The following is a 53,640-nucleotide window of genomic DNA, read 5'->3' as shown; positions in this document are numbered from 1 at the left end:
TCGATCTTCCCCGGACCACCATCCGACCGCTACAGCCGACCCCGGATCAGACCCCGAAATTAAGCAACAGCCACACCGTGGAGCTGGCCATTCCGAAGCTGCGGTCTGGCTCGTACTTCCCCGACTGGCTGCTGGAACGCCGCCGCAGGGCCGAGCAAGCGCTGGTCTCGGTAGTGGCGACCTCCTATCTGCTGGGGGTGTCCACCCGGCGGGTGGACAAGCTGGTGGACCAGCTCGGTATCAAGGGCATCTCCAAGAGCCAGGTGAGCCAGATGAGCAAGGTCTTGGACGCCCAGGTGACCGCGTTCCGGAACCGGGCGTTGGACGGTGGCCCGTACTCCTTCGTGTGGATGGACGCGCTCACGCAGAAGGTCCGTGAGGGCGGCCGGACCGTCAACGTCCACGTCCTGGTGGCGACCGGGGTGAACGCTGATGGGCACCGGGAGATCCTCGGGCTCGAGGTCACCTCATCCGAGGACGGCGCCGGCTGGCTGGCGTTCTTGCGCGGCCTGGTCGCCCGCGGCCTGTCCGGAGTCCAACTCGTCATCTCCGATGCCCACCGCGGTCTGGTCGAGGCGATCGGATCGACTCTGCCCGGGGCTGCCTGGCAGCGGTGCCGCACCCACTACCTGCGGAACCTGCTCACCAAGGTACCCAAGTCCGCCCAGCCGTGGGTCGCGACCCTGGTACGCACCATCTTCGACCAGCCCGCCGCCGAGGAAGTCCACGCCCAGCACGCCCGCGTCGTGGACAGTTTGGAAGCCAAGCATCCCGACGCGGCAGCGCATCTGGACGAGGCCAGGGCCGACCTGCTGGCCTTCACCGGCTTCCCGCGCGAAATCTGGCGGCAGATCTGGTCCAACAACCCCCAAGAACGACTGAACAAAGAGATCCGCCGACGCACCGACGTCGTCGGGATCTTCCCCGACCGCGGCGCGATCATCCGCCTGGTCGGCGCCGTGCTGATGGAACAAACCGACGAATGGACCGAAGCCCGCCGCTACATGGGCCTGGAATTCCTCGCCAAAGCACGCCTGCGCATCATCGCCGGCGACCCACCGAACGAGAACACCACCACCCAAGCAATCACCGCTTAACCTGCAACAACGGATCACGCGGAGGCCGACTCGTACACCACCTGCGTGGACGTGACCCCCGCACGAGGCTGGATCGCCAAAAGGAACCTCCAGGGCGCGCTGGTCCCAGAGTCGGCCGACCACGGACTGGGCCGCGAACGGCGACATTACGGCCGGATTCACTCGCCTGCCTCCGCTGATGAGGCCTTGCCCCACCGAGCCGTACAGGCGGCGTCGGCCGAGGCAATGCCCTGAACCACGGCAGGTCCAGCAGACCTGACCGGGCCAGCCGACGCTAGTCCAAGTTGAATTTGCCCTGCTTGATCTCTTCAACGAAGACTGCCCACGCTGAGGGTCCGAACGCCAGCGTCGGGCCGCCAGGGTCCTTGGAGTCGCGTACAAGCCGAGACCCGTTCAGCGTTGCCGCCTCGACGCAGCCTTCCCCGCCATCGCTGTGCGTGCTCTTGCGGAAGACCACCCGGGAAGTGTCACGGTCGGGCATGCGGTCCCTCTCTGCGGTCAGCGTCCCGCCCGTCGTGCGAGCAATGCCGTTGAATCGTCCGGGCTGAGCGCTGTGGCCTGCATCTGTTCGAAGGCGAGGGTGTGCGTGTGCACCTGGCCCTCGTCCTCAATGTACAGAGCACCGGTCATGCTCTCGACATAGACGACGTTCGGGAAGTACTGCTCAGGGAACTGCAGGATCGAGAATGAGCCGATGACGCCCGGATGGGCGCCGACGCTGGCCGGCATCACCTGGAGCATGACGTTCGGCAGCTCTGCCAGCTCGAGCAGGCGCTCGTACTGCGCCTGCATGACCTTTTTCCCGCCGATCTCGCGATCGAGCACCGCTTCGTCGATGATCGACCAGAACCGCAGGGGCTGGTCTCGCTCGGTCAGTACGGCTTGGCGCGCTGCGCGTACGGCCACTCTCCTGTCGACTTCGGCGGGAGGCTTGAAGCGCATCAGGGCGGCCCGGATGATGTGGCGGGCGTACTCCTCGGTCTGCAGGAGGCCGTGGATGACTCCCATGCTGTAGCAGCTCAGCGCTTCGGCTTCGGCCTCCAGGCCGATGTAGGTCGCGTAGTCGGTGCGCAGCGGTTCGGTGTCCCACCAGTCCCGTTGACGGGCGGTCCGTGCGAACGCGATCAGCGCGTCGCGTCGGCCGCCGGCGACTCCGTAGAGGTCCAGAAGGCCTTGGACCTCTGGGACGGCGACACGCCGTAGGACGTTCTCGATCCGCGACAGCTTGGTCTTGCTCCAGCCAAGCCGCTCGGCTGCCTCCTCAAGTGTCACCGCACTGGATTCGCGGAGACGGCGCAGCTCAGCGGCCAACCGGCGTTCCCGCACTGTGGGTTGCCTCGTCGACACCCGCAGCAGTCTGCCCAGCAGGGACCGCGGCGGCAACCATCTTGAGCCTCACAGCCGAGATCGATCTTGAAATTGTTTCTTGAAACAGTTGCGGATACCTTCTCACGCCCTGCACGATGCGTAGTGCAAGGAGGACGAAGCGTGAGGTCAGCGCAGGTCTTGGCCGGTCAACCGGTCACGAGCGGGCGGGTGATCTCGGCGACTGACCACTGTCCTTGCGACGCATGATTGCCAGGCTCCCGGCGGGGCGGTTCCCCCGAGCTGCTCCGCCGGTGAGGAAGCTGCGGTCCCGGCCGCCGCTCATCGAGCAGCCCCCCCCAGGCCGGGACCGCAGCCGACCATAAAGGAGCGTTCGCATGTCCATGCCACTCACCGATGCCAGTCATGACCTCGGGGATGACCGCTACGCCATGCGCTGGCGGCGCACCTTCCCGGGTCGTCCCGAGCAGGCTCAACCGGCCCGCGAGTTCGTCGCGTACCTCCTGAGCGGCTGCGCGCTCGCCGACGACGCCGTCTCGACAGTGGGAGAGTTCGTCGTCAACGCGCTCAGGCACACGCACTCCGCCCTGCCCGGCGGCCGCTTCGCCGTGGAGGTGCGGCGGTGGCCCTCCGGCATCTCCATCGGTGTAACCGACCAAGGTGGAACAAGCGAGCCCGCAGCACGCGAACCCGACCCGATGGAAGAGTCCGGACGTGGTCTGAAGACCGTCGCGGCCCTGGCCAGCCGCTGGGACTGGACCGGTGACGCGAACGGACGGACGGTCATCGCAGTCTTCGATATAGCTAATTAGGTCATATACCCACTTCTTACCTTTACCGCATAGCGCCATCACCCATTCGCCATCAGCGAGTCTGCGCACGTCGTTCAATATTCCGATGTGTCATGACCTCATAGCGCACCGCATGACGTATCAGCGTTGAGGTGCCGAAAACCCTCCCGGCAAGGTGACAGACCCACCGCCGTTAATTGCGCGGTCGCATGGAAGCAGGCGGCTCGGTCAAATCCAATGGAGGGCAAGTGTGCACATCACGTGAATTACTAGTCGATCCTGGACATAGCTCAGCGCCGCCTGAGAAAGCCGAGAACGCGGCGTACCAATTGCCTCTTGCTCCGCATCCGATCGCAGCCGAACAGGCGCGTGTGTTGGTGCGGCTCGCGTGTACCGGCTGGAAGCTCGGCGACGTCATTGACAGCGTCCTACTCGTCACGGTCGAGCTGGTCACGAATGCCATGAAGATCGGAGAAGTGTTCCGAGTCGCCGTCTCCCAGCAGGCAGGAACCGTGCTGATCGAAGTCTGGGACAGCAGCGAAGCAGCCCCCGATCGCCAGCAAGAGTCCGTCGACCGTGTGGACGGACGTGGCTTGCTGTTGGTCGAAGCCTGCTCGAAGGACTGGGGCTGGCGTCTGGAGGACCACGGCGGCAAGACCGTCTGGGCGGCCGTCGAACCTCCAGACCTCCTAGACACCTCATCCGCGATGCCGCACTCGCGCGCACGCATCTGATCAAGGCACCCATCGACTCCCGGCCCTGAGCCACTGTGGACGCCGCCGAAGCCCCCGTACGGCGCGTCCCGGGGAAGCGAGACGGCTCAGGGCCGGGCGCTGACAAAGAAAGACATCATGCTCGCCCAAGAACCCAGTGACCTGCTCAAACCGCGAGAAGCCGCCGAACTGTTCGGCGTCCGCACGACGACCATCGCCCGCTGGGCCCGCGAAGGGAAACTGACACCGCTTCGCACCCCCGGCGGCCACCGTCGCTACAGCCGAACCGCGATACACGCGCTACTGGCCGACAACCCTGAGTCCAACGCGGACTGGCAACAGATGACCCAAGACGCCGTACGGCTCTATGAGCAAGGGTGGAGCATCCGACAGGTAGCGGACCAGTTCGAGTGCAGCTACGGCGCCATGCGCCGAATCCTGATGACCCGCGTCACGTTGCGCACCCGCGGCGGCATCTACCCGACCGCCGAGTAGCCGAGGGCGCCGATGATGCCCGAACCAGAAAAAAGCCCTGGCGGTCCTGCCCCGTCCTGGCGTCCGGAACAAACCCCATCTCGGAGTGCCGCCGTGATCGCCGCAGCGACCGCTGATCCCGACGTCACCGACGAGGTCCTCGCGGAGAAGCTCGGCATTCCTCCGAAACAGGCTAGGCGGCTCTTGTGGGCCGCCCGCCGCAATGGTCGTGTCCCGCCCACTGCCGAGGACCCCGATCGAGGACTGCGTTCGGCCGCCGTCGCGATCTTCATGCGTGCCCCGGACAGCTCTAAACAGGCGATCGCTGATGAGCTCGGAATCGGTAAGCGTCGCGTCTATGGGCTGCTCCGTACCGCTGAGCTCCTCGGCGAGATCCCACCCGGCATGCGCGCCCGCATGGACCAGCGAAGCGACTGCGGGCTACCGCTCGCCTTCGTATGGACGGACGGATCGGCACCCGGAGGTAACCGTTACGGCCCCTCCGCCTGGGCGGCCATCATCCGATGGGGAGCCGGCCCGAGCGCGGAAGTACAGAAGCTGGGCGGACGCCTGCCAGAACCCAACAGCGCTCGGGCCGAACTGGCCGCCGCTATACACGCGCTACGAGCTCTGCATCGGCCCGCATGCGTCACGCTGCACTGCGATCACGACATCCTCGTCGACGGCGCAACCGCGCAAGCGAGACCGCGCGCCCACCGCGACCTGTGGGACGAGCTGCGGAAGGCCTCCGCGAGCCACCACGTCACCTGGGTGTGGGTTCGCGCGCATCATACGAGCCGAGGGAACCGCGACGCGGACTCACTCGCACGCGCCTTCCGGAAAGATTCTCGACTCGGCAAAAGCTGGCGCGAGGACCTCCGGGCTGGGCGCGTGGCGAACGTCGTGAACCACCTCGTCCACATCGGCCGGCTGAGACAGCTCACGTGGGAGTTCTCCGCCATCGGCCCACTCCACCGGCCGACACACATCGCCACCGCGGCGAGCGTCGACAACCGCATCGGAGAGCACTTCACCACTACCGGCACGGGCAGCTCAAAAGCCGCAGCCAAAACCGACGCACTCACGCGCCTGGTCGCGACTCTCGGCATCGAGTGAGCCACACGGCAGCCGATTCGAGATCGCGGCCGGTTCCCGGCCGCGCCCTGTAGACAGGGACTCCGCAAAACGACCAGGTACCGCTATGAGATGCGGCACCTACCGAACTTGAGATCTCAGCGTCCTAGCGGTAGCGGAAGGATCAGCACATCCATCAGCGGAGCATGAGGCATGGCGGGACGCAGTTCGGCCGCCTTGCGCCAGCCCCACCGGGTGTACCTCCGATAGGCGGTTGTGTTCTCCGGGCGCACGAGCAAAGTCGCCCGCTGTTCCTTTCGCGACGCGAGCAATTCGTCGTGGAGGGCATGACCAATGCCGCGGCCGGCATAGCGGGCACGGACCATGAACTCGCTGAACGCGAAGGTCCGCGTCCCGTCCTCGTCGGTGAACCCCGGCTCGACGTCGCCGACGAGCCCCTTCCACCAGGCACTATCCGGGCCGAGCGCCCATCCCCATGCCTGCCCGACCGGCTGACCATCCCGGAACGCGACGACCAGGTCGAACCCCTCACGGCCGGTGTAGATGTCGAAACGCTTCATCGGCGCGTCACCGGACTCGAAGGGGTCTCCCCGTTCGATCGCGGCCGCGTACGCCTCATGGTGGATCAGCTCCACCGTGTCCCTGATGGTTTTGGCTCCCGCAGCGTCATAGCGGCGGAACGTCAGCTCGGGCACCATCGCTCTCCCTACCTGATCTAAGCGGCCAGCGCGCGCACGGCCGCGTCGAAGCGGACGCAGAACTCCTCGGCGGAGGCTCGTTCAGCCGCTGCCCGCAGCGGGCGCAGCTCGGCGAGCGAACGCGCCGAGGTCATTTGCCCGCCGGTCATCGAAGGGAGAATCACGGCCCCTTCGGTTACGGCCAGGCCTACGTCGCCGTCGTTCAGCAGTGCGTCGGCCAGCCGCGCACGGTAGTACGCCTTGTCGCAGGTCGACCGGTCCGGGTCGTCCAGAACCGCGCGATACAGCGCGGTCGCCCGCCCGTTGTTCACCTGCTGTACGCGACTGATCGCCTCATAGCCCAGGGCTTCGTATCCAGTGATCTCCGAATCACTGACGAACATCGCCCAGGCCGGATCAGCGGCGTGCGAACCGCGTTCCAGCTCTCGGCGTGCGGTGGTGATCTGCGAACGGAACGCGATCTCGTCGCCGAGTTCCGCGTGCGCGAGCGCCTGTCGCAAGGCGATCAGGGCGTGCAGGCGTGGTGAGGGTTCATGCCGAGCGACCTCGGCGGCCCTACTCGCGAACCGCAGGGACTCTCGGGCGATCCCCCGCCGGCCCGTCACGCGCGCCAGATATGTCGACTGCTGGGCGAGGTTCGTGTACACATGCACCGCGACTACGGCGTCTTCGGCGCTACCGGCCAGCAGCTCGGCCTCCCCGTACAGTTGCCGAGCGAGCTTTTGATCGTTGCGGTCGTAGGCCGCCCAGCCGGCCGCCTCCCCCAGCTCGGCCGTCACCACAAGCAACTGCCTGCCGATACTGGTGGTGTAGTCGGACTCATCCAGCATCGCCCGAGCCCGCGCGAAATGCCGGAGCGCCTCCTCCAGCGCCGCGCCTCCACCGGCGGTCCGATAGCGACTGCGGATCTGCTCAAGACACGTCCGCAGGTAACGCACGTGCGCGGCGTCGACCCGAGTCGGCACCGGAATCGATGGCAAGGCCACACCCACCGTCAGACCTGCCGCCATCGCGTTGAAAGACCGCCGATCCACCTCGAATCCTTCCGCAAGGTTCGAGCCACTGTCTTCGCTCAGGATCGCGTCGGGATCACCGAGGATCAGCGGCAGCAGCGCCTCGCGAGGCATGCCGACTGCGTCCGCGAAACGCAGCAGCTCACGTACGTCATACAGCGTGTCCCGCCGACTCCGCTCGATCAGGCTCACCGTGGACTGAGACCAACCCTCCACGATGTTCGCGAAGTCGAGTTGGGAAAGGCCCGTCGCGGCGCGCATGATCGCTACGACCGCCCCGACGTCAAGACGCGCGAGCGCTCGTCGCATCGGCTCCGAATCCCACAGCCACCCAGGCACCGGCGTACCGGCCCCCCGCGAGGCCCGCAGGCAGGCGGCGCACAGTAAGTCCGAGCTATACCTGCTCAACGACGCCAATCGACAGGAGGGGCAAACCTGGTCACGGGCCATCCAGCGGCCCTCCATCTCGGCCAGCTTCCTCAAGGACACGGTCTTACCGCAGCCACCGTAACCACGCCCAACGGCACGGGCTATTCCAATGTGTCATGCCCGCCATCGCCGTTCCATGACGAACCAACGTTGGGCCCTGCAGAAAACGGCGACCGGTCTCCGCGCAGGGATCAGCCGCTCGCCAACACGTACAGAAGTGCTGCCAGCGTCGTGCCGCTGACGATGTCCTGCTTGTCGACCAGCTCGCGGATCTCGCTGAGCGGCACCCATTCAATCCGTTCAGATTCCCAATCTTCTTGCGGTGGCCCGACGTATGTCGCCGTGTCCGCGCGGAAGATCGTGTGTTGGCTGTCGCTGATACCAGGTGTCGGATGCGTCACCACCAATGGCCGGAGCGGACCGGGTCGCCAGCCGGTCTCCTCTTCGACCTCTCGCGCGGCCGCGGCCACCGGGTCCTCACCAGGATTGATCCCGCCGATCGGGATCTCCCAGCCCCATGCGTCGGTGATGAACCGGTGGCGCCACATCAGCAGGACACGCTGACGATCGTCAACGACGACGGCACCGGCGCCCGGTTGCGTGCGGATCAGCCGGTGTTGGAGGTGTCGGCCGCCCGAGATCTCGACGTCCGCGAGTCGGATGTCCAGCCATTCATCGCGGTACAGCTCTGTCTCGGAGTGGACTCTCCAACGCATACAGACCGCTCCTACGTGAGGTCTTCGGGCAGCGGCACCACGCTATAGGGATGTGCCGGCCTGGTGGCGTACGCGTTCGAGGAAGGCTCGAACGGCGGTCGAGTCATGCGTCTGAAGTGCCCTCGCGACCGTGACAACACGATCATGGATGCGCGCGGATTCCATGCCCTCGGCACGTTGCAGCATCTCATCGCCGATCGCGATCGCGGCCTCGGCCTCCCCGCGCTGGCTGAGGACCAGGGCGAGGGTGGCGTAGCGGTGGGCCTGGCCGCGGAGATGGGACGCTGAGGCGGTGGCGACGGCCTCTTCGGCGTAGTCCTGTGCCGCTTTAAGATCGCCGAGGCGACGCAACGCATCGGCGTGCTGCGTCTCGATCAGGCCAGGCTGCACGTAGCCGGTCTCGCGGGGTTCGCTCGCCGGGTCGATACGTGCGGCTCCTCTCTCCGCGGCGCGCATGTGGCGATGACAGGACGTGGCGTCACCGATGCGTGCGTATGCCTTCGCCTGCAACGTGTGCAGATCCGACACCAGCGCCGGCGACAGCTCACCGCGCGCCCCTCTTAACGCCGTTTCCGCGTACTGGATGACCAGGCGCAGGTTTCCCCGGTACATCGCCTGGTTGGCGAGCAGGGCGACAACGTAGCCCCCGAAGCTGCGCTGTCCGCTGGCCTTGGCCATCCGCAGGGCGTGCAGGAAGTAGCGCTGGGCCAGTGCCTGGTGGTCGGAGTCGTAGGCGCTTATCCCGGCCAACGCGACCAGGCCACCAACAGCCCGATACAACTCGCGGCCGGTGCGGTCGTCGAACGTACCGCGCAGGAGCGGGGCGGCGCGCCGGCTGAGGAACTGCACGATGCGAGGGCGCACCGGTACGCCGCCGACACGCCGGTACATCTGCTCGTAGGTGTTCCGCGCGTCCCGGATCCGATCGACGTCGCTCATGCCCACGGCCGCGGTGCCGTGGTGAGAGACGTCGATGTCGTCGGGAGGGTTCTCCCATTCGAAGACGGGTGCGATCGCTGCGGCGCCGTGGAGCGTGTTCGTCCGCTGTGAGACTCTGGTCGATTGCTTCAGGTCACCGCGCCAGAGCGCGATGGCGCTGTCGACGGTGCGGCGTAGTGGTGCATCCTCGTGGGTGGGAAGTGCGCGATTCATCCCGATGTCGGCGAGTGTCAGTGTCCGTCCGAGCTTGTGGCCGATGAGTTCGCAGATCAGCGATGGTGTATCTCCGCGTGGGATCGCGCTCTTGTCGACCCAGCGGCCGACCGACGTGTGGTCGTACTGGGTCGGCTTGCCCATTTCGCTCGTTCGCCGGTTGATACGGGAAGCGAGCCCGGCGCGGGAGATCCCGGCCTCATCGAGAAGGGCGTCAAGGAGGATGTTCGGCTCGCTCATCAGATCACCCCCGCGTATCCGCCATTGCTGTCGCAATGTAAACACGGCCTGACCCACTGTTCGCGGGCTATGCCCAGACTGTGTGTGCGAGTTTCACACCCCGTGTGTTTCGAGTACTCGAATCGTCGCGAAGTACGCCCTCCCCTGGATGGTCACCTCTCGGCTTCGCTTGTCGCATGACCCGTACGACCGGCGACCAGGTGACGACGGAGGAGTTCGACCGACTCGGCCGCGACTTCCCCGGGTGGCTGATCTGGCGGTCCGGCGGTCACGGCAGGCCGGGCTGGTGGTGGGCCACCCGGAGCCGTCTTTTGACCGAAGAGGAGATGTACGCGGAGATGCATCACACCGTGTGTGGCGAGGATGCCGAGACGCTCCGCAGGCAGCTCGATCAACAGGCCACCATCGAGGCCGGCCGAGCGGCGGTCGGCCGATGAGCGAGACCGGGTCCCTGCGGGCGCTCGCTGAGTTCCACCAGGTGCTGCGCGGTAACTGGCTTGAAACCCTGCCGGAAACCGAGCCGCTGCTCCGGCAGCATGACACAGCGGGAGACGACAGACTTCGGGTCGCTGGCCGGCCCGGATTCCGCCCCCGGGTCGGCCTGCATGAAGACCAGAGGCCACCTCGAGCCGCGGCGGCCCACACATCGGAAGAGGACATCTCATGAGCGTCGGAACCACCATGGGCAGCGAGAGGCTCCGCAACGACATGGTCGACCGGCTGGCCGCCGATCACGCGGCGAAGGGGCTCACGCTACGCCCCGACGTGGAAGCAGCGATGCGGACCGTTCCCCGCGAGCTCTACACGCCGGATAAGCCGCTGGAGGAGGCGTACCAGAACACCGCGGTCGTCACCAAGCGGCATGGTGAGCAGAGCGTCAGTTCGGTTTCGGCGCCGTTCCTGATCGCGGAAATGCTCGGTCAGGCAGCGGACGCGCTTGAGGGCCTGGAAGGCCGTCACGTGCTGGAGATCGGCAGCGGCGGATACAACGCCTCGCTCCTTCGAGAACTCGTCGGCCCGTCCGGGTCGGTCACGACCGTCGACATCGATCCGGAGGTGACCGATCGGGCGACCGCCTGCCTGGCAGCGGCGGGCTACAACGACGTCACCGTGGTGTGCGCGGACGCTGAACAGCCGATTGAGCCGGGCCGCCGCTACGACCTCATCATCGTCACCGCCGGCGCATGGGACATCCCACCCGCGTGGCGCGACCAGCTCACCGACGGCGGTGTCCTCGTCGTGCCGCTGCGGACGCACGGGATGACCCGATCGTGGGCGCTGCGCCGCTCCGGCGACCGGCTGGACAGTGTGAGCCACCGCCAGTGCGGCTTCGTGCCGGTGCAGGGCGCCGGAGCCCACCAGATGCGCTACATCGACATCGCCGATGGCGTCCACCTGCGGCTCGATGAAGGCCAGCAGGTCGACTCGACCGCCGTCGCAGATCTCCTCACGCAGCCCCGTCAGGAGGCATGGGCAGAAGTGAGCCTGCCGCCCCGCACCGTCCTGTCCGACCTGGACCTGTGGCTGGCGACCCGCCTCACACGCGAGGTGGAGCAATTCGTCGTGCTGACGGCGCAGGAGGCGGCGATCAAAGCCGGCATCGTCGCCCCGTCGTGGCAGTTCGGCACACCCGCGACCATCCACGACGGCACGTTCGCCTACCGGTCGGAGCTGTTCTGGACCGGCCGGATGTTCGACCTCGGCGCATACGCCCACGGATTCGAAGCCGCCGCGGCGGCCGGGCGAATGGTCGAGCACATGCGCAAATGGGTGGACGCCGGCTGTCCTCCGCCGGTGCTACACGTCCTCCCCGCGCGCACCCCCGACGGCGACCTGCCAGACGGGACGGTCCTGGACAAGCGGCACAGCCGCCTCGTCCTCGCCTTCACCCCCACTTCCGAGAAGGGAATCCACTGATGGAGCACCTGAATATCCGCTTGGTCGACGCCGGGCCCACGACGAGCGCTTACGCCACCAGCACCGACGACAACTGCGGCTCGGGCAACACCGGCTCGGACGCCTGCTCCGGCGGCGGTCGCTGACATCCGGTCCACTCCGGCGGGTCCGGTTCCTCTTGCGGGACCGGGCCCGGCCTCTTCTTGACCGCCACCCCGGAACGGTGAACGCATGTTCCACCTCGCCGACGCGGCGTTAATCAGGGCCGCCGCCTACCCTGACGATCTGACCCTGCCCGCCTGGCCCGACCTGACCGCCGACCAGCCCAAGGAGTGGCTGAAATGGCTGAGCCAGGCGTGGGCGCTACCGGGGTTCGCAACGGCCGTCACGCCTGCCGCGCCGCAGCTGGCCGACCAGATCGCCCGCGCCGTGGCCGGCGAGCCGATCCCCGAGCGCAGGCTACGGCGCCTGGTGGAGACCACGGTCCGGTATCTGCTGCGGTGGACGACCCGCGCGACCCCATTCGGGACCTTCGCCGGGGTGGCGCCAGTCGAGTTCGGTCCCCGCGCGGCGGTCCGCTGGGGCGAGGCGCACCACGCCGCGGCCCGGCCCGATGAAAAGTTCATCGCCCAACACACGGCACTGGCCGAACGGGACCTGGCCACCCTCCGTACGGTCGCCGTGGTGACGAACTCACTCGGGTATCCACGGGGGGATCTCTGGGTGCTGCCCTGCGCCCGCACCGAGCGCGGTCGCGTATGGGATGTCGAGATCGACCTGACCGGCCCAGTCCGGTTGGCGGTGCAGAGCGCCGCGTCTCCGATCATGTTCGGGGACCTCGCCGCTCGGGTGGCCGAGACACTGCCTGCCGGCACGGCGGCGGCCGAGCAGTTGCTGGCCGCTCTCGTGGACGCCAGGGTGCTGCTGTCGGTGGTCCGGCCGCCGATGACCGTTACCGACCCGGCCGCGCACCTCGCCCGCCATCGCGACCTCCCCGACTTCGGTGGGCAAGTCGCGGTCGATATACGGGTCGATTGTTCGGTGACGCTGCCCCCGGCGGTGGTCGCTGAGGCGCGGGAGGCCGCGTCCGCACTCGTCGCCGTGGCACCGCACCTGCCCGGCTGGGCCGCCTACCATGCCTCGTTTTTGGATCGGTGGGGGCCGGGTGCGGCCGTGCCGCTGCGCAAGGTTCTGCAGGTCCTTGGATTCCCCGCCGGGTACCGGGGCTCACCCCACCGCGGTGACCCGGCGGTGGTCACCGCCCGCGACAAGATGCTCGCCGAACTCGCCCAGCAGTCCGCCCTTAACGGCTGCTCCGAAGTGATACTCGATGACGAGCTGATCGGCCGACTACGCGGCGACGACAACCGGCAGCCGATCCCGCACACCGAACTCCGGTTCACCCTCGCCGCCGAGACCTCGCGTGACCTCGACCGGGGCGCGTTCACCCTGACGGTAGTCAGCGGGGCCCGCCACGCCAGCGTCGCAGCCGCCCGGTTCCTGCACCTGCTCACTCCCGCCGAGCTGGACCGTTTCCGCCGCGTCTACGCGAGCCTGCCGACCGCGCTTCCCGGCGCGGACACGGTGCAACTGTCCGTGCCTCCCCTGGAGACCCGTCTGGCCGCCGTCGCCCGCGCCCCCGAGCTACTGCCCGTCCTACCGGTCGGCGACGCCTGCCCGGACCCGCAGTTGACGGTGGAGGACCTGGCGGTGGCCGGCGACGGGCAACGATTGTGGCTGGTGTCCCGCACCACCGGCCGGCCGGTCGAACCGCTGCTGCTCAACTGTGTGCTGCCGCACGTTCAACAACCTCTCGCCTGGTTTCTGGCCGAGATCTGGACGGCGTGGACGGCTCCGTGCAGCAGGTTCGACTGGGGGCACGCCCGCAGCCTGCCGTTCCTGCCACGAGTGCGGCGCGGCCGGTCCATCCTGCACCCGGCCCGCTGGATGATCGGCCAAGCCACGCTTCCCGCCCGCACCGCGACGTGGCCGCAATGGCTACAGGCGTGGCAGCGGCACTGCGAACGCCACCAGCTGCCGCGCGAGGTGCTCGTGGGAGACGACGATGTGCGGATCCGCCTGGACTTGGACGAGCCAGCTCACCTGGCGGTGCTGCGCAGCCACCTCGACCGGCAAGGCCATGCCGCCCTCACCGAGGCCCCCGGACCTGCCGGCTGGCTCGACGGCCGACCCGCCGAATTCCTGCTCACCCTCACCGACACTCAACCCCGCCGACCCCCGCGCGCCGCGCGACCCGCCAGCACTTTGCACCACCGGCCCGGAGCGTCGCCATGGCTGAACGCACGCCTGTATGGCCGGTGCGACGACATCCTCGCCCACCTGGCTAAGCGGCAGGAGGACCTACCCGCAGGCTGGTGGTTCCTCCGCTACCCCGACTCCGCTCCCCACCTGCGGCTACGGATCCCGCTGCACACCATCACGTTCGCCGAAGCCGCCCGTGACCTCGCCGAGTGGGCGGAGCAGCTTCAGACCGGGGGCGTCCTTTCCGACTACGCCCTGCACACCTACCGGCCCGAGACCCGCCACGGGACCGGGCCGACCCTCGCTGCGGCTGAGGCGGTGTTCGCCGCCGACTCGGCCGCCGCCCTTCATCGACTGTCCGGCGACCGGCAGGCCGCCACAGCTGCGGGAATGATCGCCATCGCCGACGCCTTCACCGGCGGGAAGGGTTCGCGCTGGCTCGCCGAACACGTCCCTCGTCGCAGCGGCCCACGGCGGGAAGCCGCCCAGCTCGCCCTCGCCCGCGCCCCGTACGGCGGCGATGACCTGTCCGCGGCGCTGGTCACCTACCGGTCCCTCGCTGAGCACGACGGCCTCGATCCGGACCAGGTGCTGGCGGACCTGCTGCACCTGCATCACGCCCGGATGATCGGCGTGGACACCGCCTCCGAACGGCAGTGCCTACGTCTGGCCCGCGCCGTCGCTCACACTGACCTCGCCCGGCGCAGCGCATGACGGCGGGACAGTCCCTCGCCGAAGGGCTGCTTGGCATCGCCCTGCTGCACCTGGAGACCGGCCGATGGGATCCGGCGCGCCAAGCGCTGGAACATGCCGTCGCCGGTGGCGTCAGCATCGCCGACGGCGCCAGCCTCTACTACGGCGCTCCCGCCCTCGCCTTCGTCCTCGCCGGATCCGACCATCCCAGCCTCGCCCAGGCACGGGCCATCGCCGCCGCCGGAACCGCAACGGTGACACGCCGCCGGCTGGAGGCCGCCCACCGCCGCATCGACCAACACCACCCGCCGCCGCACTACGCCGAGTTCGACCTGATCCGCGGGCTGACCGGACTCGGCGTCACTCTGCGCCGCATCGGCGACCTCGATCTACTGCGAGACGTGCTGGCCTACCTGGTCCGGCTCACTGAGCCCATCGGAGGGCTTCCCGGTTGGTGGTGCACGACCGGCCCCAACTACGAGCAGCCGCCCCCGATCGGAGGCCACAGCAACCACGGGATCGCCCATGGCATCACCGGCCCGCTCGCACTCCTCGCTCTCGCGATAGGTGACGGTGTCACCGTCGACGGGCACACGGAAGCGATCACACGCATCTGTCAGTGGCTGGACACCTGGGAACAGCGAACCGGCAGCGGCGCCTGGTGGCCGCAGATCATCACGCTCGACGACATACTCCGCGGCGAACCGAGCCAGCACGGCCCCCTACGGCCGTCCTGGTGCTACGGCACGCCCGGCATCGCCCGCGCCCAACAACTCGCCGCCCGCGCTCTCGGCGACACCACCCGGCAACACAACGCCGAGACCGCGTTCACCGGCTGCGTGAACGACCCACCCCAAACGACCCGGCTCATCGACCGGAGCCTGTGCCACGGCACCTCCGGCCTCCTAGCGGTCGGGCACCGGATCGCCGCCGACGGCCTCACCCCAGTACCGCTAACACCGCTGCGGCACCTGCACCAGCACGCGACCGCCACCGCGGGCGAGCCTGCCGGATTCCTCGACGGGTCGGTCGGCGCGGCCTTGGCCGCCGCCGGAACAACGACCTCGTGGGACGCCTGCCTCCTGCTCTGCTGATCCTCCGAAAGGACTCACCTGTGGACGAGACCCTCCGCGAGACCCCATGGAGGCAGGTGAACATCGCCTACCCCGGCCCAGACCGTCAAGAACGCGAACGCCACGGCATCGGCCACCTCGCCCGCATCCTGCCCGCCGCCGAAGCCAGCGGCCTCATCACCTCATGGTGGTGGATCCGCAAAGGCCCCTGGCGCATCCGCTACCTCCTCAACGAGGAGACCGGCGGTCGAGACCCTGTGCACCCGCTGCTCACTGCCAGCGTCACCTGGACCGGCGACATCTACGAACCCGAAGTCCACGCCTTCGGCGGCCCCGCCAGCATGGACGCCGCGCACGCTCTGTTCCACCGCGACAGCCGCCATTTGCTCTCCTACCTACACAACAAGCCCGCCGACCGGCGGGAACACTCGCTCGTGTTGTGCACCGCGCTCATGCGGGCAGCGGGCCTGGACTGGATAGAGCAAGGCGACGTCTGGGCCAAGGTCGCCGAACAGCGCGACGGACTCCAACCATCTGCCCCTACCTCACAGGCGTGGGCCTCCTTCACCAGCGACGTCCGCCTTCTCCTGCTCGGCACCGCCTGCCCGGGCACCATCGCGGACGACTGGCTCACCGCGTTCGCCGAGGCGGGCCGATCACTCCGAGCTCTGCGCGAAACCGGCGAACTTACCCGCGGTCTACGCACGGTGATCGCACTCCACGTGATCTTCCACCTCAACAGAATCGGCATCCCCGCGACCGCCCAGGCCACCCTTGCCCTGGCTGCGAAGGACACCATCTTCGGCAGCACCTCCGCATGACCGATCAGCCGGGGTGCGTCCAAGCGAGCTCGTCGGCGATGCCGTCAACGAGCGTGCGCACCTCGCCGGCGTCCTGCACGCCCGCCCGATGCCACCCACCTCACTCCCACCGGGGTCGCGTGGGCTGACGGCACCAGCCTGGACTGCGATGCGATCGTGTGGTGCACCGGCTTCCGCCCGTCCTTGCGCCACCTCGCCCCGCTCCGCCTCCGCCACGCACGCGGGGACATCCCCGTCACCGGTACCCGGTCCGACGCCGAACCCCGGTTGCACCTGCTCGGCTACGAGGACTGGACCGGCCCCAGCTCGGCCACGCTCATCGGCGCCAGCGCCACCCTCGCCATAACCCTCGGCGGCTACCCCGCCCTGTTCACCACCCTCGCCGTCACCGCCGCACTTGCCACTGCCGCTGCCGCCGAGATGCACGGCGCGCTTCGCTGGCACACGTCCGGCTCACCAACCGCAGGACGGGATCGCCCGCGGACCGAAAAGTAACTGCCTGTTACTAAATGACTCGGCCTGGCACAGTAAACACCGGAGACAGTTACACAGAGTATACAAATTGAGAGGCGCTTAGTTCGGCAAGGGACGGCTATCCGGCCCACCCGCCCACTAACGTCGCGCTAGGTCGCCTGGTGAACATTGGCCGCGAACTGCTGTTGAAGTTCATGATCATATGATCTCTGGAGACGCGAAACGCAGATCCATGACGACGCGCCGAGCAACACTTCTTTCGGCTAGAACAAGGGCAACTTGCTCGATCTCCAGACGTCTCTACTACCCCGGTGCAATGATGACTACCCAGGAGCATGAGGCTCCCCGAAAAGTCTCGAGGAGGTGTAAGAGGTGACCTTCACGGTCGCGTTTACATTTACGCGCCGGGGGCGGGGCGTACATTCGCGCCGCCGCCCCCGGGTGTACCGCGCAACCTTCAGAGTAGGCATCCGGTAGATCGCAGTACGCCTGACCCACGATACGGAAGCAGCCGTACCAAATCGGCCAGGTGAAGACGGGCCCACGCAGCAGAGCCACGTGGGCCCGTCTTGCATCTCAATACTAAACCCCGACTGCATTAGATGCGTCAGCTTCAGCTCAATCGATCGAGATTTCATGTCGATCAATTAGCGGGACATCTTTTGCCACTCCCGTTGCAAATCGATTAGAGATTAGACGGTAATTAGTCTAATACAGCACACGAACATTCATTGCACAGAGGGGTGGATCGAACCATCGTTAAACTATGAGCTTTTCAAAGTAAACCATTTAGCCCGCGCCCACTCAAAGAGTTGGAGGACGGGAAAAGAAATACAATGACGAATCCCTGAACTTTCTACAACCTTGGTTCATATTGCCACGCAACACAACGGCTTGGAGTCAATCCGTGCGCCCGTTCGTTCACGTGCAGCTTGGACCGCAAGTCAAACCATGACCGGCGAGCCGCAGCCTCTTGACCTCGATAGTCTTCGGATGATCGAAGGAGTCTCCCGCGTGATCACGGCTAGAAATAGTATTCAGAGTGACAAAACGGACAAAAAGTGCAAAAACCGAGCCCCCGAGGTCGCCGCTAACAGCCGAATAGCTCACCACAAGGGGGAAGCCCCCAACGCAAGACCCGACCTCACAGCGGGCTTCTAGAGCCCGCCTAGCGCCAGAAGCCCATTTTCCGCTAAGATGATCATCTTCTTCGAAGGTCACCGCATCCACGGTCAGGCTATGACAAGATCGCCACACCAAAGACGCTAGAGCCAAATCGGTAACGGAGAGTATCCATAGGGCGGCTACGGAAAGTGATGTAGCTTGGCCTTAAGCTCATGCCGCATGGCCATCTTCCGCGTTCGTCGTGAGACTGGTGGATGGTGAAGGCACGGACCTAGGCGATCCGCACATGCCCGCGGGTAGCGAAGTGTCGTCCCCACGCCTGTGGGGTGTTCCGCCGAAGAACGTGCCCGTCCTGCGCCTGACCAGGTCGTCCCCACGCTGTGGAGGTGTTCCGAAAACCTGGCCACGGTGGCTGAGGCGGCCCACAGTCGCCCACCGGTAAGCGTACGCCGACCCGTTCGCGAAGGGTCAGCGTCGCGGTGGTGGATCAAGCTGGGCCGTTGGCGTCCCCGTCGGTGCCAGCTTCCTCACCATCGGCGGATTGGTCATCCGACGACTATGTCGGTACAAGACGATCTGTGTCCGAAGGCTCCAAGACGCGGTGGATGCCGTCGATGATCAGCAGATTGGCAGGTGTCTAAAACTGACGATCATCGTTGACACCTGGGTCTCCGACCAGTACGGAGATCCCCCCGCACGACCGTGAGGCCAAACGGCGCCCGGCGGTCATCCGCCACGTCGAAGAGGTCACCGGCAACGTCGCTATGACTTGCCGGTACTTCGGGATCAGCCGGCAGGCCTACTACATCTGGTACCGCCGCTACCAGGCCGAGGGCACCGAGGGTCTGCGCACCCGGTCCAAGCGGCCCAAGCACAGCCCGAACGCCACGCACGTCGAGGCGGTGGGGAAGATCATCTACCTGCGGCAGAACTACCACTTCGGGCCCGAGAAGATCGCGATGTACCTCAAGCGGTATCACGACGTCACGATCAGCAAGTCCGCTGATCTGGCCAAGGGCGGAGTGCCGGCGGGTCGTGTTGTAGCGGGTGACCCAGCGGAACACCGCCAGCCGCGCCTCACGTGATCCTGACCAGGATTCCGGCCTTGCAGGGTCTCGCGTTTGAGGCTGGCATTGAACGCCTCGGCGACGGCGTTGTCGGCGCTGGTGCCCACCGCGCCCATCGACTGCAGGACGCCGAGCCGGGCGCAGGCGGCAGCGAAGTCCGCCGAGCCCAAGGCCGCCTTCTTCAAGATCTCCCGCTCCTCACGGAGCTGCCGGACCTCACGGCGCAACCGGGCCAGCTCATCCTTCTCAGCGCTGGTCAGCCCATCGGCCCGGCGGCCGGCATCACGATCGGCCTGGACCACCCAGTTCCGGATCGATTGCGCGGTCGGTTCGAACTCCTCGACCAGCTCCTCGGGCGTGCGGCCGGCCCGCACCAGCTCCACCATCTGCCGCCGAAACTCCGGCGGATACGGCGGTCGTGACATCGGCACTTGTGAACTCCTCCCGGGACCCATCGTCCCAAGCGATCAGCTGTCCACAAGACCGGGGCAACTTCATCATCCACGCCGCCCCCGAGGTCTGACCGGCCCACGTCAAACTCGACGGGCTCACCTACAGCTCACTCAAACCCGGCTTCCCGCCCGCCCACGATTGGAAGTACTCGAACGCGACGACGACGGCTACGTACCGGACGCCTACGAGCAACTCGCCGCACCGTATGGGTGGGTCGGCGACGACGCCCAAGCCCACGCCATACAACCCGCCAAGCAACGCCGCCACCGCACAACACTGACCTTGTTACGCCGAGCTCTGGGGATACACCCACGACGCCACCATCGGCTACGGCTACCGCCCCACCCGAGCCACGACCTGGCTCCTCGGCCTCCTACTGCTCGGAACCATCGTCTACAGTCTCCACTACCCACAGCCCACTGAGCCCGGCAAAGCCCCGGTCTTTAACGCCCCCATTAACGTTCCCGCGGCTGCAGCGGCAAGCCCTATCGTCCGAATATTATCGATTGAAAATCAAGCCGACAGCATCCGCCCTTGGTTCAGGTATACCTTGTTTTCCACAACAGTGTTTGAACTTTCTTCCCTTTCGTGGAGTGCAGACGCAACGATGGTTCTGTGCCGGTGGGGCTAGAGCAAGGCGCGCAACCCCACACACGAGCTCACCTCGTTCTGCCGCCGATGAAATATATGAAAAGTTCTCCCAGCTCATACCGACCAAATTGCGGCCGACAAATATAACCAGAAGGCCAAGCTGAGCAGACCGATACCAGCGCGGCAAAAAACTAAGTGGCACATCCGACAAAACTTCCTGGCCACCACATCTCACGCTGAGAATATCGCCATTTATAGTTGCGTTGAGACCAGCGGCAAGACTGTTCTCCAAAACACCGCGCGGAAGCCGGATATCCTTCTCTGAGAGCGCGTTTACGGCAGAAAATCCTGAATCAATAAGCGCCTCCAGCAGAAGATCCCGCTCCTCCCCATCCTCGCCCAAACCCCACAGGTTATACGCATCAACGTATATGCACGGCAGCATCAAATCTGGGGCCTGCAAGATTGCACACTCGACTTCGATATGCAATCGATGGTCGGGCTTCTCAGGCGTGGCGACCACAGCCGAAGGACCGCATCTTGGATGGGCAAGCTTCAACCACACAAAACTCGGCTCACCCGTGTTTAGCCACACCAGCTCAGCGCGGTCATCCTCGGCTATGTCCTGACGGCACACAACACATCGCTGTCTCGACCGAGACAACCTTTCCAGGGTTGCGTCCAGACGAATGTGCGACAATCCTTCTTGAATATCTTTGGCTATGCGTATAATGCGGCCTCCATCATCGGACCGCCAAGTCATAGCGTCATCTTGCCCGCCCTCTGGCGGAGAAGAGAGCATCTTACGCAGATATGCGCCGGCAGGCGTCCCGGCAACCCGCATTACTTCTTGCCTTACGCGCTGAAGCCCTGCATCTCCACCTTTTGATTGCTCCCATGCGAGAGAACAAATACTCTTTAGCGTCTCGGCCTCGCTCGCAGTGTCCTCAATATCGTGAAAGATTGTCCGTGCATTCTCCAACAGGTCGAATGCGGCAGGGAATTCCTGTCGTCTCCTCCTAACGCCTGCAAGGCCACGGAGGGCTCGAGCTTCAAGATCACGGTAACCTAGATCTTGTGAGATCTCCGCAGCCGCCTGAAGCAACGTCTCCGCATTATCAAGCTCGCCGCGTCGAAGCCTCATCATTCCGAGGCTGCAAGCGATTTCGCCTTCCATGTCACGAGCCTGAAGTTTCTGAATAGTTGCTAGCGACGCCTCGAGCTTCTCAATAGAACTATCGTAATCGCGATTATCATCGATAATACTGGCCAAGCTAGCGGTTGCAGCGACCAATAGTCGGTACTGGCGATTTTCCTTGGCTAGGGATATCGCCTCCTGGAAGTGAGTAACCGCTGTTTCCATTGCACCCTGGCGCGCGTAGACGCCTGCGAGCGCATGAAGTGCCTGAGCTTCACCATTCCGATCGTTGAATCGCCGAGCTGTAACCAGAGCTGACTGGGCGAGCTTCAGGGATTCAGCCCAAAGCCCCTGCCGGGCATATACAATAGCAAGATTTCGTTGTAGCTCGCCTGTGTCTGGCCCATCGCCATCGAAACTAGTATCACGCAGCGCTATTCGTAGCTCTTCAGCCGCTCTCCTCCACTCACCCATCTTCATATATGACCACGCAAGAGTGACACGAGCGTGCGCAGCTTGATGGTGATTTCCCACCCTAACGAGAAAGCGAATACACCTGGAGGAGATCTCGGCGGCCTCCTCCCAAGCCGCCTGATCCAGTCGCAATTGAGCTACCCTAAGAGCAACATCAGTATAGGCACGCTGGTTGCCAGCATCCGCAGAGAGTCGCAGTGCATGCTGAAGATGCTGATCAGCACGCGAATGCTGTCCGATCTCGCCCCATATCTGGCCGATACAACACAAGGCTACAGCCTCGCTCGCCAAGTCTCCGACTCTCTCGGAGATCTTCCGCGCCTCTTCAAAGAGTTCCAGCGCTTTAGGAGCTTGGCCGGAATGGTAGGCCAGAGAGCCTAGACGCTGTAGAACTAGGCTCTCCCCATGTGGCTCAGCCGTTTTACGATAGACCGCAAGTGCTGTCTCATAAAGATTCTCTGCTGCTCTTAAGTTTCCACTAGCCTGCTCCAGTCCACCTTGAGTCACTAGCAGAGTTACCTCGCCAGAGCGATCACCGAGGGAGCGGAACAGGCCACCAGATTCCGTGCAGGCTTCGGCCGCATCCTTAATACGACCGACTCCGATGTATAGGTTTGCCAGATTATTTAGAATCGTAGCACGCAGAAGCGGCGATATTTTTTCGGATGCCGATGCCAATGCGTCCCGATAGAAGCGTTCCGCCTTGTCAAAGTTCGAGAGCTGCATATGACACGAACCCATATCGCACAAGGCTGCCGATATCCGATCGCGCCTATCCGTACTGCGCCAAAACTTCAGCGCGGGCTTGAGATATCTCAACGCTTCTTCGGGTTGCCCAGATGCGAACCATAGCATGCCATGAGAATGCGTTGCAGCTGCCGCTATCGAGGGGACACTGGCAGCAACTGCTGTCTCGAAACTCTTAACCAGAAGCTCACCTGACTGCTCAACGTCACCCAGATGGAGGGCAGCGCGGCCTTGCGTGAGAAGGCTCAGAGCTTGCCGTCCTTGGTCGCCAATCTCCTTCGCAGCAGCACCGGAAATAATATGGACCTGCCGCAAATCTTTCCAATAATTCCTTAGATCAAGGAAGTTACTAATTGCAGAGCAAAGGAGGCAGCACTGCTCCCACATCTGCAAATCAAAAGCAGTACGTACTGCCGATACGAGATTCTCGCGCTCCAATTCGAGATCGGCAAGTGCGCTCTCCCATTCCGATGCGCACAGATCTTCTCCCACGAGCAAACGCTGGAGGCGCGCACCGAAGGGCGAAACGAAATCGAGATAAGCGCGGATCACATTGAAAATTGCCGCATGACGCTCGCATTGCGCATCGAATTCTACGGCCTTCTCATTCGCATATTCACGTAGTAGATCGTGAAGACGGTATCTCTGGCCGGCGTAACCCTCGACGAGATTCAACTCAACGAGTTCGTCGATCAGATCAGCAAACTCGTCTATCGACGCATCGCTAAGACATGTCGCATCGTCAGTCAGGACTGCGGCGGCGATCTTCAGTGAGAATGAACCCGGACTTAGCAACCCGAGTCGACGGAACGCTTTAGCGACGTCGCGACCAAGATCCCTATAACTTACTTCAAAGGCGGCAAGAACTGGCAATTCTCCGGGCTTCACGCGCAATTCTCGAAGGCGCCGTTTCTCACCGTTCAGACGCCTAATCAGTTCACCGGGCGTTAAATTCTTACGAGAAGTTAGCCGCTTACATGCAACCATCAATGCCAACGGCCAATTATTACAGATACGAGCTAGCTCTGTGCACTCGTTCGCAGATATATTGTCAGATCCGACAATATTACGAATAACGGCGTCCGCGGCCTCATGCGAAAGAACGCCAAGCTCAGAGATATAAATCTGGCTGCCCAACAGCCCACTGAGCCTCGACCTGCTAGTGCAGATCAGAGCCGAGCCAAGGCCCAGGCGATTGATCAGCGCCTCTAGCAGTTCTTCGCTAGAGATGCCGTCGATCAGGACAAGCACACGTTCCCGAGACGTCAAACTTGTAAAAAGACTCAGACGCCCTTGAAGCAATCTCGGAACCTTCTCTAGCGGAAAGCCCAATGCATAGAATATATGAGATAGTATATCATCAATCGAGTAATCACCAGGAACTGGATTTGGTATCTGAACATGCACGTGTCCGCCCGCTATGGCATCTCCTGTTTCCTCGGAGTAGCGCAGAAAATCATGCGCTAGGCGCACTGCGTACGCAGACTTTCCAATCCCAGGAGGGCCAGTGACTACAACTACGTTAGCCTTGGAATTTTTCGCTGACTTGTTCGTAAGCGCATAAAGGGCGGCTTTGAGCTGTTTGTCTCGCCCAACAAGCAGGAATGAATCGGCGGGAATCTCCCTTGGAGGCACCCTCAAGGAACTCGTAGCGTTGAAGTGAAAATGGACCGCATCGGCCCGCCCTACGTTGGCGGCCTTCCCTACGACAGCTCCCGGTCCGATGAATTGGCTCGTATTGGGCAGATCTGCAATACCGCGAGCCCCGCCCGGCTTCGGACGGTCCGACCCGACATCATTCGCTGCGATATCTTGCAGGTACCAATCCAATGGATCCGACTCGACGGGATCCGGTTCGTTGCTATTTCCTGACATGATCAGTACGCACTTTCAGAACGAAATGTTCCCATGTACCTCATGCGCGTATATGATGTTTCCAGTACGTGCGCCACTCGCGATATTGATTCCGACATACGAACGACTGCGGCGATCTCCGCTCGGATGACTCGTAACAAATTCTTCGAGGACTCGTATGAATCTTTCGTCTGCTTGGGCGTGGGTTAGCAGTATCCGTTCCAGGCGATCTATTACTACGTCATCAGTAGGCTTATTCTGCGCAAGTTCAAGGATGTCTGCATCCTCTGGTCGCCGCTTGAGACGACTCTTGATATGTTCAGCCAGCACGATTGTCCGGCTCCAGACAGACGATCCCGCTTCCCGCGCGTAGGACTCCCAAGCCCTTACGGCCAGGAGCGTCGCTGAGCTTGCTGCAAGTACCTCGATATCCATCGTCCCCCCTCGATGCCCCCTGCTGTCGGCGGGCCTAGTCGCTCGTCGTCGATGACGACACTCCCGTCATACGACACCAGGAACTAGGCGCCCCCATAACCATGATGCCTGGCGAGGCGTCCACGTGTCCGGCCAAGTCGGTTTTCCGGCGCTCTATCTCGAAGTACGGCCGTGATCCCACGGGCAGACGCCTCGACGCTAGTGTCGGAGGTCGGACGACTAGCCAACGAGACGCCAGCGCCAGCGTGTCTTCAACGGCTCAGCCTTGCGCAAGGGACGTCTGACGTCCACGTGATCTGTGAGATCGGCACAGGGAAGACGACCGGCCTGCTGTCCATGCAACTCGACGACGCGCAGTCAGGACGCAGGTTCGTCTCCATCGACCCGATCAGCCGCCGTCCCGACATATGACGGACTGGCAGCCAGCGATCCGTGCGGCTCGAGGTCCCCGAGTCACCCGCGTCGCCAGCCTCGGGCCGCCGGCCGGTTCGCCTTGGACCGGCGCACAACCCATCGCCGTCGTCTGGGCTGACATGGCGCGCTGACGGTCGGTTCCTCCTGTCTTGAGTCGTACGGCGGCTCTGGAGGACTTGAATAGAGCCCGTGGATATACCTCCGCCACTGGCGGACCTGGTGCAGCAGGCCGTTGGGGAGATCACCTCAGTGGCGGACCGGTCATGGCCACGGGACAACTCGGCGGTATGGGAAATCACCACGGCCGCGTCGCGCCAATACTTCGTTAAGCGACACCCTTCCCCGCAGTTTCACGAGCGGGAGGTCACCGCCTACGACGAGGTTGTGCCGTCTTTGGGATACGGCAGGGCTCCTGAGCTCATCGCCGCCGATCAGGATCTGGCGGCCATCGTAATCAGCGGCCTTCCGGGTGAGGTTCTGAAGGGCCTCTCGCTTTCGCCCTCGATGGAGCTGGAGGCATATCGGCAGGCCGGATGGCTTCTACGCCGAATACATGACGTGCCAATCACGGTGCCCGGTGTGCGGGGCGTACGGCGTGTCGTCGAGCGGTGCGAAGAACATCTTCGCCGCGCCGATGGACTACTCCGGGTACGGGAGGTCGCGTTCGTCCGGGCATGCGCCACTGCCTTGGCTGCCATCGAGCCGCGGCTACCGGTGACGGCAACACACGGAGATTTCATGCCTCGCAACTTCCTGTGGGACCGGCGAACCTGCCGACTGGCGCTGATCGACTTCGAACGGGCCGAGCTCGGCCCTGCGGTACGGGACCTGGTCCGGCTGGAGTACGGCTGCTGGGACACGCGGCCAGAGCTTCGTGAGGCATTCCTTGACGGGTACGACCGAAATTTCACCCACGACGAACGCCAGGCGCTGACCTGCCTGGCAGCGCTGGATGCCCTCAGCGGACTGCAGTGGGGCACCGAGCACGGTGACACCGAGGTCATCAGCCGCGCTCGCGCCACCTTCGCCCGGCTGATGGCGTGACCGCGCGCTGGGCCGAGCTCTCGCCGACGTCGAAGGCCAGCCAGAAATCCGCTGGTCAACGATTTGTTCATGATGCCGTGGGCGCATCCGTCGTCTGATCACCACGAGATCTTCAGTTTTTTCTTCAGAAGGCGTCACGGATTTGGCCCTCCACCCCCACTACCTCACGTACGCCGCGCTCGATGAGCGCCTGGATTCGATGGGGAACGAGGTGGTCGACATGGTATTCGATGTCGTCCTGGCGGTCGCCGGCCGGGCCTTCAGCCTGTTGTCTGCGATCACCCAGGCGTTCGCACAGGTCAACGTGAGCTGGCAGTTCGAGCACTTGCCGATTGAGCTCGTGGGGAACCGCGCGAGCCGGACGGGTGACGGCTTCGTCGTCGAGATCGGCCGATCCATCGCGATCGGGGACCGTCTTGGCCGATAACGGTCACCAGAGCGAGTATGCGACGGTCCCCCCTCTTCCCAGTCTCCCATCCGGGTTCCCAGAGAAGGCTATGGGAGCGAAAGTATCGAAGGTGGACTTCGAAGACTTTGTCCGGGCAAAGAGATCGAATCTGATTTGGTTCCTGCTGAGCCACGGCGCCAATCGTCACGAGGCCGAGGACGCAACACAGGTCGCGTTCATCGAGGTCTGGCGAAAATGGGACACGATCACCGAAAACCCGTGGGGATGGGTGTGCACGGTCGCGCTGCGTAGATTCTGGCGCTCCTCGCCCAAGGCCGCCGCCGGGCCCGCTCGAGAAGATCCTGCAGGGCAGGTTCCCGAGCGGACCGAATTCCCCTCGGCCGCGGACAAAGTTGAACTCAGCGAACAAGAGCGTGCGGTCTGCGCCATGCTCGCCGACCTGCCGATAAAGCAGCGTCAGGTGATGGCCCTGCGCTATGACGGCTTTTCCAATCGGGAGATCGCCGATCGGCTCGGCATCGACCCGTCCGCAGTACGGCACACCGTACTGCGGGCTAAGAGCCGGCTTCGCCACCTCGGCGCGCTCACGCAGGAGGACGCGGGATGAGTACCTACGACGAATTCGATGAGCTGGACGAGTTGATCTTGGAGACCAAGGCCAGTGTCATCGCCAAGCTCAACGCTGCAACTGACTTCGACGCCGTGCTCGCTGACATCTACGCGAAAGGCGGTCTCGCCGAGAGCGTCGAGTCGATCGGAGCGTTCACCGATCCGGCCGGTGTACGAGACCGGGAGGAGATGCGCGGCGGCGTGGAAGCGGTGGGCGATCACATCGACATGCTGCAGGCCGTGCTGGTGGCGGCGGCCAAGTCCGAGGAGAAGTCCCCGCTTATGGGCACGGTCTACCTGAGCACGGCCCGCCAGTCCCTGTGGCGCTTGCGCGACGGCCTGACCACCCGCCGGCTGAGTAAGACCGCCGCCATGCGGTTGGTCAGCCAGGTCGAGCACAACCTGCGAGAAATCGATCGGATCTTGCGGCGTCAGCACGGACTATCACTCGACGAGGCGCTCCACGACCGGATTGGTGAGCTGATGGAGCTGGGTGGCGACATCGCCGATCAGATCCGGATCCTGCACGAGAAAGTCGTGCAGCTCTTCGATGATGCCGCGGACTCAGCGGTGCTCACCCCGGTACCCCACGGCTGAACAGGAGACAAGACGATGGGCAAGGCAGCAAGGAACCGGCGACGCCGGCACGAGCGAACCGGACGCGGGCAGCACGGATCCCCTGAGCGGCCCTCATGGTGGGCGCAGCCAACGGATGTGGCGAGAGGAGGCACCACAGAGGCCAAGGAGCTGGCGGCCCGGGTCGCAGACGCCGTCGAGATGCCGTGTCGGGCCACCTTCCTCGACGATCCGGTCTTTGGCGGCGCCCTGAACGCGCTCTTGACTGGCGCGGACGTGTCGCAGCCCCCTGATCCCGGCGGTACAACAAAAGCACCCCCGGTGCTGCTGTTCGAACCCCTGCACATGATGGCGATGAAAGACACTCTGACCGGCACTGTCCACGAGCTGCGGACCGAGGCTCTGGTCATGGGTGGCTTTCACCGCCTGTCCGGCCCGGTGTGGTCGGTCGAGCTCGCCGACGGATGGGGCGTGTACCGCACCAAGGACATGGTCGTGCTGCGCAATGCCGACGGCGAGGTAGTGGCGAAGAGCAAGCTCGCACTCGACCCGGCTTGGGAGTCGGCGGCAGTCAGTCATGGCTACGTTCTGGTGTTCCACGGTCATCCGCTCGGCGTTAAGCCACCGCCCGGCAAGACCGAACATACCTACACCACCCGTGATCGCGCGATGGAGTTCAGGCAGGCCCGGTACAACGGGCTACTCACGGGCGCGGTCGTGAAGTGGGGGGGCATCACCCAGGACACCTTGGACTGGGTGCTTTTCCCGCCGGGGGCCTTCGGCGTGCCGCTCCCGCTGGCGTACGTTCCGATCTGGAGTTTCACACCGCACGGTGGCCCAGAAGCATTCGGCTTCACTCGACTGAACAAACGGGTACAGGCCCCATTCGCCGAAGGCATGGTCGCCAATCTGACCGCCACCGACCTGGACCTGGTACGTCCCGGCGAAGCCGACCGCGCCATCGCGTTCATCGCCGGCTACCACTGTGGCGACGAGCCAGCCAACAAGCAGTTCTTCGAAGGGTGGCGGCAGGCGGTCCTGGACTGCGGCGGGATGGTGGTCATGACCGGCAACCGGGACATGCCCGCGCTGCTCGGCGCGAGCCGTGAACAGGACCAATACGCCTGGGAGGTGATGGGCGAGTCCTGGGGCACGAAGGTCTTGGTCAGCGAAGACAGCAAGGTAGATGCTCTCGCAACCGGCCCGGCTCGCCCCCAAGAAGGTCAGCCGCGGGAAGTGATCGCGCGGGCCGAGCATCAGGCCGAATACATGCAGGTCCTCAAGGACAAACTGGCCGGGCAGGAATCGTTCTCGGTCAGCGTCAACAACGCCCTCGAAACGCTGATCGACAAGGCCGGGCTACAGCACTGGATCACCAACTTGTGGCCCCTGGCTTGCCAGACCTGCAGCGAACCGCTGGGCGCCAAGGCCGATATCAGCGCAGACGGGCCGTTCGAGGACAACAAGATCCTCCTCAGCATGCACCATTCGGGCTGCCGGCCCTCGGGCGTCACACCGCCGGAGGGCGTCAAGATGAGCTGCCCCACCTCATCGTTCGCCGCCGGTTACCTCAGCGCCGACGACAAGCCCCAGGACTACGACCTTCCCGTGATGGTGATCAACCCATCATGCGAGCAACTGCAGCTGATCCCTAACTCATCCGGCGGTTGGCGGAACGCGACGCTGGAGGTGTTCACCACGCTCGGCTTCGCTCCTCCCGACGGGAACTTTCCTCCCACGGCCAGGGAGGTGGAAGCCGAGGTCTCCGGCGACTACCTGATCGTCACCGTGACCGGGTACCTACCGGACAACCATGACCACGAGTGGGCGATCAAAGCGCCTGAACACGTACTTCACCAAATCCGACGACTAGAAGGCATCGCCGTCTCCCTGGTGACCAAAGCCCTGCCGACCCTGCTCGGTCACGAGGACCTTCCTTCCGCCTTCGGCGACAAAGACGCACTTATCGGCTGGGTTCCGCTGGCTATGACCGGTTAGCAGCCAAATGAAGACACCCAGCATCGACACCCGGACCAGCAAACAAGGCCACCCCGGTGGCCCAGCGCTGGTCGCTCACCATCGTTGCCGTGCCCCTGGGTGCTCTCATCCCGGTCACGTACCAGAGCCGACCCAATTCAAGGATCAGGAATATTTTGAGGTGATATTCTGAGGAATCCGATGCCGCTGACCACCGAGCCAGGGAGGTGACGATGGTTTCCGCGGAGCCAGAGACCGCGCATGCAACGATGTTGACGCTTGCCCGGGAATCCCGGGGTGTGACCCAGCTTGACGTCGCGAAGGCCATGTCAGCACTGGCCGGCGAGCGCATCTCCCAGGGGTACGTGAGCAAAGCAGAGGCCGGTCGGCTGAAAGTGAGCGGTGCACGCCTGGAGCTGTACGGCCGAGCACTGCGTTACCCGCCTGGAACGCTGTGCATGGACGCCGACGTGCACGGGGTGGGAATCGGCCTGGTTCACCACCGCAAGAAGGCGGCGCTCGGCGCGCAGGCGCTACGCAGGATTCACGCCGAACTCGCGCTGACGCGCCTTCAGGTCCGCGGACTGGTCTCCGCCGTCACCGAGGATGTGCATCACTTCGAGCGCGTCGCGGTGACCGACCTGGAGTCGCCTTCGGACGCCGCACGAACGTTGCGCAAGCTATGGAATCTCCCCGAGGGCCCCGTCTCCGACCTCGTACAGACCATCGAACAGGCCGGGGGCCTGGTCCTCACCCGGGATCTAGGGACTCGCGATGTGGACGCGGTCAGCCAGTGGGAGGGCGTGGAAGCTCCGCTATTTCTCCTCAACGCCCACGCTCCCGGCGACCGGTTCCGGTTCAGCCTCGGCCACGAACTCGGCCATATCGTCATGCATCCCGAGCCGGGCGCCACCACACTGCAGGAACGCCAGGCCGATGAGTTCGCCAGTGAATTCCTGATGCCCGCCGCCGACATCGTCGCTGATCTCCGCAACGGGTTGGACCTGAACCGTCTTCTGGCCTTGAAGCACCGGTGGAGGGTGTCCATGGCAGCGCTGGCTCGCCGCGCGGTGACGCTGGCCGCGATCAGCGACTGGCAGTACCGCAATCTGATGGTCGAGATGTCCACTCTCGGATACCGGACCCACGAGCCGGGCGATCTCGCACGCGAGTGCCCCGGCAAAGTGACCGCGATCGTCGAACGGCTCACCCACGCACAAGGCCTTGATCGGGTGGCCGTGACGGCTGGGCTTCTTCCTGAGGAATTCCGCAGGCTGTATCTGTCTGACGCCGCTCAAGACGGCGATTCCCCCGACGCCGACACCGTTCACGAGGTACACCGATGAACGACCGTCCCGTTCCCACGGACCACAGTGGCCAGACGCTCACGCACATCGGACGCCAAGGCAAGGCCGCAAGCGCGGTGGCCGAGCGCATCCTGATGCTGGACAGGCCACGATTCGTCAAGGAAGTGCCTGACTACCTCGACCCCGACCATGGCGGCTTGGTGCTATGCGGTGACAATGCTGCCGCTCGCACGCTTGAACTGGCCAAGAGCGGCTACAGCGGGGTCCTCCTGGAAGACGCCGCGGCGTATGAGAAGGAGATCGCCACAGGGGTGGCGCCATTCGCGCTGCCCGACGGAGACCTGCTTTTCGGCGGGGACCTCGACAGTGTGCTTCAAGCGCAAATCGAGCGCGGCGCCACTGCCGCGCTGACGCCCACCCGATACGTCCCCGCCGGCGCCTCCGACGCCCTCAAAGCCATCATGGTCGCCGCTCAAGCGATCGACTGCGACGACGTCATCGTCGTTGCCCCGATATCGATCGCTTGGCTCCGCAGGGAGTCACGAGCACAGCTCACCGCGGTGTTGAAGCGTATTCCGCATCCGGTGGCGTTGGCCCTCGGGGGCCAATATGACCCGTTGAAGGCGTTTGCCGCGGCTCCAGAACACCTACGGGACCTGCTCCAGGAGGTGCCCGGCGTGGGGCTGTGGCGCACCGACCTGGCCGGCTTCGACGTCCTCGCCCACGGAGGCTCCTTCGCTGCCATCGGCGCGGGCGGATCGGTACGGCATCTGGTGCCCGCCGGGGAGCGACCTGAATCGTCCAAGCCGTTCCCGCACTATCCCAGCGTGCTGGTCCCAGAACTGCTGCGATACAGCGCGGCCGATTTCCTCGCCGACGCCTACGCCAACACCACTCCCCCGCGGTGCTACTGCCCGAGGTGTGGTGGGACGTTCCTCGACGCCTTTTACGACCGCACTGACGTGATCAGAGCCGCCGCCCACGCTCACAACGCCGCGACCTGGAACAGCTGGCTTCCCGGCTTGTTCCAGCACCAGCGACTCGGTGACCGACAGCAGTGGTGGCGAAACCGCTGCAAAGCGGCGGTCGACGCCCACCTCGCCGAGAATGTCCGGATCGAACAGCCCGGCAGATTCAAGCCTCCGCCAGCACTCAAGAAGTGGGCCGACCTCCCACTGCGCGATGCCCCAACCGCACCCGCCAGCTCGGGAGCAGAGCAAACGACTACCTGACCTGCCGGTAGACCTCTTCGAGGAATCGCCAACCCGCCGCAGTAAACCGATTACGGCGGAACCTGGCAGGCGCTACCAAAACGTCCGGTTCGGTACCCCCTGCAGCGACGATGACGCCGATGCCGTAGAACCCCGCCTCCAAGCGCAACGCGTCGAGATCACGGGGCGGCGTGCGAAGCACCATCGCCCGTGAGCAAAAGGGCGCAAACCGTCCAGCACGCTCCAAACCCTTCCGCCAAGAACGAGCAGGAACCATCGCCATCTCAACCCCCAGCGGCGGCACCGCCTGCCGGATCACCATCCCCGCGCTCACCAGAATCGTCCCCTGCGGAACCGTCCGGAGCATGGATCGCTCCGCAGGCGTCAGCGCCTCCAAGGCCACGGGTTTGCCTGTGGGAAGTCCGAGAAGGAAGTGCAGAATGTCTGGAGAGGTGATGGCACCCAGCCCTGCCGCTCGGCGACGATCGCTCTCGTCCTTGTCCAAGCGGAAACTTAGCACCGCACAGGTTCCCTGAACCCACACCGTCGAACGACAGCCGGCGAACCCGGCGCCAGCAGATACCACCGAGGCAATCTCGCTGATGGCCTCCGCAGAGAGCTCTGCCGTACTCGTCATAGGCCCACCCTCTCGCAGCCGTGCCGTCCCGATCCACCCGGGGTCTCCCGGCGAGCCGGAGAACAGATGGGCCACCCCCATAGCCGGGCCATCTGCAGGGCGGAAGTGTTTCCCCGTGCCTGGTGACGCGTCCTACCCTCCTCCGGTGGTTTCCAGTTGCACCCGTTGCTGGGGACCAGCAAACCCGGGGTTATTGATTGTGGTCGCGGACCAGTTTCAGGTAGTCCGCGAGAGAGCCAAGGCCGACCGCCGCGCGACGTTCGTCGACTGCCTGAGGCTCAGCCAGGGGAGCTGGGGCGATCTCACCATCGTCAGCCAGAACGAGTTGTGTTCCATACAGTTGTGGCTGGTCGACGTTTCGTAGGCAACGGTCTTCAAGGTAGGCCAAGTCCTTCAGCCTTGCTTCGCCGTCCGCAACCGCATCGCGCATCAATGCCAGGAAGATCCGCTGCTGGACGGGGTCGGCGTCCGCATGCTGAGCAATCAGCCACGCAGCGTGGGCCGCATCGAGACCGACGTCGCTGATTCGTGGCCAACCGTACTCAGCGGCCACCGCAGCGAGCCATCGCGTGTTGTCGGCATCCACCACCCGGGCCTGCTCGCGCTCCTGCTCGGTCCACCGCCCACCGGGTGCGTTCTTCCTGACCTCCTGGTCGAGGTCTCGCCGCCGCAGCAGCTCAGAAGCCAACTCAGCCAGGTCCACCAGACCTCCGGTTGCCGCTGTCGGGTGCTTGCCAGCTATTTGGACGGCCAGGCTGCTCGATCGGGCAGCGGAAACTTGAAGCTCAGCTGGCCGGCGCGGTTCGAATAATGATGCGCGTGTGCCGTTTTTCCGCGACCAGGTGGCCGGCGACATCGGTGGCGGTTCCGGCTGGGTGGACCTCGATCCAGGTGTTGGTCAATGATCGGCCGTGACGGTCCCAGCGGCGAATCTGCTCAGTGACACGGTCGGCTAGCTGCTCGCCCTGCGGGCCGTATGCGCACACGCCCAGTTCGAAGATTCTCGTCCCGTCGTCGCCACGGGGAGCCTCCCGCATGGTGAGGTAAGCGAACGTATCAAGGTCGAACACGGCCATACTGCCCCAGCGGTACATGGGCTCAACGAGCATGCCTTCGATCGCGTCGCCGCGTGCGAGGAGGCGGCAGAACCCATCCATGGTGGCCAGCCAAAACTCAAAGTGGCCGAGCTCGGATTCCGTGGCGTTCACGCCCAGCCAGGTGTGGCAGGCGGGGTGCTTGAGTGCGCCACCGAGGGCCTCGGGGTCTACGGATTGCCGGTCATCGAGTCGCAGGAAGACCTCGATGTCGTCGCGGAGTCTGACGGTTGACTCGGGGCAGTACCCGGCGCCTCGCATCGGAATGAACCCGCAGTAGATCATGGATCGGCTCCGCCAGAAGCCGTTCCCGCGTTCGAGTGCGACCGAACGCGTCAGCCCACGCACCCGCAGCGGCACCACGATCCTGCCGTCCATGGTGAGCTGGTCGGACCAGGCGGGCGGCACGTCCCAGGCTCCTGCGGTGACGATGATCCTGTCGTAGGGAGCGTGACCCGGGTAGCCGTACTCGCCGTCGCCGCAGATCACATGCACGCTGCCGTAGCCGGCAGCCGCAAGTCCGCTCCGGGCCGCATCGACGACGTCTCCATCGATATCGATGGTCGTGACATGCCCGTCCGGGCCCACCAGGTGCGCAAGGAGCGCAGCGTTGTAGCCCGTCCCCGCCCCGATCTCCAGGACGCGGTGGCCCGGCTGCACGTCGAGTTGCTCAAGCATCTGCGCGACGATTCCCGGTGCGGAAGCCATGCTGCGAGGTCGGCCGTCCGCCCCTGGGTGGGTGATGACGCCGTCGTGAGCATAGGCGGCCTCGACCGCGACGTCGGGGACGAACAGATGTCGTGGAACTCCACGCATCGCAGCCTCAACCCGCGGTATATGGAGCGACCCCCACGCAATGAGCTGGTCGACCATCGTGTTCCGCAGTTCTTCCGGAGGCGTCGGGGCCGCGTCGAGACTCACTCAGCCAAGCCTACGACCGTGGCACGTGATCGTTCGGTATCTCGAAGGGCCCTGCCTGGATCTGGCGCACATTAGCTACTTCCCATCTCCTGCAAGGAAGCAACCGTCACGTCCTAGGAGTACGTCCCGGCCAGCACGGTCCCTGCCACGACAGCCGAACTCGGGAGCACGCTGCAACGCCTGCGCCCCCTGGCTCACCCTTCGCTGCCACTGAGAATTCTTTCCGACCCACCCACCGGCGTCCGCGACGCCATCCACCGACAACACGGCGTCCTCACCTCCAACGAACATCGCTGGCTGAGCTGACGTACCGATGAACGGCCCCCCAAGGGCCGGTGCTGTCGGCCGGGACGGCGGGCTGCTCTCACATGCCGAGCTCGTTGCGATCCTCACCGCCCCCGGCGGGCCGATGCCACAGCCGGAACCCGCGACCCGAGTTGGCTCACGTCACCGACACGATAAATCGCTCGCGCCGCCACTCTTGATCCCACAAGATTCGTCTATGACCACTTCCTCGCTCGATGACTGGTCACCCGCTGACAGCCCCTACGCCATCGCCGTATCGGAGGCGCAGTGGTGGCTGCACGCGGTTGAGCTGACCGTCTTCCGTATGCGGGAAGGCGAGGAGCGCTGGACACACCCCTTCAACGCGGAGCAGGTCGACGCTCGTCTACTTATCCTCGCGTTGCGTCAGCTTCTCACTGCGGAGCAGCTCGAACAAGCCGCCCTTCGTGACCTGGACGTGGACCCAGCAGTTGGCCAGGCCCTCACGGCCGCCCGTCAGCGCTTCGACGGCTCGTTGCCCGGTCTCAGGCACATGCGCAACGCGCTCACACACTTCGATGCATGGTCGCGCGGCCAAGGATACGGCCCACAGAAGGATCGTCGGGATGCCGGTGAGCCCCTACGCGATATCGCTCGCGTTTTCTCGGCCTTCGGCTACGACCCTGGTGCTGACACCGTCACACTTGGGCCGTATACAATCCACGTGAGGGTTGCACTTGAGGCCGCCTACGACTTGTGCGAGGCCGTTTGCGCCGCTGCCCACGAGGTCGACAAGAAGACTGCCGCGGACCTGCGTGTCAAAGCCCTCCAAGTGTTGACCAATGCTGGCATTCAACCTGACACTGTCGATGCACTATTGCAGCTCCTTCATGGGTTTGACCTGCGACTGGTGCTGTTCCCTGACTCCGACGGACTGGGCGATGAGCGCGCGAAGCTGGCCCAGAAAGTAATTAACGCCCTCACCAGCGCGGATATCTGCCTCATCTCTTCTGTTCAACCCGGGGCTCAAGACATCACTATGCGTCTAGTAGGCGGAGAGTGGTTGTACGTGCGGCCGGGCGCCGATGTCGGGCCCTCGTAACGATTTGAAGGACACGCGCGGGATATTCGGCTGATCCTCGAATCCGACGCTACTTTCTCGGTCGTGCTCATGCGGTTGCCGTTGCCCTGGTCGTTGCGATCCTCACCCGCCTAAGAGGACCGGTGTTGCACGGGCCGGAGCCTGCCGCCGCGGTGAAGGCGTTCCAGTTGCGATCCTCACCGACCCGGGTGGGTCGGTGCTGCCGGCGATCGCGACCACCGCCAATCGTGATAGGCGAAGAGCCGGGACAATTTCCCAGTTCCCTTGCAGACTGGGCATGTCGTTCACGAGCTCGGAAGGGACTGCGGATGGTCGTCGTGGTGGTAGAGACCGAGGATGGAACCGATCCGATCCAGGTCCAACTCACGGATGCACCTCGTGCGGCGGTGTCGGACGTCTACGGCGACGAGACGATCCGCAGCGCGCGGGAAAAGGTCGTGAAGCTGGCGCAACCGCTGTTCTCCGAGGCCATCGACCTCATACGGTCATCCGCGACACAGGTGAAGCAGAAGCTCGATGAGATGCCGGCGCAGACGCGGCCCGACGAGTTGGAGGTGCAGTTCGCGGTGAAGCTGGACGCCAAGTTCGGCGCCGCCATCGTGGAGTCCACCAGCGGCGCGCAGTTGCAGGTCACGATGCGCTGGAACGGCGGCGGGAATGGCTGAGGCCGGCACCGTCCCGCTCCTCCCGTACAGCTACGTGCTCGGGCAGGACACGCTCCGCCGCGCCCTCGAGATCGCCTACGTCGCGCCGTCGGTCGGCGGGGTCTTGGTCAGTGGCGAGCGGGGCACCGCGAAGTCCACGACGGTACGCGCGTTCGCCCGGATGATGTACGGCGAGTTGCCGGTGACGTTGCCGATCAACGCGACGGATGACCGGGTCGTCGGCGGCTGGCGGATCGACGCCCTGATGGCGGGAAGGACCGAGCCTCAGCCCGGGCTGCTCGAACACGCGAATGAGCAGGGCGTGCTCTACATCGACGAGGTCAACCTGCTGGACGACCACATCGTCAACCTGATCCTCGACGTGGTCTCGACGGGCCTGCTGGCGGTGCAGCGAGAGGGACTCGACCGGTCGGACATCCCTCTGTCGTTCACGCTGGTCGGGACCATGAACCCCGAGGAGGGGACGCTGCGCCCCCAGCTCCTCGACCGGTTCGGGCTGCTGGTGCCGGTGACCGCAGAGTCGGATCCGCGGGTACGCCGCGAGATCCTGCGGACCGTCCTGCGCTTCGACGAGGAGCGCGCCCGGCCGACCTCGGAATGGCTCGACCGCGGTGCCGCACTCGACGGCGAGCGGCGGGACAGGATCCGGGAGGCCCGCGATGCCGTCGCCGACGTGCGTCTTGGTGACGACGCCGTCACCCTGTGCGCACGGATCGCCGCAGAGTTCCAGGTGGCGGGCCACCGGGGCGAGATCGTCATGGCGCAGGCCGCGAGGGCGACGGCGGCCCTGGAACGACGGACGGAGCCGACGCCGGAGGATGTACGGGCGGTCACACCGCTCGCGATCATGCATCGCAGGCGCGAGGCGGTGTACGGCGAGGGCATCGCCTGGACCGACGAGGACGCGGCGACCCTCGACAAGGTGCTCGCGGAGGATAGTTGATGCACGTCCGCGAGCGGGTGGCCACGGCACTGGCCTGTGCGGCGCTCGATCGCCGGCTCGCCGGGATCCTCATGTTCGACCTCGACCCGGATCTCCTCCTGCCGTTGACGCGCTGGCTGTGCGATCTGATCGGGGCGTCACCCTCGGTCAGCGTGCTGGGCGCCACGACGACCGACGACGACCTGTGGACGCGGGTCCGCCCCGAACTCGCCGGAGCGGCTGGTTTTCGGCTGGAGCATGGTCCGCTCGTCGGCGCCGGCCGGCCGCCGGGCCTGGTCGTCGTGCCCGATCTCACCCGGCTCGGACTCGCCGGCGCCCGAGCCGCCGTGACCATGATTGGGGCGGACGTGGTCCATCTCGAACGGACCGGCCTGCAGGTGCGCTGGCGCCCCGAGGACTACTGGATCGCCTGCTGCCGGCGCGACGAGGTGGGGAGGGTCTCGCCGCACCTGCTCGATCGGTTCGCGGTCCGTATCGACGCGGACGGCCTGGGCGTGCGCCGTGGGACGGGCCCGGACGCCGCGCCCCTGCTCGACCCGCCGGATCCACGCTGGGTAACGGCCGTGCGGACGGGTCGGTTGGCCGGTCTGTCGAAAGCGGCGGCCGAGGACGTCGTGGAACGCGTTCCGCTGGGCGCCGCGGGCATGCGGCGTGAGCTGGCGCTCGCCCGCATCGCCCGCGCGCTGGCCGCGCTGGACGATGACACCGTCGTCGAGCACGAGCACGTCGATGCCGCGGCGCGCCTGATCGGGCTCACCCCGCCGGCCGCCACGGACGCCCCTGCTACCTCGCCCGTTGAACCGCTCGTACGCGGCGTTGACGAGCCCGGCGACGGGGAGGTCCAGCAGGACGTACGCCGGATCGAGGTGCCCGAAGGAGAATCCGCGCCGCTGCGGGCCGGTCCGCTCCCGGACGCCAAAGAACGCGGGTACCCCTATCCCGAGGATCATGCCGATCCCGAGTACGACCCCGACCCGCTCCGCTTCGGCGCCCGCCAGCGGATGGGCGGCGGACCGCCGCGTGGCCAGCCCGTCGGAACACGGCCGGCACGTGAGCTCCGCGACATCGCCGTGACCGCGAGCCTGCTGGAGTCGGCGAGGTTCCAGGCGGTCCGCTGCGGACGGCAGCACTTCCGGCTCGGCCACCCGCTTCACGTCGAAGCGGCGGACCTGCGCAGCCACCTGCGAGGACCACGACCGGCGCATCTGCTCGTCCTGGTGCTCGACCACACCTGCCACCGCAGGTGGGACTGGTACGACGCACTGACGCCGTATCTGCGGTGGGCGTACGCCGCCCGCGCGTCGGTGGGCGTGGTCGAAGTGGGCGCGGCCGACGCACCCGACGAGTTGTGCGCATGGGGGTTCTCCGCACGCGGACTGCTCGATCCCCGGGTGGCCGCGGCCCTGGAACGCCGCCCCGGACGGGCCACGCCGCTCGCCCACGGCCTCAGCCTCGCCGCACGTCTGCTGCGCCATGACACCCAGCAGGGAGACGCACCCGTCACCGAGGCGGTACTGCTCGTCGTCACCGACGGCCGTGCCAACATCCCGCTCGCGGCCAGCCGGTCGAGGCGCCTGCCGGAACGCGTCGCCGCCGAAGGCGTCGAGGACGCCCTCCGTGTGGCCTGCCAGATCGGCACGCTGCACCGGGTGCACAGCGTCGTCGTCGGTCCCGGCTCTCGTCCCGGCGCCCACCTCACGGCGATGCTGGCGGACGCACTCGGCGGTTCCGTCATCACCGGCGGCGCAGGGGAGGACGGGTGATCCCCGAGAACCGCCGCCGGTTCCTGGGCGCCGTGCTCGGAGGCGCCCGGCGCGCTCCGGGCGGCGCGGGACGGATGCGGCCCCCGGTGACCCGGAGCCGCCCGGCGCCGGAGGCCCGCGACACGCCCGATTCGGTACCAGATACCCGCGATGCCGGTGATCCGATGGTGCTCGACGTCATCGAGGCCAACCTCGGCGCGGGCCTGCCGGAAGGCATGGCCCTTCTCACGGTCATTCCGGTACGCCAGGACGACGGGAGCCCCGCTTTCCGGCTGCGCGGTGTCTGCTGCTGCGGCGATGCCACCGATTTTCCGGAGGTGTACGGCCGTCCCCGGCTGGAGCTCGGGTCCCTGGTGTCCGGAGACGGTGAGCTGCCCGCGGACGTGCTGAGTCTCATGCAGATGTGGTCACGGACGAAGACCTGGCTGATCCGATGGCTGGATCGACGCCTGGCCGCCCACGGGGACCGGCTCCAGCTGGTGATCTGGGATGACACGGGATACCGCATCCCCTGGGAACTGTTCTGGCTGGAAAACAACTCCGGCCGCTACGAAGGCTGGCTGGGCGGCATCGTGACCACCACCCGGTGGCTGTCCATCCGCACCTCCTGGCCCGAGGCCGTACGCGACTATCGCTCCGCGCACACCTGCACCGGGCCGGTGGCCACGTACATCGATGGGGCGATGGACCACGACCTGTCGCTGCTCAGCGGCTACCAGGTCGAGCCCAGCGGCAGCATGTACGAGCTGACCAAGGCGCTCAGGACCGACGGCGATGCCCTGGCCCTGGTGTATGTCGCCGCGCATGGGGAGTTCGGCGAGCAGGTGTCCGAGTGCACCCTGGGCAGCCTGCCGCTCATGCACGTTGATCCGATGAGGTTCCTGCGGCTGAAACCGTCGGCCACGTTCGTCTTCCTCAACGCCTGTCACTCGGGCTCTCTGGGCTATGACACGAAGTGGATCAACGACCGGGTGCTGCGCGGATTCGCGGAGGTCTTCCTGCGATCGGGCGCGGCCGGGGTGCTCGCGACGAACGGCGGCGTGGGTGACCGCCTAGCCCACGAGATGGCCGGTGAACTGCTCCGGCGCCTTCGTGACACCCCGGGACTGTCGGTGGCGCAGGCCGTCCGCGATCTGCGGGCCGAGGCCGCGAGCCTGGCGCCGGTCGACCTCGCCGCAGTCACCGGCACCGCAGCCAACAAGAAGCTCCTTACGCTGCTGTACCGATTCATGTATGTCTGTTACGGGAGCCCGCGCACGCAGGTCCTCCCTGACACGGCCAAGGGGGCGCGATGACTCCCGGCACCGAGATCACGCTGTCGCTTGAGCCGGTCGTGACGCGGCCTCGCGTCATGACGCTCGGACGCCCGCACCTCGTGGCCGTCGATCTCCGCCTCGCCGGCCCTATCGAGGAATGGCCGTACGACGAGGAAGAGTTCGCCTTCACCTGCATGCTCGACGGGGCGGGCGACCTTTCGACGGTGGCCGTGAATGACGCCACCGTCCTGGTCCACCGTTTCGGCGGCTCGTACGGTCCCGCCGAGTTCCTCGTCACGCCCGATGAGACGACCGGGGACCACTCCCTCTGGCTCAGCATCCTCACGCCGCGCGGCGTCGTGATCCACACGTCCGAACTCCCGGTACGCGTGCGGACGGAACCGCCGGACGCCACCCCGACGGCGACCCGCTCGCTCCTCGCACCGATCCCGGTCGCCCGCCGAGCGGGCGGGGAGCAAAGCGGCCCGCGTCCGGACGAAACGGATTCGAGTCCGCAGTACGTCTACATCGCGATCGAGCCCATCGACACCGTCCCCGATCGCAGAGTGTCCATGTTGATCACGGACTTGCTCACCGTGGCGGGCTTCAGGGCCGGCGACTGCTCCATCGGGGATCCCGGACCGAACGGAGCGTTCTGCGTTCTGCGTCCGGATTCGGTCCGATCGGTTCCCGCGTTTCTGATCGAGTTGCGGCGCGCTTCCTCCCTGGCCGGGCTCCGGCTCTGCGTCGCGCTCGATAGCGGCGTCGCGGGGCCCGCACGGGCGACGCCGTCAGTGCTCCTGCGGCTGCTCAGCTCCTTCACGCTGCGCGCGGCCGAGGAACTGGAGGACGGCGTCGCCGTCATCGTGACTGACGATCTCTTCCAGGATCTGATCGATGAATTCCGACGGCTCCGACCGTGGACCTTCCGTAGCGCGCAGATCAGTGGGCCCAGCGAAGACGTCTCCAATCATGCCTGGTTCTCGGTTCCGAGCCTGGAGCAGCTCCAGGAAGATCTCGCGAAAGTCCTAGCCGAGCTCTTCGGCCAGCGGACGAGCGCCTCATCCATCCTGGCGGACGTCGGCTTCCCCTCCCACCGCATACCGACCATGCAGGATCCAACCGAGTTCTGGGAGTCGATCGCGGCAGATTTCGCTCTTGGAGCCGTCCCCGGTGGCCTTGCTCAGCTCGCGGAAACGGCGAGTCACTTCTATCCGGGAAATGTCGAGCTGCTACGCATCACCAGGGCCCTTCGGGAGGTCGAGCCATCGTCGTACGAGGTCCTCACGCTGGTCGGCAGCGATCGCCACGACGACTTCCTGCGGTTGGTGCGCGCCCGGATCGACCCCGGCGCCGAAATATTGGCGACCTCCCCCCAGACGTGCGCGGTGCTGATCGGTGGTCCGCCCTCTCTGGAGAAGGTCCATTCGGTTGGGGAGGTGACGAGTGGATGGGGCGAGGTACGGCTCCAGTTGCGGCGATACGCCTTCCGTCCCGCGGCGCTGGAAAGTCTGCTGGTTCGGCACACCGACGGCCAGACGTTCGAGCTGCGCGGCGTGCCGAATACCACACAGATCCGGGAAATCGCCAAGGCGCTCGCCGACCAGTACCCCACGCCGGATGAACCGCGCGACCTGGTGCTGGAACGGGACGGCCCGCGGGGGACGCCCCATCGGCTCGACCCGGACCAGACGCTGCACGATGCGGGGATCCGCGATGGTGACGAACTACGCCTCGTCCGGCCACCCGCGGAGGACGATGACCATCTCGTGGTGCTTCTGCGCCGGCCCGATGTCCACCTCATCGTCGACGGCAGCAATGTGGCCCATCACCGGGACAACCCTCTACCCTCCGACGATCGGCACGGGCGTGTGGTGACCGGTCTTGGACGTCTGGCGGAAGAGACCGGTGCGGAGGTCACCTGTGTTTTCGAGGGCGGGGAGTTGACGCCCGTGGCGGTCGTCGCACCGCGCGGGGTAAGGGTGCTGTTCAACGAGCCTGGCAGGTCCGTCGAGGAACTGATCGAGCGACTCGCCCGGGCGGAGCCCGCAGAACGCCCCGTCGTGGTCGTCTCATCTGACCGGATCCTGACCTCGGCACTCCCGGACTCGATCGCAGTTGTCCGATCCGACGTGCTGCTGCGCCGCCTCACCCGGACGCCCGGGGACACCACTCGAGGTCCACGGCCCGAACTGGCTCAGGAACTACGAGACCTTACCGGAGAAGATCTTGAGCTCATAACCCTCAGAGATTTCATGGCGGACGCTAAGACTCATCTGGCGTCGACAGGCTCCGACGAGACGCTCAGCGAATTGCCCGAGGTTGAGAATGCTGTAGAACTACCGGCGATCTTTACCGACCCTTCCTCTTCACCGAATCTACTCGATATCTCTCATCATGAGTTTATGCGCCTCATTCACTATCTTCTGAATAGAATCTATTCTGGATACGATGTGACGCCAACGGATGGACCCGGCGATCGCGGCATAGACTTTCTGTTGGTTAATCCCCAGATCGGGAAGTCCATTGTAGTGCAGGTCAAACATTCTCGCCACGCACTCGACTCACACGCCGTGCACGAGGTGTTTAGCGGTCTAGAGTTTGCCGAAGCCGCGGCGGCTCTCCTTATAACTACCTCATCCTTCACGAGGCAGGCTAGAGAAGCCGCGAAAGATCTTCCCGTGACATTGATTGCCGGCAAGACGCTACTCGGCCTACTTAGCTCCATAGGAATTGACGCTGTGATTGATGATGGAAGTTGAGTGCAATTTGAAGGTATTGCGCTTAGTGGCATTTGATCGCCAAATGGTCCGGGGCTCATGGCGCAGTTTGCGATGCAACAGACCATGGACGAGATCACCGACTATCTCGCCACGATCGACGAGAAGGTCGACGACGTGCCGCGCGCCCAGAAGGACGCTGCGTTGGCCCGCATGATCGGAGTGGGCTTCGTCATCGAGGAGACCATGACCATCCGAGAGAAGAGGGGCAGGGTCGACGAGGTCACGTGGTCGAAGGTGCAGGCCGCGCCGGCGACGATCACAGAAACCCAGGCGTACGCATTGCGGCAACTCGACTCACTCGCGGAGAAGATGGAGCGCAAGACCAAGATCGATGATCTCGCCACAACGGCCAAGGAAGCCGAGTCCATGGTTCGGGAGTGGCTCGCCGTTCTGGCTCGCTGCTTCCAACTGCAGGACGCGATCGCCGTGCTCGAACTCGACCGGGCGCTGGACGCGTCTCCGGAAGAGCTGGACGGGCATCGCCTCGGACTGAAGGTTGCCCGGCAGGACCGGCTGGAACACATCTCGCGGAGCACCGAGCGGCTGGTGGCCCGGATGAATGCGGCTGCTGGCGCGGCCAACGCGAAGGTGCTGCTGCACCCGGCCAAGTCCCCGGCTGTAGTCCAGTCGAGCAACCATGTCACGACCGGCGCCATGACTTCCACGGGCGGCTCGGGATCGAGTCCGGTCACCAGTCACCGGAGACGAGACGATGGGCGGACGCGGCCGCGGAGGCCAGGGGCAAGGCGCTCGAGACAGGAGCAAAGGGCGTCGATGCCGCCAGAAGCCGCGGCAACGAGACCCTCAACCGGGTTAGCTCGGTAAAGGGCAAGCTCGCCAGCGGGATCGCCGAGCGAGCGCGCCGTCGGCGCGGGGATGATGAGGAACGCGACGAGGAAGGCTGAGTGAGCGCCGACCGATCAGCCACGTGCGCAGCCCGACTACGCCCTCAACTGCGAAGAGCCCGGAAAGTAGGCCACTGCGATAAACGCCTGTGGCCTACTCTTCACTTCCTTCATCCTCATTTCAGCACGTCTCCCTAAGGCGACATCTCAGGACTTTCAGACAGGGCTCGTTCTATCTGCCCATTTACTGCCGCCTCCTGGTTGTCGAGACAACCTGCGTATCGCTTGAGAAGTACCTCGACGGAGTTCCCGGCTCTGTTAGCCACCTCAGCGGGATTCACGCCTGCGTTCAACCAGGTGGTGAGCGCAGCATGGCGAAGGTCGTACGGCCGCCCAGCGAGTGGTGATTCGACCTGAGCAGGTGTGAAGGCGAGCCTTCTCACCTCCTCCCATGCGCGAAAATGTTGTAGATCCGACGATGCCGCCGCGCTCGTTTCGGAAGAGACGGCCATCATCGGCCACGCCGAACTCCTTGATGTGCGCCTTGAGGATCTCTACCAGCCAAGGCGGGATAGGAGCATTCCGCACGGCGTTAGCATCGCGCTGCTTAAGTCCACGAGGATCGTGCCGGTTGCCACTGTCGGTCCACTTCTTGGTGGTGATCGGCAGCGTCTTGGCCAGGATGAGTCGCCCCCATCCCTTGTCGGGAAGTTGGCAGTCGATCTCACGGAGCGCGACGGCCTCGGCCGGCCGGAGCCCGGCGTAGTACAACACGGCGAAGAACGCCACCAGCCGACGACCACGTGCGAATGTGCTGGTGAAAACGCCTCCCGCGACGACCCATCGCACCATGTGCGGCTTGGTCTTGCTCTTCGCCTTACCGATCTTCCATGGCCGTCGGACATCTCGCGTTGTTCCCCTGCTGCCCGGCGTTCCGCGCCGACCTGGCGCGGCGGAGTTCTGGGCGTCGCTCACGCTCGCCCCTCCCCAAGACCGGCGAGCCAGCAGTCCAACTCGGCGCGGCGGATAGTGCTGCGGTTCTTCACCGCCTTCGGGCCGCGTGTGAAGCCGGCCATGGTCGTGCCGCGCATGTTCCGCTCCGCTCAGACCGGCGAGCCGATGCCGCTGTTCGGCGACGGCGATGCCGTCCGCACCTGGACCCACGTCGACGATTTGATCGCCGCGGTGCTGTGCGCGATCGACATTCCCTTGGAGCCGGGCCAAGCCGAGGTCGTCAACGCCGCCGGGTGCGTACTGTGTGGCGCCGAAGGAGGACTCGCCCTGTCCAGCTAGACCTCGCAGCGATCCTCTCGACGCGGAATATTCAGACACTGAACATTCTGAGCGATCTTCCATCGAGGTTTGGTGCGGCGCACCGGTCCGTCGCCTGCTCAGGATAAGGGACGGGAGTCATCAGCCAGTCGGTAGCTCTTGCGGGACCGGCTGGAATTCACTAGGCTACAAGCCCCGGTGGGGCAGGAGTGTGCCCAACCGCCGACGAGGTCCTTGATCCAAATTCGGATCGGGGACCTTTGCCATGTCCGGCACATCTTCATCCCTCTGAAAGGCCTCGCGCTCGCGCGGGGCCTTTCTGCGTCTCAGGAGAACCCCATGATTTCCACCTCGACCGCTCAGCTGGCCTTGATCGTCACCGCGTGGCTGGGAACCCTTCTGATCGTATGCGTCACTCTTATGTACGTACTGGTCACGAGGTTGATCGATAAGACCGACGGCACCGACATCCCGCGGGTGCTTCCCGAGCTGAGGCCGCTGCTCATCACCTTGGCTCATGGTCTCCTGCAGCCGATCGATACCATCGCCACTCTGCTGGGCGGCAGAATCGGCACCCGCGTCGAACCGCCCGACGGACCCGATGGCCCTGTGCAGGCTGACAATGGGATCGGGCGGACGCGAGGGGAGGAGGCATGAGCCGACGGCATGCGGGCCGGATCGGCTGGAGCGATCCGACCGCGCAGCGAGCCATCAGACCTGAAGTCGAAAAGGTCCAGAACTTCCTCGAGGAGAACTTGCTTGAGCGGGACGCGCGGATTCTCCTACGCCACTTCGGATTCGTCGGCGGAAAGGTCCCCACGCGCCGGGAGCTCGCGGACATGGAAGGTGTGTCCGAGACGCGAATCGATCAGCTCCGGGACAGAGCTCTCGAGCGGCTTCGCGTCGCACTGGATGGTCAAGACCCCGAGGAGATTGTCGCGCTCGTCGAGGGAACCCGATTCACCGACGTCCGCGAGGAGGACCTGCTCACCTGCCAACAATGTGGGCGTACGTTTCCCCCCAACCCGACCGAACGCCGCGGCCGGCCTCGGAAGTACTGCCATGACAAGCAGTGCCAGAAGAGCGCCCGGCGAGCCCAGCGAAGTCATACAAGGCCCTCAAACGAGTGACAACCCGTGGCGCCAAGCCACGGGCCGAGGGCGTTCTGTGCCATTCGTGTTATCCGCGTGTGCGGGGGTCGTGATGCCAACAGCAGCCGCGTACAGAAGGCCATCGTCCTGCTCTGCGACCGTGCCGACCAGAACGCCTTGGACGCTACCCGAGCGGTTGGTCGGCCTACTCCCATGTGGAGCAGACCACTCTCCTGTGCCGTGCCCTCGCCGACCAAGGCGACGACGCCGCTGCTGAGCGCCTAGCTCGTCTGCCAGGGCTGCAAGCCAAGGGCGGATGACCGAGAAGCCAAAGCGCAAGTCGAAGACATAACAGTCCAGACCCGCCTAGCGCCGCCTGTAATCCCTGGCGAACGGCGAAGCCTGGCTGGGCGGCTTCGGTGCGAGCTCGCCAGGCGGCCTTGGCGTCGGCCCGTGCGGCGGTGAGGTTCTGGCTTGACCTGGACGGCGGCAGCGAGCGGCTATCACGATCTCCATACCCGTGGCGTCACCAGAGGCTCGTGTCTGTCGGGTCTGAAGCAGGTGGTACGCCCCAGCGAACGCGAACGACGGCCAGGCGGCGATCAGCCGGCTGACCGCCGCTGGATCCGCGACCGGGGCGTTCGCTGCGAGGCTGGCCGGGAGTACCGACGATAAAACTGCTCTCCCGCGCATGGGATCCCTCACTTGTTGCCTGCGCCGACCTCACCAGCGGTTGGGCAATGGATCTGCCGAGAGACTTGAGACCCTCCTTGAGCACGTGCGACCGTGCTGGAGACCCGTCCTCGTAGAGGGAGCTGTGGCATGTCGCGACCGTGGGAAGTGGATCCGGACGCTCAGTTCAGACGGCGGCTTGGCAAGACGGCGGCCGAGTTAGGGAACAGCCGTACCACCAACGACTCCCCGGACATCTGGAAGCTGGATAACGGCGACATAGCGATCGTGGGCCGTCACGTGACCGCCACCTTCGCCGACCGGTTGCCCGAAGATCTTCGGATCGGTGATGGCGAACGGCTTGTCGTCATCCCGGGGAACATGCTGAGCGCGGCCAAGCCGGACATCGCGGATGCTTGACCGGATACGAGAGCTCCCGGGCAAGACGCTCAACATCGAGACCTACCACGCGTTGCGGCGCGAGGAGAGCGACCACCTGACCGGGCCGATCTGGAAGCTGGAGCGTTCGCAGTACTTCCACGAACCCGACGACGATCCCAGCTGGCAGGCGTTCAACGCTGGTGACTGGCCGAAGGTGCTAGCGGTGTTCGAAAGTGAACGCGGCGAGGCGCAGGCCGAGACGGCCAAGTACGCCCGGCACGGCAGCGAACTTCGCCGGCTCCGGATCGTTGAACGGCCGGTGACCCCATACCTACTGTGGGAGATGCAGTGGTTCAAGATCCTCGACGAGGAAGACACCGCGATCCGCGTCCTGGACGCCGAACAGATCCGCGACCTTGAGCATGATGCCCCGCTTCCCGAAATCCTCGCCGACGAGCACGCGCTCTATCACGTCAGCTACGACGAGGAGTGGAGAGCGTGCGGCGCTCGGCGTATCGAGGACCCGCAGATCGTCCGCCAGGCCATCGATGAGATCGCCGAACTATGGGAACCGGCAGAGCCACTCGCCCGCTACTTCGCCCGCGAGATCACACCGCTGATCCCCCAGGTTCGGTAACGGATCAAGGTGTGACGAAGCGGCATGTCTCGGAGAGCCGGTCACCGTAACGGTGCACTGACTACGGCCCTCTTGCTGCTCATCGCCGTAGCGGCCGTTGCTTTGATCGGCATCTCGCCGGTCGCTCTGGGGATCTTCCACGGCGCTACCGGGAAGTGGGAGCGGCTGAGCTTCATCGGCCAGATCTATGGCGCGGCATCCGCGATCATCTCGGTGCTGGCGCTGGTCGGCATTGTCTTGACGCTGAGCTGCCAGGCACGCGAAGCGAAACTTGCCTGCCAGGAGACCCGACGCCAGGCCGTCAGCGACCTTCTGAAGATGGCGATGGACGATCCCGACCTCGACGAGTGCTGGGGACCGGTCCCACCGCCAGATGATCCCAAAACACGCAAGCAACTCCTCTATACCAACATGATCATCTCTGAGTGGTCACTGTCGTTCGAGACAAACACTCCTCAAGGAGCACGTTCATGCCATCGCGAACGAGATGTTTCAGGGCTGGGTCGGGTGCCAAGCTCACTATAAGTGAATATTCGATCCTCGACCTTACACACCAAAAGGGACGGCTTCATGAATAAGAGCTTCGTAAATCGCCGCGATGAGATGCGACGACTAGAAGAATTCTATATGCGCGTCCAAACAGGAAACGGAGGCATTCTCTTACTGTCGGGCGTGGCAGGTATTGGCAAGACGGCCCTATTGAACGAGTTTCGCAAAAATCATTCAGGAGCTTCCGAGAAACGGAGCACACGCATCGTGGCAACGCGCTGCAATACCCAGATTGGCCAAGAGGACGCATATGGACCAATTAAGTCCACCCTCTCACAGCTCCGCAGTAAAGCCCCTAGGAGGCTCTGGCGCGCGTCGAAGGCAGCGAGTAAAGCCGTCCCTGATCTTCTCGCGCTTGTGCCTACAGCGGGACCGGCCCTAAAGGCGGCGTCTCAAGTAACAGCTGCAGCGATCGAAGCAGGCGTAACAGCCGGAGATAGCCTCTCTCCCTATCGGGAGAGCGTTATCCAGGCCGTTAGCTCCGCAGTGGCATCAACGTCTTCTGCCGAACATCCCGTCATAATGATTATTGACGATGCACACCGAATCGATCCCAGCACATCTGCAGTCATCGACCACCTCACCGATGAGCTCGCCGACCGCCATCTCGGTTTCATATTGTCACTCGCGGTCGAAGAGATGCAAAGCCGAAAGGATTTGCATCATCTTCTACAAAAATGGGAACGCAACGACATTCTTACCGAGGTCGAGCTCAAGGGCCTTACAGAGTCGGCCACCGAAAAATTCGTACTTCAGAATTTTTCGGCAGAAGCCGAGCTGGCCATACCCGCGATAAGCGAACTTCAAGCTCTCACTGACGGACATCCGCTGTTTCTTACTCAATGCCTACAATTTATCGCAGAGGCACGTTCGATCGATTTCGACATCACGACGCCAATTTTCCGGACGGTGCGCAGCGCCATCGGCCGTCGCCTCGAAAATCTCGACAAGGAAACACTTGAGCTTCTCACTCTAGGTGCAACCCAGGGTGACATTTTCACGACCGCTACCCTCGAAGGCATGTCGTCGCTATCACATACCCAAATCCTCAACCGTCTCCATGAACTTAGTCGCAAGCATGGACTGATCAAAATTAACGAGCGAACCGAATGGACAGATGACAGCTACTCCGACAGTTACTACTTCGAGCATGGCCTCCTACAACAGATACTTTACGAGAGGCAGAGCCATGCGCTAGCACGCGAGCGCCATGCTCACATCGCCGAAACACTCTCATCGCTCACGGCCGACGATCCGGACACGCCACTAAGAGTAAGTCTCGACATCATTCGACACTATCGCGCCGCCGGAAAATTCGAGGAGGCAATAGGACGTAGCCTGACGGTAGCCCGTCAAGTCGCAATTATTGGCACGTCTTTCGACGAAGCTGAATCTGTTTGCCGGTCCGCCATCATCGACCTTCATAAAATCCCTCGGTGGACTCGGCAAGATCGGTGGCTCGCCGAAGCAACTGAGCTTCTGCTCATATTGACTGAAACCCATTGGCGAGTTCCGAAGCATGGAGCTTCGGATAGCGACGTAATGACTCTGGCGCGCGATGCCCAGCAGGCAGCCGAACGAGTCGGCGATTCGAGGCTGATCGCTCGTATGCTTTTGTTGCGAGGACGGGTTACTCTGCATACCACGGGTCTCGCAGAGTCGCTTCGGCTGCTCGAACGCTCGATTGAGGTTGGTCGCGCCGCCGGTGATCCGGTCACACTTTTCGTCGCCCTCGCTGAACTTGGCCGTCAGCTACCCAAACGTGATCTAAATGCTGGTCTTGAGATTCTCCATGAAGCCGAAAGGCTTTTCGAGGAAAGTTACGAATTGCGGAACTCACTCGACCCCGCAGTCCTCCATGCTCGCAACCTTACGGAGATGCAGCTAGGCGTCAATTACTTCGATATCGGCGAGTTCGGAGAGGCTGAACAGCGACTAAGCCGCTGCGTCGAGCACCTTCGCACACAGCCTTTTAATGTAGAGCTCCCAATAGCGTTAAATTACTTGGCCCAGCTAAAAATTTCTATGGGAGCACGGGATGAGGCTTACGCAGTTCTGACTGATGCTCTCACCTTAGAAGAGAATCGCGGCGGTCCGAGCGGATGGCATGCATATAACAAGATCTTACTCGCCCTCACGATCAGCCCCTATAGCGACCGTGAAAGCTGCCGGAGAATCGCAGACGAAGCCTGGGCGGAGACCGAAGAGACCTGGCTCGTCAACCTGGTACCGATCGTGAGAAACATTTACGCTACGGTTCTACTCGAACGCGCCGACGGTGACGCATCTTGGCTGGATGATGCAGACCGGCTTGCCGCAAATACCATCGACGAGACGCAGAAAACGGGGATGGTTCGCAGCGAGATCGCAGCTCTAGTCCTCCGCAGTCGAATAGCGCGCATTCGTGGTGATCGAAGCTCTGCAGTGGAGCTAGCCATCCAAGCAGTTACGATTCTCACTCAATTCGGCGACCTACCCGCGCTTCGTACCGAGGAAGTTCTCCTGCACGCCGCCCTCGCAATCAAGGATGGCGGAGACTCTCGGTTCGCCATATCCCTGTTGAAGAGAGCATGGAGAGAGGTTCAGAGGAAAAGCAACTCTATCGCCGATCCGATAGCAAGAACACGTTTCATCAATAACGTACCCCTCAACCAGCTCATTGCGCGTCTTCAATGACGACCGGTTCGAATGACCCTCCCCTATCACGCATACTGCGGGTCCGGACTCGTAAAGGCACGACCTACGACAGTCGCGGAAGCCTCTCCCTATCGTGCTCGTCCGAGCAGGTTGTAGTCATTCGGCACCAACTCCAGAGGTGGCTGCGTTATGAGACGGCGCCAGGGCGCCGGCGTCCCCAGCGCTGTTAACCAGGCGTCCCCATCGAGGACTGCGGTTGAAGCGTTTCGCGATAGCTGCCCCTGCGGGCAGCCTGCCGTCCTCTGAGCGATTGGCCAACGCCCACGCCCACGCTTGGCGTTGAAGACCCCTTCCCGCATCGTCTAACAGCCGGGTGCCCTCGGCTCCGTCATCGACCGGACCGCCCTGGGGATGAGTCTCCAATTCGTCTGCCAGCGCGATCAGGCTGATTCGGCCGATGCGGAGCTGGCTCTGAAGTAGATGGTAGGCCCCGACGAAGGCGAACGAGGGCCAGGCGGCGATCAAACGACTGATCGCCGTCGGCTCGGCGACTGCGACGTTAGCAGCGAGACTGGCCGAGCTCCCGATGAAGAGGAGCACCCAGGGCAGCCATTCTCCGCGCTTGCCCTTTTTGCTGGCAAGCAGGACGGACATGGACGCCACTATGACCACAATGCCGGGGAGTTAAAGGTCCTGGTGGGTTGTCATGTGCCTCGCCATGCCAGAGCGCGAGTTCGCGCATATGGCCAAAGCTCAGGACAGCCGCGATCACCGCAAGCAACGCCACGCTCATCACGGTCGTGAGGCGGATGCAGCGGTTGGAGGAACACCCGAGGTCTTGTTGTTCCGCCATCGGCGATCACCTGCTCCCCCGCAGGGACGCCTTGCTGAGGACGAAGGGATATGCGTTTGGTTCGTGTCCCCCCGCCGTACTGAACCCCCATCTCATCCGGACGGACCGGCGCTCGGATCGAGTCGCTCAACGCGGGCCGCTCTGCCGGGGACTGCCAGGTAGGGCAACTCTGTCTTCGATGATCAGAAGCGTTCCCCTGTTCTGTGTGCCCTGCAGGGGGCGCCAATCCCGACAGTTCGCGAACCTTCTTGGTGCCTACGTCGATGTAGGCGCTGGGGAGGCGGAACACTGGTTGGATGTGGTGGCGTCCGGTGACGCGGACTTCGTGGACCAGGGAACTGGAGGAGCGTCTTGCGGACGGCGGGTGCGCCGTGCTGGATCGCTTCCTGGATGCGTTCTCGTGCCTGTGCGAGATCGTCTTCGGATGGTGCCTGCGGGACGTCGGCGAGGGCGTCAAGCAGTTCGATCTTGCGCTCGCGTAGCTGGGCTACCTTATCCGCGAGTTCGCGGACGCGGCGCCCGCAGGTGTCTTCGGGCAGGGTCTTGGCCTCGAAGGCGTGAAGGTAGCGCTCGATGCCGGCTTCGGCGCCGGTGATCTCTGCTTCCACAACCTGGAGCTCCTTTTGGTCGATCTGTTGTCGTTCGGCTCGGCGTGCGGCCACCGCGGCGACGGCCTTTTCGAACAGGCCGACGTTTTGGTAGGTGGCCAGCAGCGCGTCGACGACAGCTTGGTCGAGTTGCTCGGCGGGTAGCCGTTCTGCGTTGCAGCTGTGGGTGCCGTATTTGTTGCGGGAGTAGCAGGTGTTGGAGCGCCCCGGGTTGGGTGGAGGGCCTGATACCTGGAAGGGTGAGGGGCTATGGCACCCCCGAGGAAGTACCCC

General features: G+C 64.5%; 49 protein-coding genes and 2 pseudogenes. 36 read left to right on the top strand and 15 right to left on the bottom strand.

Annotated features, from left to right (window positions below):
- Positions 1 to 1,097 (top strand): IS256 family transposase (locus ACFFNX_RS02360; RefSeq protein WP_378194275.1); only part of this gene is annotated, 1,097 nt, incomplete at its 5' end.
- Between the two features lie 274 nt (positions 1,098 to 1,371).
- Here the strand turns inward: ACFFNX_RS02360 and ACFFNX_RS02355 are convergent.
- Both ACFFNX_RS02355 and ACFFNX_RS02350 read right to left on the bottom strand, forming a co-directional pair.
- Positions 1,372 to 1,578 (bottom strand): DUF397 domain-containing protein, encoded by a 207-nt coding sequence (locus ACFFNX_RS02355; protein ID WP_378194272.1) that lies wholly within the window; start codon positions 1,576 to 1,578, stop codon positions 1,372 to 1,374.
- A 17-nt stretch (positions 1,579 to 1,595) separates the two neighbouring features.
- Positions 1,596 to 2,408, bottom strand: coding sequence for a helix-turn-helix domain-containing protein (locus ACFFNX_RS02350; RefSeq protein WP_378194269.1), 813 nt, complete (start codon positions 2,406 to 2,408; stop codon positions 1,596 to 1,598).
- Positions 2,409 to 2,800: 392 nt separating this feature from the next.
- On the opposite strand from ACFFNX_RS02350, the gene ACFFNX_RS02345 reads away from it, so the two are divergent.
- The 4 genes from ACFFNX_RS02345 (at position 2,801) to ACFFNX_RS02330 (ending at position 5,517) form a co-directional block, all read left to right on the top strand.
- Positions 2,801 to 3,235 (top strand): ATP-binding protein, encoded by a 435-nt coding sequence (locus tag ACFFNX_RS02345; RefSeq protein WP_378194267.1) that lies wholly within the window; start codon positions 2,801 to 2,803, stop codon positions 3,233 to 3,235.
- Between the two features lie 227 nt (positions 3,236 to 3,462).
- On the top strand, positions 3,463 to 3,948 hold the full coding sequence (locus ACFFNX_RS02340) for an ATP-binding protein (protein ID WP_378194264.1): 486 nt from the start codon (positions 3,463 to 3,465) through the stop codon (positions 3,946 to 3,948).
- A gap of 117 nt (positions 3,949 to 4,065) precedes the next feature.
- Entirely contained in the window at positions 4,066 to 4,422 is a 357-nt protein-coding gene (locus ACFFNX_RS02335) for a helix-turn-helix domain-containing protein (RefSeq protein ID WP_378194261.1), read from the top strand.
- Positions 4,423 to 4,515: 93 nt separating this feature from the next.
- A complete protein-coding gene (locus tag ACFFNX_RS02330) occupies positions 4,516 to 5,517 on the top strand; it encodes an RNase H family protein (RefSeq protein ID WP_378194258.1) in 1,002 nt (333 codons plus the stop codon).
- Between the two features lie 116 nt (positions 5,518 to 5,633).
- On the opposite strand, the gene ACFFNX_RS02325 is transcribed toward ACFFNX_RS02330, so the two are convergent.
- The 4 genes from ACFFNX_RS02325 to ACFFNX_RS02310 all read right to left on the bottom strand — a co-directional run bounded on the left by ACFFNX_RS02325 (position 5,634) and on the right by ACFFNX_RS02310 (position 9,744).
- Entirely contained in the window at positions 5,634 to 6,194 is a 561-nt protein-coding gene (locus ACFFNX_RS02325; protein ID WP_378194255.1) for a GNAT family N-acetyltransferase, read from the bottom strand.
- Between the two features lie 17 nt (positions 6,195 to 6,211).
- Positions 6,212 to 7,516: a helix-turn-helix domain-containing protein gene (locus ACFFNX_RS02320; protein WP_378194252.1), complete on the bottom strand. Its 1,305-nt coding sequence runs from the start codon at positions 7,514 to 7,516 to the stop codon at positions 6,212 to 6,214.
- Between the two features lie 311 nt (positions 7,517 to 7,827).
- Positions 7,828 to 8,352, bottom strand: a complete 525-nt coding sequence (locus tag ACFFNX_RS02315) for an NUDIX hydrolase (RefSeq protein WP_378194248.1) — start codon at positions 8,350 to 8,352, stop codon at positions 7,828 to 7,830.
- Positions 8,353 to 8,394: 42 nt separating this feature from the next.
- Positions 8,395 to 9,744, bottom strand: coding sequence for an NsdA family TPR-like regulatory protein (locus ACFFNX_RS02310; RefSeq protein ID WP_378194245.1), 1,350 nt, complete (start codon positions 9,742 to 9,744; stop codon positions 8,395 to 8,397).
- Positions 9,745 to 9,920: 176 nt separating this feature from the next.
- Here ACFFNX_RS02310 and ACFFNX_RS02305 point away from each other — a divergent pair, with 176 nt between their 5' ends.
- From ACFFNX_RS02305 to ACFFNX_RS02270, 8 genes are all read left to right on the top strand, one after another.
- The gene (locus ACFFNX_RS02305; protein ID WP_378194242.1) at positions 9,921 to 10,181 is read left to right on the top strand and encodes a hypothetical protein; all 261 of its coding nucleotides are present in this window, start codon (positions 9,921 to 9,923) and stop codon (positions 10,179 to 10,181) included.
- 226 nt (positions 10,182 to 10,407) lie between these two features.
- On the top strand, positions 10,408 to 11,661 hold the full coding sequence (gene fxlM / locus ACFFNX_RS02300) for a methyltransferase, FxLD system (RefSeq protein ID WP_378194239.1): 1,254 nt from the start codon (positions 10,408 to 10,410) through the stop codon (positions 11,659 to 11,661).
- On the top strand, positions 11,661 to 11,786 hold the full coding sequence (gene fxlA / locus ACFFNX_RS02295; RefSeq protein WP_378194236.1) for an FxLD family lanthipeptide: 126 nt from the start codon (positions 11,661 to 11,663) through the stop codon (positions 11,784 to 11,786). Before fxlM (ACFFNX_RS02300) ends, fxlA begins: the two co-directional genes overlap by 1 nt.
- A gap of 85 nt (positions 11,787 to 11,871) precedes the next feature.
- A complete protein-coding gene (locus ACFFNX_RS02290; protein WP_378194233.1) occupies positions 11,872 to 14,616 on the top strand; it encodes a lantibiotic dehydratase in 2,745 nt (914 codons plus the stop codon).
- Positions 14,613 to 15,689, top strand: a complete 1,077-nt coding sequence (locus ACFFNX_RS02285) for a lanthionine synthetase C family protein (protein WP_378194230.1) — start codon at positions 14,613 to 14,615, stop codon at positions 15,687 to 15,689. Before ACFFNX_RS02290 ends, ACFFNX_RS02285 begins: the two co-directional genes overlap by 4 nt.
- Positions 15,690 to 15,745: 56 nt before the next feature.
- Positions 15,746 to 16,489, top strand: a complete 744-nt coding sequence (locus tag ACFFNX_RS02280; RefSeq protein ID WP_378194228.1) for a thiopeptide-type bacteriocin biosynthesis protein — start codon at positions 15,746 to 15,748, stop codon at positions 16,487 to 16,489.
- A 156-nt stretch (positions 16,490 to 16,645) separates the two neighbouring features.
- Positions 16,646 to 16,984, top strand: a complete 339-nt coding sequence (locus ACFFNX_RS02275) for a hypothetical protein (protein ID WP_378194225.1) — start codon at positions 16,646 to 16,648, stop codon at positions 16,982 to 16,984.
- A 1,760-nt stretch (positions 16,985 to 18,744) separates the two neighbouring features.
- Entirely contained in the window at positions 18,745 to 19,173 is a 429-nt protein-coding gene (locus ACFFNX_RS02270; RefSeq protein ID WP_378194284.1) for a helix-turn-helix domain-containing protein, read from the top strand.
- Here the strand turns inward: ACFFNX_RS02270 and ACFFNX_RS02265 are convergent.
- The 3 genes and pseudogenes from ACFFNX_RS02265 to ACFFNX_RS02255 all read right to left on the bottom strand — a co-directional run.
- A pseudogene (locus ACFFNX_RS02265) lies at positions 19,093 to 19,331 on the bottom strand (integrase core domain-containing protein); the annotation flags it as partial. The gene ACFFNX_RS02270 and the pseudogene ACFFNX_RS02265 sit on opposite strands and share 81 nt — an antisense overlap.
- Positions 19,332 to 19,586 (bottom strand): annotated as a pseudogene (locus ACFFNX_RS02260) (transposase); the annotation flags it as partial. It abuts the pseudogene before it with no gap.
- A gap of 521 nt (positions 19,587 to 20,107) precedes the next feature.
- Positions 20,108 to 24,031: a tetratricopeptide repeat protein gene (locus ACFFNX_RS02255; protein WP_378194222.1), complete on the bottom strand. Its 3,924-nt coding sequence runs from the start codon at positions 24,029 to 24,031 to the stop codon at positions 20,108 to 20,110.
- Positions 24,032 to 25,480: 1,449 nt separating this feature from the next.
- On the opposite strand from ACFFNX_RS02255, the gene ACFFNX_RS02250 reads away from it, so the two are divergent.
- The 7 genes from ACFFNX_RS02250 (at position 25,481) to ACFFNX_RS02220 (ending at position 32,415) form a co-directional block, all read left to right on the top strand.
- Entirely contained in the window at positions 25,481 to 26,305 is an 825-nt protein-coding gene (locus ACFFNX_RS02250; RefSeq protein ID WP_378194219.1) for an aminoglycoside phosphotransferase family protein, read from the top strand.
- Between the two features lie 142 nt (positions 26,306 to 26,447).
- Entirely contained in the window at positions 26,448 to 26,732 is a 285-nt protein-coding gene (locus ACFFNX_RS02245; protein WP_378194216.1) for a hypothetical protein, read from the top strand.
- A 91-nt stretch (positions 26,733 to 26,823) separates the two neighbouring features.
- Entirely contained in the window at positions 26,824 to 27,321 is a 498-nt protein-coding gene (locus ACFFNX_RS02240) for an RNA polymerase sigma factor (RefSeq protein WP_378194213.1), read from the top strand.
- Positions 27,318 to 27,920 carry a hypothetical protein gene (locus tag ACFFNX_RS02235; RefSeq protein WP_378194210.1) on the top strand — a complete coding sequence of 201 codons (603 nt, stop codon included), beginning with the start codon at positions 27,318 to 27,320 and terminating at the stop codon, positions 27,918 to 27,920. Before ACFFNX_RS02240 ends, ACFFNX_RS02235 begins: the two co-directional genes overlap by 4 nt.
- 15 nt (positions 27,921 to 27,935) lie before the next feature.
- A complete protein-coding gene (locus tag ACFFNX_RS02230) occupies positions 27,936 to 29,897 on the top strand; it encodes a hypothetical protein (RefSeq protein ID WP_378194207.1) in 1,962 nt (653 codons plus the stop codon).
- A 212-nt stretch (positions 29,898 to 30,109) separates the two neighbouring features.
- Positions 30,110 to 31,222 (top strand): ImmA/IrrE family metallo-endopeptidase, encoded by a 1,113-nt coding sequence (locus ACFFNX_RS02225; RefSeq protein ID WP_378194205.1) that lies wholly within the window; start codon positions 30,110 to 30,112, stop codon positions 31,220 to 31,222.
- Positions 31,219 to 32,415 carry a hypothetical protein gene (locus tag ACFFNX_RS02220; RefSeq protein WP_378194202.1) on the top strand — a complete coding sequence of 399 codons (1,197 nt, stop codon included), beginning with the start codon at positions 31,219 to 31,221 and terminating at the stop codon, positions 32,413 to 32,415. The genes ACFFNX_RS02225 and ACFFNX_RS02220 overlap by 4 nt, the downstream gene beginning before the upstream one ends.
- Here the strand turns inward: ACFFNX_RS02220 and ACFFNX_RS02215 are convergent.
- The 3 genes from ACFFNX_RS02215 to fxlM (ACFFNX_RS02205) form a co-directional block, all read right to left on the bottom strand.
- Complete coding sequence (locus tag ACFFNX_RS02215) at positions 32,408 to 33,031, bottom strand: hypothetical protein (protein ID WP_378194199.1); 624 nt, start codon at positions 33,029 to 33,031, stop codon at positions 32,408 to 32,410. The two genes, ACFFNX_RS02220 and ACFFNX_RS02215, sit on opposite strands and share 8 nt — an antisense overlap.
- 190 nt (positions 33,032 to 33,221) lie before the next feature.
- On the bottom strand, positions 33,222 to 33,734 hold the full coding sequence (locus tag ACFFNX_RS02210) for a DUF6624 domain-containing protein (protein WP_378194196.1): 513 nt from the start codon (positions 33,732 to 33,734) through the stop codon (positions 33,222 to 33,224).
- 82 nt (positions 33,735 to 33,816) lie between these two features.
- The gene (gene fxlM, locus ACFFNX_RS02205; RefSeq protein WP_378194193.1) at positions 33,817 to 35,046 is read right to left on the bottom strand and encodes a methyltransferase, FxLD system; all 1,230 of its coding nucleotides are present in this window, start codon (positions 35,044 to 35,046) and stop codon (positions 33,817 to 33,819) included.
- A 502-nt stretch (positions 35,047 to 35,548) separates the two neighbouring features.
- On the opposite strand from fxlM (ACFFNX_RS02205), the gene ACFFNX_RS02200 reads away from it, so the two are divergent.
- From ACFFNX_RS02200 to ACFFNX_RS02170, 7 genes are all read left to right on the top strand, one after another.
- Entirely contained in the window at positions 35,549 to 36,412 is an 864-nt protein-coding gene (locus tag ACFFNX_RS02200; protein ID WP_378194190.1) for a hypothetical protein, read from the top strand.
- A 308-nt stretch (positions 36,413 to 36,720) separates the two neighbouring features.
- Positions 36,721 to 37,077, top strand: a complete 357-nt coding sequence (locus tag ACFFNX_RS02195) for a CU044_2847 family protein (protein WP_378194188.1) — start codon at positions 36,721 to 36,723, stop codon at positions 37,075 to 37,077.
- A complete protein-coding gene (locus tag ACFFNX_RS02190; protein ID WP_378194185.1) occupies positions 37,070 to 38,020 on the top strand; it encodes an AAA family ATPase in 951 nt (316 codons plus the stop codon). The genes ACFFNX_RS02195 and ACFFNX_RS02190 overlap by 8 nt, the downstream gene beginning before the upstream one ends.
- The gene (locus ACFFNX_RS02185; RefSeq protein WP_378194182.1) at positions 38,020 to 39,783 is read left to right on the top strand and encodes a hypothetical protein; all 1,764 of its coding nucleotides are present in this window, start codon (positions 38,020 to 38,022) and stop codon (positions 39,781 to 39,783) included. The genes ACFFNX_RS02190 and ACFFNX_RS02185 overlap by 1 nt, the downstream gene beginning before the upstream one ends.
- On the top strand, positions 39,780 to 41,078 hold the full coding sequence (locus ACFFNX_RS02180) for a CHAT domain-containing protein (protein ID WP_378194180.1): 1,299 nt from the start codon (positions 39,780 to 39,782) through the stop codon (positions 41,076 to 41,078). Before ACFFNX_RS02185 ends, ACFFNX_RS02180 begins: the two co-directional genes overlap by 4 nt.
- Positions 41,075 to 43,801: a restriction endonuclease gene (locus ACFFNX_RS02175; protein WP_378194177.1), complete on the top strand. Its 2,727-nt coding sequence runs from the start codon at positions 41,075 to 41,077 to the stop codon at positions 43,799 to 43,801. The genes ACFFNX_RS02180 and ACFFNX_RS02175 overlap by 4 nt, the downstream gene beginning before the upstream one ends.
- Before the next feature lie 84 nt (positions 43,802 to 43,885).
- The gene (locus tag ACFFNX_RS02170) at positions 43,886 to 44,647 is read left to right on the top strand and encodes a hypothetical protein (RefSeq protein ID WP_378194174.1); all 762 of its coding nucleotides are present in this window, start codon (positions 43,886 to 43,888) and stop codon (positions 44,645 to 44,647) included.
- A 347-nt stretch (positions 44,648 to 44,994) separates the two neighbouring features.
- Here ACFFNX_RS02170 and ACFFNX_RS02165 read toward each other — a convergent pair whose 3' ends face one another.
- Positions 44,995 to 45,642: a site-specific integrase gene (locus ACFFNX_RS02165; protein WP_378194289.1), complete on the bottom strand. Its 648-nt coding sequence runs from the start codon at positions 45,640 to 45,642 to the stop codon at positions 44,995 to 44,997.
- On the opposite strand from ACFFNX_RS02165, the gene ACFFNX_RS02160 reads away from it, so the two are divergent.
- From ACFFNX_RS02160 to ACFFNX_RS02130, 7 genes are all read left to right on the top strand, one after another.
- On the top strand, positions 45,571 to 45,960 hold the full coding sequence (locus ACFFNX_RS02160; RefSeq protein WP_378194281.1) for an NAD-dependent epimerase/dehydratase family protein: 390 nt from the start codon (positions 45,571 to 45,573) through the stop codon (positions 45,958 to 45,960). The two genes, ACFFNX_RS02165 and ACFFNX_RS02160, sit on opposite strands and share 72 nt — an antisense overlap.
- A 318-nt stretch (positions 45,961 to 46,278) precedes the next feature.
- The gene (locus ACFFNX_RS02155; protein WP_378194171.1) at positions 46,279 to 46,596 is read left to right on the top strand and encodes a hypothetical protein; all 318 of its coding nucleotides are present in this window, start codon (positions 46,279 to 46,281) and stop codon (positions 46,594 to 46,596) included.
- On the top strand, positions 46,593 to 47,069 hold the full coding sequence (locus tag ACFFNX_RS02150; RefSeq protein ID WP_378194169.1) for a hypothetical protein: 477 nt from the start codon (positions 46,593 to 46,595) through the stop codon (positions 47,067 to 47,069). Before ACFFNX_RS02155 ends, ACFFNX_RS02150 begins: the two co-directional genes overlap by 4 nt.
- A gap of 783 nt (positions 47,070 to 47,852) precedes the next feature.
- A complete protein-coding gene (locus ACFFNX_RS02145) occupies positions 47,853 to 48,122 on the top strand; it encodes a hypothetical protein (protein WP_378194166.1) in 270 nt (89 codons plus the stop codon).
- Positions 48,115 to 48,720, top strand: coding sequence for a DUF6879 family protein (locus ACFFNX_RS02140; RefSeq protein WP_378194163.1), 606 nt, complete (start codon positions 48,115 to 48,117; stop codon positions 48,718 to 48,720). Before ACFFNX_RS02145 ends, ACFFNX_RS02140 begins: the two co-directional genes overlap by 8 nt.
- Before the next feature lie 72 nt (positions 48,721 to 48,792).
- Complete coding sequence (locus tag ACFFNX_RS02135) at positions 48,793 to 49,245, top strand: DUF6082 family protein (protein ID WP_378194161.1); 453 nt, start codon at positions 48,793 to 48,795, stop codon at positions 49,243 to 49,245.
- A 45-nt stretch (positions 49,246 to 49,290) separates the two neighbouring features.
- On the top strand, positions 49,291 to 51,945 hold the full coding sequence (locus tag ACFFNX_RS02130; protein ID WP_378194158.1) for an ATP-binding protein: 2,655 nt from the start codon (positions 49,291 to 49,293) through the stop codon (positions 51,943 to 51,945).
- A 117-nt stretch (positions 51,946 to 52,062) separates the two neighbouring features.
- Here the strand turns inward: ACFFNX_RS02130 and ACFFNX_RS02125 are convergent, their stop codons facing one another.
- Entirely contained in the window at positions 52,063 to 52,560 is a 498-nt protein-coding gene (locus ACFFNX_RS02125; protein ID WP_378194286.1) for a hypothetical protein, read from the bottom strand.
- Positions 52,466 to 52,699, bottom strand: coding sequence for a hypothetical protein (locus ACFFNX_RS02120; RefSeq protein WP_378194278.1), 234 nt, complete (start codon positions 52,697 to 52,699; stop codon positions 52,466 to 52,468). The genes ACFFNX_RS02125 and ACFFNX_RS02120 overlap by 95 nt, the downstream gene beginning before the upstream one ends.
- A gap of 371 nt (positions 52,700 to 53,070) precedes the next feature.
- Here ACFFNX_RS02120 and ACFFNX_RS02115 point away from each other — a divergent pair, with 371 nt between their 5' ends.
- Both ACFFNX_RS02115 and ACFFNX_RS02110 read left to right on the top strand, forming a co-directional pair.
- Complete coding sequence (locus ACFFNX_RS02115; RefSeq protein WP_378194155.1) at positions 53,071 to 53,241, top strand: hypothetical protein; 171 nt, start codon at positions 53,071 to 53,073, stop codon at positions 53,239 to 53,241.
- 75 nt (positions 53,242 to 53,316) lie between these two features.
- Entirely contained in the window at positions 53,317 to 53,511 is a 195-nt protein-coding gene (locus ACFFNX_RS02110; protein ID WP_378194152.1) for a hypothetical protein, read from the top strand.
- Positions 53,512 to 53,640: the final 129 nt, after the last annotated feature.

The sequence above is a fragment of the Actinoallomurus acaciae genome, assembly GCF_042429965.1.
Classification (GTDB): Bacteria; Actinomycetota; Actinomycetes; order Streptosporangiales; family Streptosporangiaceae; genus Actinoallomurus; species Actinoallomurus acaciae.
Note: the sequence above shows the minus strand (reverse complement) of the source record. Positions and strands in the feature narration are given on the sequence as shown.

Excerpts from the sequence above, each read along its gene's own strand:
- ACFFNX_RS02355 (WP_378194272.1), bottom strand. The coding sequence starts at position 1,578 with ATGCCCGACCGTGACACTTCCCGGGTGGTCTTCCGCAAGAGCACGCAC.
- ACFFNX_RS02345 (WP_378194267.1), top strand. The coding sequence starts at position 2,801 with ATGTCCATGCCACTCACCGATGCCAGTCATGACCTCGGGGATGACCGC.
- ACFFNX_RS02335 (WP_378194261.1), top strand. The coding sequence starts at position 4,066 with ATGCTCGCCCAAGAACCCAGTGACCTGCTCAAACCGCGAGAAGCCGCC.
- ACFFNX_RS02325 (WP_378194255.1), bottom strand. The coding sequence starts at position 6,194 with ATGGTGCCCGAGCTGACGTTCCGCCGCTATGACGCTGCGGGAGCCAAA.
- ACFFNX_RS02320 (WP_378194252.1), bottom strand. The coding sequence starts at position 7,516 with ATGCGACGAGCGCTCGCGCGTCTTGACGTCGGGGCGGTCGTAGCGATC.
- ACFFNX_RS02315 (WP_378194248.1), bottom strand. The coding sequence starts at position 8,352 with ATGCGTTGGAGAGTCCACTCCGAGACAGAGCTGTACCGCGATGAATGG.
- ACFFNX_RS02310 (WP_378194245.1), bottom strand. The coding sequence starts at position 9,744 with ATGAGCGAGCCGAACATCCTCCTTGACGCCCTTCTCGATGAGGCCGGG.
- ACFFNX_RS02305 (WP_378194242.1), top strand. The coding sequence starts at position 9,921 with ATGACCCGTACGACCGGCGACCAGGTGACGACGGAGGAGTTCGACCGA.
- fxlM (WP_378194239.1), top strand. The coding sequence starts at position 10,408 with ATGAGCGTCGGAACCACCATGGGCAGCGAGAGGCTCCGCAACGACATG.
- fxlA (WP_378194236.1), top strand. The coding sequence starts at position 11,661 with ATGGAGCACCTGAATATCCGCTTGGTCGACGCCGGGCCCACGACGAGC.
- ACFFNX_RS02290 (WP_378194233.1), top strand. The coding sequence starts at position 11,872 with ATGTTCCACCTCGCCGACGCGGCGTTAATCAGGGCCGCCGCCTACCCT.
- ACFFNX_RS02285 (WP_378194230.1), top strand. The coding sequence starts at position 14,613 with ATGACGGCGGGACAGTCCCTCGCCGAAGGGCTGCTTGGCATCGCCCTG.
- ACFFNX_RS02235 (WP_378194210.1), top strand. The coding sequence starts at position 27,318 with ATGAGTACCTACGACGAATTCGATGAGCTGGACGAGTTGATCTTGGAG.
- ACFFNX_RS02230 (WP_378194207.1), top strand. The coding sequence starts at position 27,936 with ATGGGCAAGGCAGCAAGGAACCGGCGACGCCGGCACGAGCGAACCGGA.
- ACFFNX_RS02225 (WP_378194205.1), top strand. The coding sequence starts at position 30,110 with ATGGTTTCCGCGGAGCCAGAGACCGCGCATGCAACGATGTTGACGCTT.
- ACFFNX_RS02220 (WP_378194202.1), top strand. The coding sequence starts at position 31,219 with ATGAACGACCGTCCCGTTCCCACGGACCACAGTGGCCAGACGCTCACG.
- ACFFNX_RS02215 (WP_378194199.1), bottom strand. The coding sequence starts at position 33,031 with ATGACGAGTACGGCAGAGCTCTCTGCGGAGGCCATCAGCGAGATTGCC.
- ACFFNX_RS02200 (WP_378194190.1), top strand. The coding sequence starts at position 35,549 with ATGACCACTTCCTCGCTCGATGACTGGTCACCCGCTGACAGCCCCTAC.
- ACFFNX_RS02195 (WP_378194188.1), top strand. The coding sequence starts at position 36,721 with ATGGTCGTCGTGGTGGTAGAGACCGAGGATGGAACCGATCCGATCCAG.
- ACFFNX_RS02190 (WP_378194185.1), top strand. The coding sequence starts at position 37,070 with ATGGCTGAGGCCGGCACCGTCCCGCTCCTCCCGTACAGCTACGTGCTC.
- ACFFNX_RS02185 (WP_378194182.1), top strand. The coding sequence starts at position 38,020 with ATGCACGTCCGCGAGCGGGTGGCCACGGCACTGGCCTGTGCGGCGCTC.
- ACFFNX_RS02175 (WP_378194177.1), top strand. The coding sequence starts at position 41,075 with ATGACTCCCGGCACCGAGATCACGCTGTCGCTTGAGCCGGTCGTGACG.
- ACFFNX_RS02170 (WP_378194174.1), top strand. The coding sequence starts at position 43,886 with ATGGACGAGATCACCGACTATCTCGCCACGATCGACGAGAAGGTCGAC.
- ACFFNX_RS02155 (WP_378194171.1), top strand. The coding sequence starts at position 46,279 with ATGATTTCCACCTCGACCGCTCAGCTGGCCTTGATCGTCACCGCGTGG.
- ACFFNX_RS02150 (WP_378194169.1), top strand. The coding sequence starts at position 46,593 with ATGAGCCGACGGCATGCGGGCCGGATCGGCTGGAGCGATCCGACCGCG.
- ACFFNX_RS02145 (WP_378194166.1), top strand. The coding sequence starts at position 47,853 with ATGTCGCGACCGTGGGAAGTGGATCCGGACGCTCAGTTCAGACGGCGG.
- ACFFNX_RS02140 (WP_378194163.1), top strand. The coding sequence starts at position 48,115 with ATGCTTGACCGGATACGAGAGCTCCCGGGCAAGACGCTCAACATCGAG.
- ACFFNX_RS02130 (WP_378194158.1), top strand. The coding sequence starts at position 49,291 with ATGAATAAGAGCTTCGTAAATCGCCGCGATGAGATGCGACGACTAGAA.
- ACFFNX_RS02125 (WP_378194286.1), bottom strand. The coding sequence starts at position 52,560 with ATGTCCGTCCTGCTTGCCAGCAAAAAGGGCAAGCGCGGAGAATGGCTG.
- ACFFNX_RS02120 (WP_378194278.1), bottom strand. The coding sequence starts at position 52,699 with ATGAGCGTGGCGTTGCTTGCGGTGATCGCGGCTGTCCTGAGCTTTGGC.